Consider the following 53,324-nt stretch of genomic DNA (forward strand, 5'->3'; position numbering starts at 1 on the left):
CATCCGCGAAGGCGGCCGCACCGTCGGTTCGGGCGTCGTCGCCAAGGTCATCAAGTAAGGCGCGCCTGCCGCGCCTGGCGGACGGCGGGTGACGCACCCGCCGCACCGCATGGCAGACATCCGGACGCCGGCCTTGCCGGCGTTCGACAAGAAAAAGAGGTTCGAAGAGGGGCGGCGATGAGCGTCCTCCCTCCTCTCAACCGGAAATGCCCTTGAAGGGGACGACAGACATGGCAATTCAAAGCCAAAACATCCGGATTCGTCTGAAGGCGTTCGACTATCGCGTGCTGGACGCCAGCACCGCAGAGATCGTCAGCACCGCCAAGCGGACCGGCGCGCAGGTGCGTGGCCCGATCCCGCTGCCGAACAAGATCGAGAAGTTCACGGTTCTCCGTGGGCCTCACATCGACAAGAAATCCCGTGACCAGTTCGAGATCCGCACCCACAAGCGGCTGCTCGACATCGTTGATCCGACCCCGCAGACGGTGGACGCGCTGATGAAGCTCGACCTCGCCGCCGGCGTGGACGTCGAGATCAAGCTGCAGTCGTAATCAGGGAGGCGAGAAGCGATGTTGCGCTCTGGAGTCATTGCGAAAAAGATCGGCATGACGCGCCTGTTCATGGAAGACGGGCGTCAAGTTCCGGTCACCGTGCTGCAGCTCGACAACCTTCAGGTTGTCGCGCAGCGCACTGCCGAGAAAGACGGTTACACCGCGGTTCAGCTGGGCGCCGGCACGGCCAAGGCCAAGCGGACCAGCGCACCGATGCGCGGCCACTTCGCCGCGGCAAAGGTCGAGCCGAAGCGGAAAGTGGCCGAGTTCCGGGTCGATCCCGAGAACCTGATCGGCGTCGGTGAGGAAATCACCGCGGATCACTACTTTGCTGGCCAGTATGTCGACGTGGCCGGCACCTCGATCGGTAAGGGCTTTGCCGGTGTCATGAAGCGGCACAACTTCGGCGGCCTCCGGGCGTCGCACGGTGTGTCGGTCAGCCACCGTTCGCACGGTTCGGTCGGTCAGTGTCAGGACCCCGGCAAGATCTTCAAAGGCAAGAAGATGGCCGGTCACATGGGCACCGTCCGTGTCACCACCCAGAACCTGGAAGTGGTGCGCACCGATGCAACCCGTGGCCTGATCATGGTCAAGGGCGCTGTGCCGGGTTCGAAGGGTGGCTGGGTGACGGTGAAGGACGCCGTCAAGAAGCCGTTCCCCGAGAACGCGATCCTGCCCGCCGCGCTGAAGTCCGCCGCTGAAGAGGCCGCCAAGGCCGCTGAAGAGGCCGCTGCAGCCGCTGCCGCCGAAGCCGAAGCAGAAGCCAAGCGCCTTGCCGAAGAGCAGGCAGCAGCTGAAGCCGCCGCGCTGAAGGCAGCCGAGGACGAAGCCGCCACCGAGAAGAAGGAAGGCGAAGAATGAAACTCGACGTTATCAAGCTCGACGGCGGCAAGGCCGGCAGCGTCGATCTGGACGAGGCCCTCTTCGGGCTCGAGCCGCGCGCCGACCTGCTGCACCGCGTTGTCCGCTGGCAGCGCAACAAGGCCCAGGCTGGCACCCACTCGGTGCTCGGCAAGTCGGATGTCAGCTATTCGACCAAGAAGATCTATCGCCAGAAGGGCACCGGCGGCGCACGCCACGGTTCCAAGAAGGCGCCGATCTTCCGTCACGGCGGCACCTACAAGGGCCCGACGCCGCGCAGCCACGGGCACGAGCTGCCCAAGAAGGTGCGCAAGCTCGGCCTGATGCACGCGCTCTCGGCCAAGGCCAAGGCGGGTGAACTCGTTGTGATCGAAGCCGCCGAAGCCGCAGGCAAGACGTCGGCCCTGGCCAAGCAGATCGCCAGCCTCGGCTGGAAGCGCGCGCTGATCATCGATGGCGCGACGGTCAACGAAGATTTCGCACGCGCCGCACGCAACATCGAAGGTCTGGACATCCTGCCGACGATGGGCGCCAACGTTTACGACATCCTCAAGCGTGACACCCTGGTGATCACCAAGGCGGGGATCGAAGCACTGGAGGCTCGTCTGAAATGAGCGCGAAACCCCAGCACTATGATGTGATCCGCAAGCCGATCATCACCGAGAAGGCAACCATGGCTTCGGAAGCCAATGCCGTTGTCTTCGAGGTCGCGATGGACAGCACCAAGCCGCTGATCAAGGAAGCCGTCGAGACCCTGTTCAATGTCAAGGTGAAGGCGGTCAACACCACCATCACCAAAGGCAAGGTCAAGCGTTTCAAGGGCCGTCCGGGCACCCGCAAGGACGTCAAGAAGGCCTATGTGACGCTCGAAGAGGGCAACACGATCGACGTGACCACCGGTCTCTGAGAGCAGGCTCATCGTGAATGGAAACCCCGGCATCGAAAGATGTCGGGGTTTCTCTTTTGTGATGGGTGTTCAATGGTTTGTACTTTTAAGTTGCCAAAATTCTTGAGTGCCATCACGAACCTTGCGGTACATGATTGAAAAAATGGGGATTTTTGCTATCATCTGAGCATTGACATATAAATTAACGCAAAAATGGTGGCTCCGATGAATATTCATGGAATGCGGCGGAAGATAGTTTTTGCCAGCGTGCTTTGTCTCGCGTTTTCGAATTCAGCCTTGGCGGATTCGCCTGATCGAAAGAATCCCCTAAGTGGGAGCCAAGTCATCGAGCTCTACAGCGGGAAGACCTGGTTGTGGTCGAAGGGCGGTTCCTACTGGGGCAATGGTGGGGAGTTTCAGGCGTTATGGGACGGGTCGGTCGCCGTCGGAAAATGGTATGCGACCGACAAGGGATCACTTTGCTACGAGGCGGTCTGGAAGAAGGTGCGCGACGAGGCCGGTGCCAATCTTAAAAGGTGTTGGACTCATGTGCATGACAGCAAGGGGGTTTTGTGGAAGCAGGATCCTCAGACGAAAGACTGGTACCGTCCGGGCAAAGAATTCGAAGAACGCGTGAAAACCGGTAACAAGATCAAGAGTGAAGTGAACAAGCGCCGGAAGGCTACCGGACTTTAGCCGGAATTCGGCAGTGCCGCGTTTGGGGCCTTCGGCTGCCTTGACGCTCTTGATTGAAGGGGGCGCGTCATGCGCGCCCTCCAACAGTTAAAGACTGGCGGCATGTCTCCCGAAGTTGTCCAGGATCGACTGCCAGCCGTCCCGCTGCATTTCCAGCGGATGCATCCCCTCGGCGTCGAAGGTGGTGGTGACGCGGACCCCGTCGCTTTCGGGGGTGAAGGTGGTTTCGACCCGCCGCCCGTCGCCGAGGGTATAGACCAGCCGCTCCTTCGGGGAGACCTCGTCATAGACCGCCTCGAAATCGAAGCCGAAGCTGCCGTCCTTCGCCTCCATCCGGGCCTTGTAGGTTCCGCCGACGCGCATGTCGTTCTCGGCCGAGGGGCAGCACCAGTCGTCGCTGGCGAAGTTCCACCGGGTGATATGCGCCGGGGCGGTATAGGCGGTCCAGACAGTGTCCAGCGGCGCGGCGACCAGGGTGTCGATGGTGATCTTGGGGAAAGCCATGATGATGATCCTTCAGATAAGCGTGGCGAGCAATTCGTCGAGGCGATCGAGGGTGGAGGCGAGGCCTTCCTTCATGCCCATGTCGATGACCTTCTGCAGGTCATCGGCGCTGGCATAGGTGACCAGCGTGCCGACCAGCGTGCCGGCGGGAACGTCGGAGAAGCTCAGGTCGAAGCGCGAGGCGGGCAGGGCGGTGTTCGGCTCGCCCGTGGCATCGGTAAAGCAGTCGCGCGCCGAGAAGGCGTCGATCGGGGTGATGGCGAGAAAATCCTGCCGGCTCCAGTATTCCGTTCCCGCCGGGTCGATCATCGCAAAGTGCCAGTAGCCGCCGACGCGGAAGTCCATGTGTTTCGTCGCCGTGGTCAGCGGCTTGGGCGCGAACCAGCGGTCGAGGAGGTCGGCCCTGGTGTAGCAGTCCCAGACCATCTGCCGGGGCGCGGCGAATTCGCGTTTCACGCGGATGGTGTTCGCAACCATGTCGGCTGCGAATTGAAACTTCAGGTCGGGTTTCATTCGGGCTTTCCTTGCATTGCGCCCAGCAGGGCGTCGAGTTGGCGATAACGAACGTCCCACAGCTGGCGCTGTTCCTCGAACCAGCGCTCGGCGGCGGCCAGGCGGTCGGGGTTGAGCGTGCAGGTCCGCACGCGCCCCGTCTTGGCGGATTGGATGAGGCCGGCATCCTCGAGCACGCCGAGGTGCTTCATGAACGAGGGCAGGCCCATGCCGAAGGGTTCTGCAAGCTCGCTGACGGCCGCCGGCCCGGCGCCCAGGCGCTGGACCACCGCGCGCCGGGTAGGGTCGGCCAGCGCGTGGAAGAGGGAATCGAGTGGTGGTATATTGTTTTCCATGTGGGAAAGTATTGCATCCCCAGATGGTTCTGTAAATGGAAAACTATTGGGTTGGCGACGCGCCGCCAGCCGCCCCTCTGAACCCCCTTGAAAACAGGGCCGGGCGGGGGCAGGGTGCATGTCTCCATGGCTCCGGAAAAACCACGGGTCCGGCTATGGACGGCATGAATCTTTTCTGTTACCTCACCGCAATCGCACGGCCCCGGATTCGTTCCGGGGCCTGTGATTTTATACGAACCGGGGACCTTCGGGGCCCTATACCACGGTGGGTTCGCCCCACCAGACATAGGCTCCGCAAGGGGCCGCTAGCTAACGGAAGACAGAAAGCATGGCACTCAAGTCGTATAAGCCGACGACGCCGGGCCAGCGCGGGCTGGTGCTGATCGACCGTTCGGAACTGTACAAGGGCCGTCCTGTCAAATCCCTCACCGAGGGTTTGCACAAGCACGGTGGCCGGAACAACACCGGACGGATCACGATGCGCCGCCAGGGCGGCGGGGCGAAACGCCTCTATCGGATCGTTGATTTCAAGCGCGCCAAGTTCGACGTGGCCGCAATCGTGGAACGGATCGAATACGATCCCAACCGCACCGCATTCATCGCGCTGGTGAAATACGAGGACGGCGAACAGGCCTATATCCTCGCGCCCCAGCGTCTCGCCATCGGCGACCAGGTGATTGCCTCGGCCAAGGCCGACATCAAGCCCGGTAACGCGATGCCCTTCTCGGGCATGCCGATCGGCACGATCGTCCACAACATCGAGATGAAGCCCGGCAAGGGCGGCCAGATCGCACGCGCCGCGGGCACCTATGCCCAGTTCGTCGGCCGTGACGGCGGCTACGCGCAGATCCGCCTGTCCTCGGGCGAACTCCGCATGGTCCGCCAGGAGTGCATGGCGACCGTTGGTGCCGTCTCGAATCCGGACAACAGCAACCAGAACCTCGGCAAGGCCGGTCGCAACCGTCACCTGGGCAAACGCCCGGCTGTCCGCGGCGTCGCCATGAACCCGATCGACCACCCGCACGGCGGTGGTGAAGGCCGCACCTCGGGTGGCCGTCACCCGGTTACCCCGTGGGGCAAGCCGACCAAGGGTGCCAAGACCCGCAATCGTAACAAGGCGTCGAGCAAGCTGATCATCCGCTCGCGGCACGCCAAGAAGAAGGGGCGCTAAATGTCTCGCTCTGTCTGGAAAGGTCCCTTCGTCGACGCTTACGTGTTGAAGAAGGCCGAGGCGGCCCGCGAAGGCGGCCGTCACGATGTCATCAAGATCTGGTCGCGCCGCTCGACGATCCTGCCCCAATTCGTGGGCCTGACGTTTGGCGTCTACAACGGCAAGAAACACGTTCCTGTCTCCGTGACCGAAGACATGATTGGTCAGAAGTTCGGTGAATATTCGCCGACCCGGACCTATTACGGTCACGCGGCAGACAAAAAAGCGAAGCGGAAGTAAGTCATGGGCAAGGAAAAAAACCCCCGCCGCGTGGCCGACAACGAAGCAATGGCAAAACTGCGCATGCTTCGCACCAGCCCGCAGAAGCTGAACCTGGTCGCCGAGATGATCCGCGGCAAGAAGGTGGACAAGGCTCTGGCCGACCTCACCTTCTCGAAGAAGCGGATCGCCGTTGACGTGAAGAAGTGCCTTCAGTCCGCGATCGCCAACGCCGAGAACAACCACAACCTTGACGTCGACGAACTCGTCGTGGCCGAGGCCTTCGTGGGCAAGAACATGGTTCTCAAGCGTGGCCGTCCCCGCGCCCGTGGCCGTTACGGCCGGATCATGAAGCCGTTTTCGGAACTGACGATCAAGGTGCGTCAAGTCGAGGAGCAAGCCTGATGGGTAACAAAGTCAATCCGGTCGGCATGCGCCTTCAGGTGAACCGCACCTGGGACAGCCGTTGGTACGCAGACACCAAGGACTATGGCGACCTGCTGCTCGAGGATCTCAAGATCCGCGAGTTCATTCAGGAAGAATGCAAGCAAGCCGGCATCGCCCGCGTGATCATCGAACGCCCGCACAAGAAGTGCCGGGTCACGATCCATGCAGCCCGTCCCGGTGTCATCATCGGCAAGAAGGGCGCCGACATCGAGACCCTGCGCAAGAAGATCGCGCGGATGACCAAGTCGGAACTGCACCTCAACATCGTCGAGGTCCGCAAGCCCGAACTGGACGCCCGCCTGGTCGGCGAGAGTATCGCCCAGCAGCTGGAACGCCGGGTGTCCTTCCGCCGCGCCATGAAGCGCGCCGTGCAGAACGCCATGCGCATGGGCGCCCTGGGTATCCGGGTCAACGTTTCGGGCCGCCTCGGCGGGGCCGAGATCGCCCGGACCGAATGGTATCGCGAAGGCCGCGTTCCGCTGCACACCCTGCGTGCCGACATCGACTATGCACATGTCGAAGCCACGACCGCCTACGGGATCATCGGGATCAAGACCTGGATCTTCAAGGGCGAGATCATGGAGCACGATCCGAGCGCGCGTGACCGCAAGACGCAGGAACTGCAGGATGGCCCCGCACCCCGCGGCGCCGCCGGCGGTCGCCGGTAAGGAGTAGAAGAAGATGCTTCAACCTAAGCGTACCAAATTCCGCAAGCAGCACAAAGGCCGTATCCACGGCGAAGCCAAGGGCGGCAGCGACCTGAACTTCGGCAGCTTCGGCCTCAAGGCACTGCAACCCGAGCGCGTGACCGCGCGTCAGATCGAGGCAGCCCGCCGCGCCCTGACCCGCCACATGAAGCGCCAGGGCCGCGTCTGGATCCGGATCTTCCCGGACCTGCCGGTGACCTCCAAGCCCACCGAAGTCCGTATGGGTAAGGGTAAGGGTTCGGTCGACTACTGGGCCTGCCGGGTCAAGCCGGGCCGGATCATGTTCGAGCTCGATGGTGTTGACGAGGAAATCGCCCGCGAGGCCCTGCGCCTCGCCGCGATGAAACTCCCGATCAAGACCCGCGTCGTTCAGCGCGAAGACTGGTAAGCGCTGCGCTCACGCGCCGCACTCAGCCGAAATAAAGAACCCCCGCCGACCCGTTCGGCGGGGGTTTTCCGTTCCCGTAACGCACTCCGTGCGGAGGCCTCTCCCTCACCCTGACCCTCTCCCCCGAGGGGAGAGGGGAGCCGCGCCGCTTGCGCCCTCTCGCCTAAAGGCCCGACCTGCGCTATTCCCGCGATATGGCCCAGATCGATTCCCTCTTCGTCACCCGTTTCTACCGCGCCCAGCTCTCCGAGCAGGGCAAGCCCGTCGATCTCGACGAGCTGGAGAATTCCTGCCTCTCCATCGCCGACGATGACGAGTCGGGGCAGAAATGGTGCGAGAAAAACGGCTATCCGGGTTACACCAGCTATGCCTCGCTGACCGACCTCGCCTGGCGCTTTCCGGTGTTCAAGGACCTGGTGAAGGTGCTCGACAAGCATGTCGCCGCCTTCGCGAAGGAACTGCAGTTCGACCTCGGCGGCGGCAAGATCAAGCTCGACTCGCTCTGGATCAACATCCTGCCGCCGGGCGGGGTGCATACCTCGCATATCCACCCACATAGCGTCATCAGCGGCACCACCTATGTCGCGGTCCCGGACGGGGCCAGCGCCTTGAAGCTGGAAGACCCGCGCCTGCCGATGATGATGGCCGCGCCGCCGCGCCGCAAGAAGGCCGACCCGGAACTGCGCCCCTTCGTCTATGCCGCGCCGCTGCCGGGCGAGATCTTCCTCTGGGAAAGCTGGCTGCGCCACGAGGTTCCGGTGAACATGGCCGACGAGGACCGCATCAGCGTCAGCTTCAACTATGGCTGGGGCTGAGGCGCCACTTCCCGGCTTCTCTTCTTCATAAATATCTCCGGGGGAGTCGCGCCGCAGGCGCGGCGGGGGCAGCGCCCCCAACCGGTCGGATCGCGCGGCGATCCGAAACCGCCCTAGCGGCGGAACAGGATGGCCTGCGAGTCCTTGTCCTGGGGCGCATTGCGCAGCTCGGCAAAGAGCGCGCGGCCTCTCTGCACGGCGGGACGGGCTGACACGGTGTCGAGCCAGCGGGTGAAATGCGGCTTGTCCGAGATGTCCTGCTCCTGCCGCTTCCACAGATGCGCCCAGGGCCAGATCGCCATGTCGGCGATGGAATACTCCGCCCCGGCCACATAGGCGCTCTCGGCCAATTGCCGGTCGAGCACGCCGTAGAGCCGCCTGACTTCGGCGCGATAGCGGTCGCGGGGGTAGGAGAGGTCCTGCGGCGGGTCCAGGTTCGGCGCGTAGTGGATGAAGTGATGCGCCTGGCCCGCCATCGGCCCGACCCCGCCCATCTGCCACATCAGCCACTGGTCCACCGCGATGCGCTCGCGCTCGGTCGCGCCGTAGAACCTGCCGGTCTTGCGCGCCAGATATTGCAGGATCGCGCCGCTCTCGAAGATCGGGATCGGCTTGCCGTCCGGCCCTTCGCGGTCGACAATTGCCGGCATCCGGTTGTTCGGCGAGATCTTCAGGAACTCCGGCGCGAATTGCTCGCCCTTCGAGATGTTCACCAGGTGGGTCTCGTAATCGAGGCCCATCTCCTCAAGCGCGATGGAGATCTTCCAGCCGTTCGGCGTGGGCCAGAAATAGAGGTCTATGGTCATGTGTCTCTCCCGTCGGGAGCGATCATGCGGCTTTTTGCGGGCCTGGCAAGGGCAGCGCGACCGGGAAGGCCGGCAGCAGGCGCGACCAGCGCGAGGCGGGCTCCGGCGGCAGCCCGGCGCGCAGCAGGTCCAGCGTCCAGCGCTCGGGGCGGCGCAGCAGCGCGTTGTAGAGCTGCAGCAGGCCGGGCCGGGCATAGGCCGACCAATGGCAGATCAGCCGGTCGGGCGTGCCGACGGGGGCGCCGAGCCGGTCGAGATGGCCCAGCGTTTCAGAGCAGTCGATCTGCAGCGTAACGGCATTGGCGGCGACCAGCCCGTGGCCGATGGCGCGGTCGCCGCGGCGGGGCGCGGGGATCAGCCGCTCGAACAGGAAGTCGAAGAGGTCGTTCTCGCGGCTGGTGACATTGACGAATTCCGCCGTTCGTCCCGCCGGCGTATCGAGCGCGGCGCGACTGCGCGAGACGTAGGCCGCCCCGGTCAGCGACAGGATCCGCCCGATGGCACCGGGGGCGAGGTGGTGCAGCGCCTCGAGCGCGACCTCGACGCCCATGGAATGAGCGACCACATGCACCGGTCGGCCGGGATCCAGCCGCTTCAGGGCGGTCACCAGATGCGCCAGCGCGCGCCCAGCCGAGAGGGCGCGCAGGCGTGCGACCCTGGGCTTGCCGCGCGCGTCCCAGCCGAAGGCGATGGCCAGCCCCTCGTTGTCATGCCCACCGCCAAAGCCGAGCTGGCGCGGCCAGCCTGCATCGCCGTCGTCAGGTGTCATCGAGAGCAGCGAGCGGTGCGGGCAGTGGCGCAGGTCGCCGGGGCGGTAGGAATAACCGTGGATCATCACCACCGCGGGGCCGCTGCCGCCGCGCAGGGCCAGTTCGCGGTCCAGCGTCGCGTGGCCGCGATGCAGGCGGGGAACATCGTCATGGGCATTGATCCGGATCAGCGGCATTGCGCACCTCGCAACATGTTGTGGTCCCGCTATGGACCGAACATATGTCGATGGCGTGACACCCGGTTAACGCCCGGATGACAGTTATGGTTGCAGGGTTGGATGGCATGCATGATGCACGCCCAGCACCCGCGCGCCGCCGTGAAAATGAAAGGCAGATCTCCGGCAATCGGCGGATTGGCGCTGTTCCATGGAGTCTCCCGGCGTGGGCTTGCCGCAATTCGGGCCTAGTTTCGAGGGAATGTTGACGTATTTGCCGGTAAGGCTTTCCGTCGATTTCAGGATTTTGCGAGGAGAGGAAGATGTCCCGTTACACCAGCCGCGTCGTAGCCGCGCTTGTGGCAACCGCCATGGTTGCCGCCCCGATGGCGATCGGCACCGCAACCGTCATGATGCCCGGCAAGGCCCTGGCAAAGGGAGGCGGGGGTGAAGGTGGCGGCGGTGGCGGCGGCGGCGGCGGTGGCGGCAACGGCGGCGGTGGCGGTGGCGGCGGCGGTGGCGGCGGCGGCAACGGCGGCGGCGGCGGTGGTGGCAACGGCGGCGGTGGTGGTAACGGTGGCGGTGGTGGCCACGGCAATGGCGCCGCGAATGGGAACGGTCACGGCAACGCCTCGGCCAATGCCGGCAGCAAGGGGCCGGGCCATTCCAACGGCCGCGCGTCCGAGGCGCGCTCGGCATCGCTTGCGGTCGAGGGCAAGTCCAAGTCGAAGGACAAGTCCAACCACGGCGCGGTCGCCAGTAACATGAAGGGGCTGAACGCGGCACATGCCAGCCCGACGGCCTTCGCGAATGCCGCGCCCAACAGCCGCGTCGGCATGATCGCCTCCTACATGGACGTGACGGCCTCGTTGCAGGACCAGACCGACCGAATGGCCGCGCTCGAGGCGCTGGTCGATCTGACCGTGCCGACGACCGAGGACTTCGTTGCCGAGAACCTCTCGGAAGATGCCACCATGACGGCCGAGGAGATTGCCGAGGCAATCGACGCGCTCGACCCGGAATCGGCGACCTATGACGCGGATGTGGCGGCCATCGCGGCGGCGCTCTCGGGGCTCGATCCCGCTGACGAGGCGAACACCGATGCACTTGCCGGCCTTGCGGATGCGATCAGCGGCACCGTCGAGGCGCAGGACCAGCAGGCCGAGATTGCCGGGCAGATTGCAGACCTGGCGGTCGAGATCGATGACACCCGCTCCGACCAGCTATCGGCGCTGTCCGAGGCCTATGCGCCGCATGACGTCAAGGATCTGACCAACGAGTCGCTGGCCGAACTGCATGGCCTGCTTGGCCTCAGCGACGAGAGCATCCCGGACGTCACCGCCGAGATATCGGACGCGCTCGCCACCGACGAAGCGCCGCTCGCCGGCAGCGAGTGAAGCATCGAGGGCGCGGCTCCTGCTGGGGGCCGCGCCCTGTGTCGAAGGGCAGGGGTCAGGCGACGAAGTCCGACCGCCCCGCGTTGCGGCCCGAGAAGATGCAACCGCCGAGGAAGGTGCCTTCCAGCGCGTTGTAGCCGTGATAGCCGCCCCCGCCGAAGCCCGCGACCTCGCCTGCCGCGAAGAGGCCCGGCACCGCCTGACCATCCGCGCCGATCATCCGGCTGTCGAGGTCGGTCTGCAGCCCGCCCAGCGTCTTGCGGGTCAGCACGTTAAGCCGCACGGCGATCAGCGGTCCGTTCTCGGGATCAAGGAAACGATGCGGTTTCGCGGTGCGGATCAGCCTGTCGCCCCGGTAGTTGCGCGCGGCGTGGATCGCCATCAGCTGCGCGTCCTTTGCGAAGGGGTTGTCGACCTGGGCATCGCGCGCGGCGATCTGCGCATGCAGTCGCGCGGCGTCGATCAGCGTGTTTCCGGCGATCCGGTTCATGCCGGCCACCAGCTCGGCCAGCGTATCGGCGACGACGAAATCCTCGCCCTTCGCCTTGAAGGCTTCGACCGGCCCGGTGGCGCGTTTGCCCGAGAGGATGCGCGAGCGGATCACCTCGGACCACTTCTTCGAGGTGAAATCCGGGTTCTGCTCGGACCCGGAAAGGGCGAATTCCTTCTTGATGATCTTCTGCGTCAGCACGAACCAGCTGTGCTCATGGCCGGTCGCCAGGATCGCCTTCAGTGTGCCCAGCGTGTCGAAGCCCGGCAGGAAGGGGGCGGGCAGGCGGTTGCCTTCCGCGTCGAACCACATCGACGAGGGGCCGGGCAGGATGCGGATGCCGTGGTTGGGCCAGATCGGGTCCCAGTTCGCCACGCCTTCGGTGTAATGCCACATCCGGTCGCGGTTGATGACATGGCCGCCCGCCGCTTCGGAAATCGCGATCATCCGCCCGTCGACATGGGCCGGCACTCCGGCGACCATGCGTTTCGGCGGCGGGCCCAGCCGGTCGGCGGGCCAGGCCTTGCGCACCAGGTCGAAATTGCCGCCGATCCCGCCCGAGGTGACGATGACCGAAGGTGCGCTGAGCTCGAACGCCGCCACGGCATCGCGGTTGGTTCTCTGCCCGCGTGCGGCGCTGTCGGGGGCCAGCAGGGTTCCGGCCACGCCGGTGGCAGCACCGTTCTGCATCACGATATGGTCGACCTGGTGGCGGAAGCGCAGCTCGATCCGCCCCGCCGCGACATGCTCGCGCACGAGGCGCTCGAAGTGTTCCACCACGCCCGGCCCCGTCCCCCAGGTGATGTGGAAGCGCGGCACCGAGTTGCCATGGCCCGTGGCAAAGCCGCCGCCGCGTTCGGCCCAGCCGACCACCGGGAACCAGCGCAGACCCATGGCGTGCAGCCAGGGCCGCATCTCGGTGGCCGCGAAGTCGAGATAGGCCTCGGCCCATTGCCGGGGCCAGGCATCCTCGGGGCGGTCGAACTGCGCCGAGCCCATCCAGTCGAGCTGGGCAAGGCCGTGGCTGTCGCGGATGCCCATGCGGCGCTGCTCGGGTGTGTCGATCATGAAGAGGCCGCCAAGGCTCCAGAACGCCTGCCCGCCCAGGTTGGCCTCGCTCTCCTGGTCGAGCAGGATCACCCGCTTGCCCCGGTCCCCCAGCTCGGCGGCGGCCACCAGCCCGGCCAGGCCGCCGCCTACGATGATTGCATCCGCGTCCGGCATGGTTCGTCCTCCCCCTCGTCGAGGTCAGCCTAGGCAGCGGAATAGGCTGGCGCAACCGGGGCGTTTTCCGTCGCGGAAAACGTCCGAATTCCTGCGAGGAATTCGGGGCGCAAGCGGTTGGGGAGGAACCGGTTTTCCGCGCCGGAAAACGGACCGAAATCCGCGAGGGATTTCGGCGTCAGAACGGCCAGAACACCAGGATCGCCGGGATAGAGACCGCGATCACAAGCGCTTCGAGCGGCAGGCCCATGCGCCAGTAATCTCCGAAACGATAGCCGCCGGGGCCAAGGATCAGCGTGTTGTTCTTGTGCCCGATCGGCGTGAGATAGGCCGAGGAGGCCGCCACCGCCACCGCCATCAGGAAGGGGTCGGGCGAGACGCCGAGCGTATTGGCCATCTGGATGCCGACCGGTGCGGCCACGATCGCGGTGGCGGTGTTGTTCAGCACGTCCGAGAGAGTCATCGTCACCACCATCAGCACCGTCAGGATCGCCCAGGCGGGCCAGCCATCCGTCAGCCCGACCAGGCTCTCTGCGATCAGCCGGGTGCCGCCTGCGCTTTCCAGCGCCGTGCCAAGCGGGATCATCGAGCCGAGCAGCACCACCACCGGCCATTCGATGTGGTCGTAGATCTCGGTGATCGGCATGATGCGGGTCAGCACATAGCCAATCACCACCAGCCCCAGCGCCACCGGCAGGTAGATCAGGCCAAAGCTTGCCGCCGCCACCGCCGCGCCGAACAGGCCGATCGCAAGCCAGACCTTGTCATTTGCGGTCACCGCCAACCCGCGTTCGGCCAGCGGCAGCGCGCCAAGCCATTCGGTCACTTCGCCGCCCTGGCCCTTGGGGCAGAGCAGCAGCAGGATGTCGCCGGGGCGGATCTCGGTCTGGCGCATCTGCTCGGTTATGCGCTGCCCGTGACGCGAGATGCCCATCAGAACCGCGCTCTTGCGCCAGGTCAGGCCGACCGCCTGCGCGGTCTTGCCGGCGATCCGCGCGGTTTCGGGGATCACAACCTCGACCACCTCCAGCCCCTCGCCGGCGGCGGTCAGCTTCTCCTCGCGGGCGGCATCGGAGAAGGCGAGCTCCAGCGCCGCGCGGAATTCGTCCAGGGCGTCGGGCGTGGCCTCGAGCACCAGCACGTCACCCGCCTGCAGCAGGGTGTTCGAGGCCCGGCCATAGCGGCGCTGGCCATCGCGGATCAGGCCCAGGATCGCCACGTCGGACTTCTCGGCATCCTCGTCCAGCTCGGCCAGGCGCTTGCCGATGTGCTCCGATTTCTCGGGCACCGTCAGCTCGGCGATATATTGGGCGAGACCGGCATCGCCATTGCTGGCCTCGCCTCGCACCGGGATCAGCCGCCAGCCGATCAGGGCGACGAAGATCAGGCCCGCAATCGCTGCCAGCCCGCCTACGGGGGCGAAGTCGAACATGCGGAAGGGCTCGCCGATATAGTCCTGCCGGATCGAGGCGATGATGATGTTGGGCGGGGTGCCGATCAGCGTGGCCATGCCACCGAGGATTGTGGCAAAGCTCAGCGGCATCAGCGAGAGGCCCGGCGCGCGGCCGGCCTTGCGCGCGGTCTGGATGTCGACCGGCATCAGCAGCGCCAGCGCCGCGACGTTGTTCATGAAGGCCGAGAGCACCGCGCCGATCCCGCCCATCAGCGCGATATGGCCCCCCAGCGCGCGCGAGCTGTCCACCAGCGTGCGGGTGATGAGGAAGACCGCCCCCGAGCGCACCAGCCCGGCCGAAACCACCAGCACGAGGGCCACCACCAGCGTGGCGGGGTGGCCGAAGCCCTCGAAGGCCCTGTCCGAGGGCACCACGCCCAGCACGACGCCCGCCATCAACGCCGAGAAGGCGACGAGGTCATATCGGAAGCGGCCCCAGAGCAGTAGGGCGAAGACGGCAGCGAAAAGGGCAAAAAGAATGATCTGGTCGGTCGTCATGGGTCCCGCCTGAATGAATGCCTCTGGCCGGAGCCCGGCGTGGACCCCGTCACAGAACGCACCGGAAGTCGGTTCAGTTGCAACCCGTTTCGAGATATCCGATGGCGCCACGTGCGATCCGCTCGGTCAGGGCGTCGAAGTCGGTCTCGCCGGCGGCTACTGCCGCCTGTGCCATCCCGCGGGTCATCGCCGAGAGATCGCGCGCGGCCAGCTCGGGGTCGGCGATGCCGTATCCCGCCAGCAGTTCCGCCACCAGGGCGATGATGCGCCGTTTCAGCGCATCGGTCTCGGCATCCATCGGCAGCTCGGCCTCGGCGCGCTCCATCGCCTCGGCCCCGAGCGCGTCGCGCCGGTGGTGGTGGAGCGAGGCCCCGACCATCAGCCGTACGGCCGTCCGCAGGTCGTGGCCCTTCGCCTGGGCCCGGCCGCGCTCGATATCGGCGAGCATCCCGGCGCGCATGTCGCGGACCAGCTCGGCGAGGATCGCCTGTTTCGAGGGGTAGTACTGGTAGAGCGTGCCGACCGAGACACCGGCCGTCTCGGCAATGGCATTGGTATTGAGCGCCGGCGGCCCGCCAGTCACCAGAATCCGAGCCGCCGCCTGCTTCACCGCCTCGCAGGTGGCGCGGGCCCTGGCTTGTCGCGGTTGTTTTCGCGGGGAAATTTCGGCCATTCCGCGGCCCTCCGGCAAAGCGAGTATGAAATCCGAGTATTTGCTCGGATTATTGGTCAATCGCATCGCTCAGGCAAGGAGAGAGTGAAATGGACATGAAGGGACGCAGCATCCTCGTCACCGGCGCCTCGCGCGGGATCGGGGCGGAACTGGCGGCGCAGCTGGTGGCGCGCGGAGCGCGGGTAATCGGGGTGGCACGCAGGCCGTTCGAGGCCGAGGGGGTCAGTGCCATCGCGCTCGACCTCGGAGCGGAGGGGGCAGGGCGCGACCTCGCCGATCGGGTAGCGCGGGATCATCCCGACTGTTCCGGGCTGATCGCCAATGCCGCGGTGATGGCGCATGTCGATCTGACGCGCGGCATCCATGATGCTGAAATCGCAATGGAAATCGCCATCAACCTGACCGGGCCGGTACAATTGGCCACGGCCATGCTGCCGCAACTGGCGGCCAATGGGCCGTCCTTCGTCAACTTCGTCACCTCCGGCCTCGCCATCGCGCCGCGCGCCGAGGCGGCGGTCTATTGCGCGACCAAGGCGGGGTTGCGCAGCTTTGCCCGTTCGCTGCGCAACCAGTGCCGCGACGCTGGCCTGCGGGTGCAGGTGAGCGAAACGGTGATGACGCTGGTCGAGACCTCGCTCTCGCGCGAGATGGCCGGCCGCTATCCGCCGGGGCGCGCCGCTGCCGACCTGATCGCCGGGCTGGAGGCGGAGCGGGAGGAGATCTGGATCGAGCGCACCCGCCTGCTGCGGCTGGTCAACCGTCTGTCGCCGGCGCTGGCCTGCCGTATCCTGCGCGGCCCGAACGTTCGCGCCCTGCACGCCGGCTAAGCCCAGTTGCAGCAGGGGGATTGAACCCCCTTGGCCGCATCGCCTATAGAGCCGCAACCGGACCCGTCGGCAGGAGATTACACATGGCAGGCCATTCGAAATGGGCGAACATCCAGCACCGCAAGGGCAAGCAGGACGCCATCCGCGCCAAGTTGTTTTCCCGTCTCAGCAAGGAAATCACCGTGGCCGCCAAGATGGGCGACCCTGACCCGGACAAGAACCCGCGCCTGCGCCTGGCGGTGAAGGAGGCCAAGTCGAACTCGGTCCCCAAGGACGTGATCGAACGCGCCATCAAGAAGTCGATCGCCGGCGAGGGGGATGACTACGAGGAAATCCGCTACGAGGGCTATGGTCCCGGCGGCGTGGCCGTGCTGGTCGAGGCGATGACCGACAACCGCAACCGCACCGCCTCGAACGTGCGGTCGACCTTCTCGAAGAACGGCGGCAACCTGGGCGAGACCGGCTCGGTCGCCTTCATGTTCGACCGCAAGGGCGAGGTGACCTATCCGCTTTCGGTCGGCAGCGCCGATGACGTGATGATGGCCGCCATCGAGGCCGGCGCCGAGGATGTCGAAACCGACGACGAGGCGCATTACATCTATTGCGCCGACAGCGACCTGAACGACGTCTCGACGGCGCTGGAAGGCCAGTTGGGCGAGTCGACCTCGACCAAGCTGATCTGGAAGCCGCAAACCTCGACCGAGCTTGACCTCGAGGGAATGCAGAAGCTGATGAAGCTGATCGAGGCGCTGGAAGAGGACGATGACGTGCAGCGCGTCACCGCCAACTTCGAGGCCTCCGACGAGGTCATGGCCCAGCTCTGAGCCGGGCAGTCGTTCAGCCGATCCCTTTTGCGGCCTCCGGATCGCCATTGCGGCGACTTGAAGCGGGCAGTGGCGCGCATCCTGCTTGAACTGAGCGCGCGCCTCGCCTATACGCCCCCGGTGGCCCCTTGGGGGCGACTCGAAACCAAACAGCAAGCCGTGTTCGGCCGCTCCCGTCGCTGGGGGCCGCATCCGGCAAGGAGAAGCGACAATGAAACTGCATGAACTGCGCGACAATCCGGGCGCAACCAAGCGCAAGAAGCGCGTCGCCCGTGGCCCCGGCTCGGGGAAGGGCAAGACCGCCGGTCGCGGCATCAAGGGTCAGAAGTCCCGTTCGGGCGTGGCACTGAACGGCTATGAAGGCGGCCAAATGCCGCTGTATCAGCGCCTGCCGAAGCGCGGCTTCAACAAGCCCAACCAGAAATCCTTTGCCGTGGTGAACCTGGGCCTGATCCAGAAGTTCATCGACGCCAAGAAGCTCGACGCCGCCTCGATCACCGAGGAAACCCTGGTGTCCAGCGGTCTGGTGCGGCGCAAGCTGGACGGCATCCGCGTCCTGGCCAAGGGCGAATTCACCGCAAAGGCGACCATCTCGGTCACCGGCGCGTCGAAATCGGCGGTGGCCATGGTCGAAGCAGCCGGCGGCTCGCTCACCACCCAGGCGGCAGCTGCCGCCGAGTGACGGGTTGTGGGCCGCGCCTGCGCGGCTTACATAGGCTGAAGTTTTCCAAGGCGCCGCCCGGATCGGAGAACGATCCGAGGCGGCGTTGCACCAGATAGAGACCCGTTCCATGGTATCAGCAGCAGAGCAGATGGCCGCCAACACAAGCTGGGCGGCGCTCGGCAAGGCGACCGATCTGCGTAACCGGATCCTCTTCACCCTCGGCCTGCTGGTCGTCTACCGGCTGGGCACCTACCTGCCCGTTCCCGGCATCGACGGCCACGCCCTGCGCCAGTTCATGGAACAGGCGGGGCAGGGCATCGGCGGCATGGTCTCGATGTTCACCGGCGGCGCGCTGGGGCGCATGGGCATCTTCGCCCTGGGCATCATGCCCTATATCTCGGCCTCGATCATCGTGCAGCTGCTGGCGGCCATGGTTCCCTCGCTGGAGCAGCTGAAGAAGGAAGGCGAAGCCGGCCGCAAGAAGCTGAACCAATATACCCGCTACGGCACGGTGGTGCTGGCGACGGCGCAGGCCTACGGCCTTGCCGTCTCGCTGGAAGCGGGTGACCTCGCGACCGATCCGGGCATGTTCTTCCGCATCTCCTGCATGATCACCATCGTCGGGGGCACCATGTTCCTGATGTGGCTGGGCGAGCAGATCACGGCGCGGGGCATCGGCAACGGCATCTCGCTCATCATCTTCGTCGGCATCATCGCCGAGGTGCCCGCCGCCCTGGCGCAGTTCTTCGCCAGCGGCCGCTCGGGCGCTGTGAGCCCTGCGGTTATCATCGGGGCGATGCTCATGGTGGTGGCGATCATCACCTTCGTCGTCTTCATGGAACGCGCGCTGCGCAAGATCCACATCCAGTATCCGCGCCGCCAGGTGGGGATGAAGGTCTATGACGGCGGTTCGTCGCACCTGCCGGTCAAGGTCAACCCGGCCGGCGTGATCCCGGCGATCTTCGCCAGCTCGCTGCTGCTGCTGCCGGTCACCATCTCGACCTTCAGCCAGGGCGCGGCCTCGGGGTCGGTGATGTCGTGGCTGCTGGCCAACTTCGGCCCCGGCCAACCGCTCTACCTGCTGTTCTTCGTCGCGATGATCGTGTTCTTCGCCTACTTCTACACGTTCAACGTGGCCTTCAAGCCCGATGACGTGGCGGACAACCTGAAGAACCAGAACGGCTTCGTGCCCGGCATCCGCCCCGGCAAGAAGACGGCGGAATACCTCGAATACGTGGTCAACCGCGTGCTGGTGCTGGGCTCGGCCTATCTCGCGGCGGTCTGTCTCTTCCCGGAAATCCTGCGCAATCAGTTCTCGATCCCGTTCTACTTCGGCGGCACCTCGGTGCTGATCGTGGTGTCGGTCACGATGGACACGATCCAGCAGGTCCAGAGCCACCTTCTCGCCCATCAGTACGAGGGGCTGATCGAGAAGTCGCAGCTGCGTGGCCGCAGCAAGAAACGCACAACAAAACGGAGTCCCGCGCGTCGATGAACATCATACTTCTCGGGCCCCCGGGGGCCGGCAAAGGCACCCAGGCCCGCTATCTCGTGGAGGAGCGCGGGATGGTACAGCTCTCGACCGGCGACATGCTGCGCGAGGCGAAGGATTCGGGCACCGAGATGGGCAACCTGGTTGCCGGTGTGATGGCGCGGGGCGAGCTGGTGACGGATGAGATCGTCATCGGGCTGATCCGCGAGAAGCTGGAAAGCGGCGAGGGCAAGGGATTCATCTTCGACGGTTTCCCGCGCACGCTGAAGCAGGCCGACGCCCTGGGCGACCTGCTGGCCGAGACCGGGCAGAACCTGGACGCGGTCATCGAGATGGAAGTGGACGACGCGGCGCTGGTGTCGCGGATCACCGCGCGCTCGACCTGCGGATCCTGCGGCGAGGTCTACAACGACGTGACCAAGCCGATCCCGGCCGATGGCAAATGCACCAACTGCGGTGGCACCGAATTCAAGCGGCGGGCGGACGACAACGAAGAGTCGCTGCGCACCCGGCTGATGGAATACTACAAGAAGACCTCGCCGCTGATCGGCTACTATTACGCCAAGGACAAGCTGTCGAAGGTCGACGGCCTGGGCGAGATGGACGCGGTCAAGGCGGCGATTGCCAAGGTGCTGGACGCCTGAGAGAGGCGCTCCGGCCGGCGACGAAGGCTTCACCGGCCTCCGAAAAACGGCGATGCCGCTAGGCTGCGGCATCGCATCTGGTAGCCAGGCGATCGTGGCCTATCTGCCTGGACCCGGACGAAACTGGGCAAGATATCCTCGATTCGAACCAAGAGTTGACAATGGCGGGGTCATCGTTAGCCTGCGCCCCAATTGGTATGGATCGATCGGTTCAATGCGCCGTTTTTCAGTACTTTTTTCCGCTCTCGCGACACTGATCCTGGGGCTCGTTGGCGGTGCCTATCTGGCCACGCACCATAGCGAACCAATCGCTGCATTCTACAATAAGGTTGCGAAAAAGACTGGTCGTCTTCTTGGCATGGAGGCCGAGAAAGAGAACACGGTGGGCTACATTGAGTCCACTTTCCTACGGTTCGCCACCAAACTCTATCGCCTGCCGGACACGAACTGGAAGAAGGGCGGTGGCCTCACCGTCATGGGCGACACGCTTCTTCTGATCATCCAGGACGGGCGGATCTACCGGTTCGAAGATGGCAAGGGGCTGATCCAGACCGGTATCGAGGTCCCTGACAACGGGTTCGCGGACTACGTAGACCTGGTCAAGCAGCCCGAGTTTTCCAATCAGGTACACAAGCCGGACTCGATGCGGTACAATGACATCCTGTATGTCGATTCAGACGCCTCGGGCTTTCGCGGTCTGATCATTTCATACACCTTTTTCGATCGTGAAAAACGGTGCCACGGAAGCCGGCTGGCAAAGCTTCCGTTCGATGGTATCCCCGATCTGAAAAGCTTTGCGGCGGCCGCAGCAGATTGGGACGTCTTCTTTGAGACGACGCCATGCCTGCCGTTCCGACTGCAGGGCACGGCCCTGGAAGGTATTCAGGCGGGTGGCCGCATGGCCCTGCATCCGGACGGTCGCCTGATTTTCGCCAGCGGCGATTACGCGCATGACGGCATCGAAACGCCGGATATCGGACTGATGGACCCGGCGGTCCTCTACGGGAAGGTGATCTCGATCGTCATTCCCACCGGCGAATTCCGCGTCCTGTCGGTCGGGCACCGCAACCTGCAAGGGGTTACGGTGGACACGAAGGGTGAAATCTGGACAGTCGAGCACGGGGTACGTGGTGGTGATGAGCTGAACCACATTCGTGAAGGTCTCAATTACGGTTGGCCAAAGGAAAGCCTCGGGACCCTCTATACCGGCCAGCCGCTGCCTTTCGATGGCCCACCGGGTCGCCATGACACCTACACCCGCCCGGCCTTTGCCTGGTTGCCATCGGCAGCAACCTCGGCGCTGACGACGATCGACAACTTTGATCCGACTTGGGACGGTGACCTGCTGGCGGGAGCGCTGTCGAGTCCGGAATACGGGCAGAGCCTCTATCATATCCGTACGGACGGGGATTCCGTGGTCTTTGTCGAACGGATCGAATTGGAGCGGCGGGTTCGCTATGTCACGCAATTCGGCAAGCGTATCGCGCTATGGCTCGATCTCACCGATCTGATGATCCTTACACCGGTTGAGCGCGAAGATCCGCTTGGCCGGGCCATTGATGCGCTCGCCGAGGCATACGACGCTGACGTCGTGGCCTCCACGAAGGGGCTCTTACAGGCCTGCAGTGAATGCCATTCGTTCATGCCGGCACAAAGCGCCGCCGGGCCGACGTTGAACGGGGTCGTGGGTAGAAAGGTCGCCGGAACCGCCTTTGAGGGGTATTCCGAGGCGCTGAGCAACGCTGGTGGCACATGGGAGGAAGACCGCCTGAAAGCATTTGTCAGCGACCCCCAATCCATTGCGCCGGGCACGCCGATGCCTGCTATACCAGTGCAGGACCCACGTGTTCTGGACGCGCTGGTCTTCACCCTGCGGCATGCGGATACGAGTGCAGACGAGCACCTCAAATACTAGTAGCGGTCCGATTTCCCTATCCTGGCGTGCAGGCCTTGACGCCTTCGCCAAAAGCCCATATCGACCCTCATCCCGCAAGGGAATCAGTTCGTGTGCGATTCCTTAACGTATCGCACGGATCACCTAGACGATATGCCGGACCGGTCGGGTCTCCCGCCCGGTTCATGTTGTGAAAAAAGGGTCTGGCGCGACGGACCCGCAACGAAAGGAAAGACGACCGTGGCACGTATTGCCGGCGTGAACATCCCGACTGCAAAGCGGGTTCCCATCGCCCTCACCTATATCACCGGAATCGGCCATACCTCGGCCAAGGCGATCTGCGATGCCGTCGGCATTGACCAGACCCGCCGCGTCAACCAGCTGTCGGATTCCGAAGTTCTGGCCATCCGCGAGCACATCGACGCCAACTACACCGTCGAAGGCGACCTGCGCCGCGAGACCCAGATGAACATCAAGCGTCTGATGGACCTCGGCTGCTACCGAGGCCTGCGCCATCGTCGCAACCTGCCGGTGCGCGGTCAGCGGACCCACACCAACGCCCGTACCCGCAAAGGCCCCGCGAAGGCCATTGCCGGCAAGAAGAAATAAGGAGGCAGGCAGATGGCTCGTGACAAGACCCGCGTCAAGCGCAAGGTTTCCAAGAACATCGCCGCTGGCGTTGCGCATGTGAACTCGTCGTTCAACAACACCAAGATCCTGATCTCGGACGTGCAGGGCAACGCGATCTCCTGGTCGTCGGCCGGCACCATGGGCTTCAAGGGTTCGCGCAAGTCGACCCCCTATGCCGCCCAGATGGCTGCCGAGGACGCAGGCCGCAAGGCTCAGGAACACGGCGTGAAGACGCTCGAAGTCGAAGTGCAGGGCCCCGGTTCGGGCCGCGAGAGCGCGCTGCGCGCCCTGGCTGCCGTCGGCTTCAACATCACCTCGATCCGCGACGTGACGCCGATGGCCCACAACGGCTGCCGTCCGCCGAAGCGCCGCCGGGTCTGACACCCGTTCAGATTGCGGGGGCCGTGCTGTTTGCGCGGCCCCCATCCGTCATTTTGAAACCTCGAGCGTCTGCACCTACCGGACATGGGGCGCAGGCAAGAATGGAGGGACCGCATGATCCACAAGAATTGGGCAGAACTGATCAAGCCGACCCAGCTTGACGTGCGGCCGGGTAATGACCCGGCACGGCAGGCCACCGTCATCGCCGAACCGCTGGAACGCGGCTTTGGTCTGACGCTGGGCAACGCGCTGCGCCGCATCCTGCTTTCGTCGCTGCAGGGCGCCGCGATCACCTCGGTCCAGATCGACAACGTGCTGCACGAGTTCTCGAGCGTGGCCGGTGTCCGCGAGGACGTGACGGATATCGTTCTGAACCTCAAGGGCGTGAGCCTGCGCATGGAAGTCGAGGGCCCGAAGCGCCTGTCGATTTCGGCCAAGGGCCCGGCTGTTGTCACCGCCGGCGACATCTCGGAAAGCGCCGGGATCGAGATCCTGAACCGCGACCACGTGATCTGCCACCTGGACGATGGCGCCGACCTGTTCATGGAGCTGACCGTGAACACCGGCAAGGGCTATGTCTCGGCCGACAAGAACAAGCCGGAAGACGCGCCCATCGGCCTGATCCCGATCGACGCGATCTATTCGCCGGTCAAGAAGGTGTCGTATGACGTGCAGCCGACCCGCGAGGGCCAGGTTCTGGACTATGACAAGCTGACCATGAAGGTCGAGACCGACGGCTCGCTGACTCCGGATGACGCCGTGGCCTATGCCGCGCGGATCCTGCAGGACCAGCTGTCGATCTTCGTCAACTTCGACGAGCCGGAAAGCGCCTCGCGCGCCGACGATGACGACGGGCTGGAATTCAACCCGCTGCTGCTCAAGAAGGTCGACGAGCTGGAGCTGTCGGTGCGTTCGGCAAACTGCCTGAAGAACGACAACATCGTCTATATCGGCGATCTGATCCAGAAGACCGAAGCCGAGATGCTGCGCACCCCGAACTTCGGCCGCAAGTCGCTGAACGAGATCAAGGAAGTGCTGTCCGGCATGGGCCTGCATCTCGGGATGGACGTCGAGGACTGGCCGCCGGAGAACATCGAGGACCTGGCGAAGAAGTTCGAAGACGCGTTCTAAGGGTTGGGTTTTTCCCATCCGTAGGGTGCGCATTCATTGCGCACCCACCGCGAAATGCCCGGCCGATCCGGGGAAGACCTGGGCAATGGTGCCCCAACAGAGCCACCGGCCACGCACCGGCGGTCGTACAAAGCATAAGTAGGAGACTGACATGCGTCACGCACGCGGATATCGCCGCCTGAACCGTACTCACGAGCACCGCAAGGCGCTCTTCGCTAACATGGCCGGCTCGCTGATCGAGCACGAGCAGATCAAGACGACCCTGCCGAAGGCCAAGGAACTGCGCCCGATCGTCGAGAAGCTGATCACGCTTGCCAAGCGCGGTGACCTGCACGCCCGCCGTCAGGCCGCAGCTCAGCTTAAGGAAGACAAGGACGTCGCCAAGCTGTTCGAAGTCCTGGGCCCGCGCTACAAGGACCGTCAGGGTGGTTACATCCGCGTCCTGAAAGCCGGCTTCCGTTATGGCGACATGGCTCCGATGGCGATCATCGAGTTCGTCGACCGTGACCGCGACGCCAAGGGCGCAGCCGACAAGGCCCGCGTCGAGGCCGAGGAAGCGGCAGCCGCCGAAGAATAAGATCCTCTCCCTCCAGAGGGATCCCGCCCCCGCTCGGCAACGAGCGGGGGTTTTTGCGTTGCCGGGGAGGGTGAAAGGACAAGGACATGACTGCAATGCAGGGGTATTCGGGACGGTCGCTGGTGGCCAAGCTGGGCTTGAAGCCGGGCTGGCGGGTGGGGCTGCGCGATGTGCCGGATGGTTGTCTCGACCTGCTGTCCGGGCCCGAGGGCGTGCATTTCGCACCGCTGGAGCAGGGCGCGGACTGGGATGCGGCGCATGTGTTCCTCTATGCGCCTGAAGAGATTGCCCTGGCGGCGGTCGATGCGATGGCCCGGTTGCGGGCAGGCGGTGCCTTGTGGCTGTCCTGGGCCAAGAAGAGCTCGCCCCTGCACGCGGGGGTGAGCGAGAGCCTGCTGCGCAGCCGGGTGCTGCCGCTGGGCTGGGTCGACGTGAAGGTCTGCGCGGTCGATGCCGACTGGTCGGCGCTTAAGTTCCTGAAGCGGCGCTGAGGCCGCTTCAGGGGGCGGCTCAAGCCGCGTCGAGCTCGTGCTTGACGAGTTTCTCGATCTGGTCGAGCGGGTGATTGGTCAGGGTCTTGGGCACCTCTGCGATAACCTTATCGGCCACTTCCTTGTGCAGAGCCGCGCGCAGGTTGCCGAGAACCTGGGGCGAGGCGACCAGAATGAGCGAGTCGAAATCGCCACGATGGGCGCGGGCGTAGAGCCGTTCCGAGAGATCGGCGGCAAAGCGCTCCTTGGCGAGTTGGTGCCAGTCGGTATCGTCCATCGCCGATTTCTGGTTGGGACCGGAGTCATGCATCCGCCCCGGTCGATTGGCACCCTGTTCGCGGCTGGGCGGATTGTCCTGTTCCTCCTTGGCGACCACCTCGAAATTCGGGTTCTGGTGGTCGGTCAGGTTGCGCAGGAACAGGGCCTTTTCGCTGTCGGTGACGACGACCCAGGTGCCTTGCTTTATTTCAGTCATGGCCTACTCCTTGTCAGTTCCGTGATGGCCACCAAGTCCGCCATCACCTTTTTCGTCCGACTTGGTGACGCGCGTGGCGCCGGGGCGGTCCTGTTCGGCGCGCTTGAGAATGTCGCGGGTGCCGACGGACCGTTCGAGGTTGCCGCCAGAGCGGCCCTGCTGGGCCGGAGTGTCGGATTCGTCCAAGTATTCGTCAGTTTCCCGTTCGAGAGATGGGCTGTCCTTGCGCTGTGTCATGGTGGGCCTCCTTTTGTCTTACGAGGAGGAAACGCGCCGGCCTGCGGTGGCGTTCCGGGCGCGGTGCCTTGCATTGCCGCGATCCGCCGAGCATATCTTCACCGGGGATGCCCCGGACTTGAGGAGGCCCGAATGCTGCGCACGATCCTGCTGACCACCGCGATGGCCCTGGCACTGCCGGTTGCCGCCGAGACCCGGATACCGCAATCGCAGGCGGAAATATCGCTGGGGTTCGCGCCGCTGGTGAAGGCCGCCGCGCCGGCGGTGGTCAATATCTATGCCCGCCGCGTGGTGCAGGCGCAGGCGAGCCCCTTTGCGGGCGATCCCTTCTTCGAGCAGTTCTTCCGGGGCTTTGGCACGCCGCGGCCGCGGGTGCAGAATTCGCTGGGGTCGGGGGTTATCCTCTCGGCGGACGGTTTCGTGGTGACGAACTTCCACGTGGTCGGCATGGCGACCGAAATCCGCGTGGTGATGGCCGACCGTCGCGAATACAACGCCGAGGTGGTTCTGGCCGATCAGGAGTCGGACCTGGCCATCCTGCGGCTGCAGGGCGGCGAGAATCTGCCGAGCCTGTCCCTGCGCGACAGCGACAAGGTTGAGGTGGGCGAGTTGGTGCTGGCCATCGGCAACCCGTTCGGTGTCGGTCAGACGGTGTCGAGCGGGATCGTCTCGGGGCTGGCCCGGTCAGGCATCGCGACGGGGAACGAGCGGGGCTATTTCATCCAGACCGACGCGCCGATCAACCCGGGCAACTCGGGCGGGGCGCTGATCGACGTGAACGGGGCGCTGATCGGGATCAATACCTCGATCCTCAGCCGTTCGGGCGGGTCGAACGGGATCGGCTTTGCGATTCCGGCGAACCTGGTGGCCGAGTTCCTGAACCAGGCGCGGGCCGGGCGGAGCGAGTTCCAGCGGCCCTGGGCCGGGATGGCGGGGCAGCCGGTCGACAGCGACCTGGCCGGGTCGCTGGGGTTGGCGGTGCCCGAGGGGATCGTCATCAGCGACCTGCACGCGCAGAGCCCGTTCAAGCAGGCCGGGGTGCAGGTGGGCGATGTCATCACCCATGTCGACGGTGAGCCGGTCAATTCACCCTCGGAGATGCTGTTCCGCATGAGCATTGCCGGGATCGGCAACTCGACCCTGATCCGGCTGAGCCGCGATGGCGAGAGCCGCGAGGTCTCGGTGGTGATGGAACCGGCGCCCGACGAGCCGCCGGCCGAGGAGACGACGCTGGGCGAGCAGACGGCGGTGCCGGGCCTGCGGGTGGCGCGGGCCAACCCGGCGGTGATCGCGCGGCTGCCCGGTGGGCTCAACATCGAGGGTGTGGTTGTGACCGACCCCGGCCCGCTGGGCGCGCGGGCGGGGTTCCGGCTGGGCGACGTGCTGGTCGAGATCAACGGGCGGGCCATCGAGACCAGCAATGACGCGGTGCGGGCGCTGACCGATCCGGGCCGGCGGCTGCGGGTCGAGATCCTGCGCGGCGGGCAGCGGGTGTCGCTGCAGTTCCGGCTTTAGGCCGTGGCTGACCTTTTCGACAACGAGCCGAAGGCCGAGCCGGCGAAGATCCGGCCACTTGCCGACCGGCTGCGCCCGAAGACGCTGGACGAGGTGATCGGGCAAGAGCAGGTGCTTGGCCCCGAGGCGCCGCTGGGCGCGATGCTGGCGGCGGGAAGCCTGGGCAGCCTGATCCTCTGGGGGCCGCCGGGCGTGGGCAAGACCACCATCGCGCGGTTGCTGGCGGATGCGACCGACCTGCATTTCGAGCAGATCAGCGCGATCTTCACCGGGGTGGCCGATCTCAAGAAGGTGTTCGAGGCGGCGAAGATCCGGGCGCGCAACGGGCAGGGGACATTGCTGTTCGTTGACGAGATTCACCGTTTCAACAAGGCGCAGCAGGACGGCTTCCTGCCGCATATGGAGGATGGCACCATCCTGCTGGTGGGGGCGACCACCGAGAATCCTTCGTTCGAGCTGAACGCCGCGCTGCTGAGCCGCTCGCAGGTGCTGGTGCTGGAGCGGCTGTCGCCCGCCGACCTGGAGCGGCTGGTGCAGCGGGCCGAGACCGAGCTGGGCCGCAAGCTGCCGCTGACGGGCGCGGCGCGTGACCAGCTGATTGCCATGGCCGATGGCGACGGGCGGGCGCTGCTGAACCTGATCGAGCAGGTGAGCGCCTGGAAGATCGACGCGCCGCTCGACCCCACCGCGCTTGGCAACCGGCTGATGCGGCGGGCGGCGAAATACGACAAGTCGGGGGAAGAGCATTACAACCTGATCTCGGCCCTGCACAAATCGGTGCGGGGGTCGGATGCCGATGCCGCGCTCTACTGGTTCGCGCGGATGCTGGAGGGGGGCGAGGACCCGCGCTTTCTCGCCCGGCGGATTACCCGGATGGCGGTCGAGGACATCGGCCTCGCCGATCCGCAGGCGCAGGCGCTGTGCCTGCAGGCCTGGGAGACCTACGAACGCCTCGGTAGCCCCGAGGGCGAGCTGGCGCTGGCGCAGGCGGTGGCCTACCTGGCGCTCGCGCCCAAGTCGAACGCGGTTTACACCGCCTACAAGGCCGCGCGGAAGATGGCGCGCGAGACCGGCAGCATGATGCCGCCCAAGCACATCCTGAACGCGCCGACGGGGATGATGAAGGATCAGGGCTATGGTGCGGGCTATGCCTATGACCATGACGCCGAGGACGCATTCTCGGGGCAGAACTACTTCCCCGACGGGATCAAGCGGCCGGTGCTCTACATGCCGGTCGAACGCGGATTCGAGCGCGAGTTGAAAAAACGGCTGGACTGGTTCGTCAAGAAACGGGCAGAACGCGGCGGCAACTGACTCTCTGGAGATTGAGCATGATCGAACGCATCCAACCCGGCGCCCGCATGAGCGGTGCTGTCAAATACAACGGCATCGTCTGGCTGGCCGGCCAGGTCGGCGAAGGCGCCACGGTGGCGGAGCAGACCAAGGACTGCCTGCGTCAGATCGACGAGCTGCTGGCCGAGGCCGGTTCCAGCAAGGACAAGATCCTGCAGACCATCATCTGGCTGGCCGACATGAACGACTTTGCCGAGATGAACGCCGAGTGGGACGCCTGGGTGCCGGCCGGCAACACGCCCGCCCGCGCCACCGGCGAGGCCAAGCTGGCCGCGCCGAAATACCGCGTGGAAATCATCGTGACCGCGGCCTGCTGAGGCGGCTCGCTTGACAAGGCGGCGTGGGCGCGCGACACGGGCGCCCATGCTGTCGACCCTTTCCCTCGTTGCCCTCGGGGGCGCTGTCGGTGCCAGTCTGAGGTATCTCTCGGGGCTGGCGATCGTGCGCCTGCTGGGCCATACGCCGTTCCCGGTGACGATCCTTTTCGTCAACGTGGTCGGGTCGTTCCTCATGGGCGCTTTCGTGGTGGCCGCGGCGCATCGCGGGTTGACCCACCTTAGCCCGTTGGTGATGACCGGCTTTCTCGGCGGCTTCACCACCTTCTCGGCCTTCTCGCTGGAAACCATGACGCTGATCGAGCGTGGCGACACCGCTCAGGCGGCGCTTTACGTGCTGCTTTCGGTGGTATTGTCGGTGGGCGGGCTGGCCGTTGGCATGGCGGCGGCGCGGGGGATATTGGCATGAGACTGGTAAAGCCCGACCACGACCGGGCGCCGCTCGCAGGTGCTTTGCACCCGCTTTCGCGCGCTCGGTCCTTTCTGCGAAAGGACCGGAGATGAGCGGTGTAATGATCCTGACCGTGGCCGAGGGCGACGGTGACCAGCGGCTGGACCGCTGGCTGCGGCGGTTGTTCCCGCATGTGAGCCAGGGGCGCATCGAGAAGATGTGCCGCAAGGGCGAACTGCGCATCGATGGCGGTCGGGTCAAGGCCTCGACCCGGGTCGAGGTGGGCCAGCAGGTGCGCATTCCGCCGCTGGAGGCGACCGACACAAGGCCCGCGCCAGAGCCGGGCAAGATCTCGGAGCGCGACGCCAAGATGATCCGCGCCTGCGTGATCTATCGCGATGACCACGTTCTGGCGCTGAACAAGCCGCATGGGTTGGCGGTGCAGGGGGGGAGCGGGCAGACGCGGCACCTCGACGCGCTCTCCGAGGCGCTGCGCTTCGAGCTGGACGAGAACCCGCGGCTGGTGCACCGGCTCGACAAGGACACTTCGGGCGTGCTGCTGATGGCGCGCACGCGGGCGGTGGCTGCGGCGCTGACCGAGAGCTTCCGGCACCGGGCGACCAAGAAGATCTATTGGGCGGTTGTCGCAGGCGTGCCTGCGCCCAAGGCGGGGACGATCCGCACCGGGCTGGTCAAGGCGCCGGGCCACGGGTCGAAGGGCGAGGGCGAGAAGATGATCAACGTCCACCCGTCCGAGATCGACGACACGCCGGGCGCGAAGCGCGCGGTGACCGACTACATCACCATCGAGGCGGCTGGCCGCCGCGCGGCCTGGGTGGCGCTCAACCCGATCACCGGGCGGACCCACCAGCTGCGCGCGCATATGGCCGAGCTGGGGCATCCGATCGTCGGTGACGGCAAGTATGGCGGTTCGAGCCAGGAGAACGCGGGCGACGGCTGGGGCGCGCAGCTGGGCGGCGACATCAGCAAGAAGCTGCACCTGCACGCGCGCTCGCTGATGCTGGAGCATCCGGTGACAAAGGCGCGGCTGACGCTGACCGCGCCGTTGCCCGAGCACATGCAGCACACCTGGGACATCTTCCAGTGGTCGACCAAGGACGCGCCGGAGGATCCGTTCGAGGACGAGGAATGAGCCGACTGGTCATCTTCGACGTCGACGGCACGCTGGTGGACAGCCAGGGGGTGATCCTGGCGGCGATGCGTGAGTCCTTCGCGGGGCAGGGGCTGGAGGCGCCGGCGCGCGAGGCGATCCTGGGGATCGTCGGGCTGTCGCTCGACCGGGCGGTCTGGCAGCTGGCGCCCGAACTGGAACCGGACCTGCGGGGCCGGTTGGTGGACGGCTACAAGCAGGCCTATCACGCGCATCGTTCGCAGCATGGCGCGGCGGCGGGTTCGCCGCTGTTCCCCGGCGCGCGCCAGGTGCTGGAAGAGCTTGCCGGCTCACCGGATACCATCCTAGGCGTGGCGACGGGCAAGTCGCGCCGGGGGCTGGAGGCGCTGCTCGCCGATCACGGGTTGCGCGATCTCTTCGCGACGCTGCAGGTGGCGGACGATCACCCCTCGAAGCCGCACCCCTCGATGATCCTGGCGGCGCTGGCCGAGACGGGCTGCTCGGCAGAGCAGGCGGTGATGATCGGCGACACGAGTTTCGACATGGAAATGGCCGCGGCGGCCGGGGTTGCGGGGATCGGAGTGGGCTGGGGCTATCACCCGTCCGAGGTACTGCGGCCGCTTGCCCGCCACATGGCCGGCGATTTCGCCGAATTGGCGGCGCTGCTGGCGCGCAGGGGAGAAATGGCATGAGCGACTGGAAACCCCGGGTCTTCTGGAAGGAAGCGGCTGTCATTCCGGCGGAGAACGGCTTTGCCGTGCAGCTGGACGGACGCCCGGTGAAGACCCCGGCCAAGCGCGCGCTGGTGCTGCCGACGCAAGGGCTGGCCGAGGCGGTCGCCGAGGAATGGGCGGCGCAGGACAAGGTCGTCGACCCCGGCACCATGCCGGTGACGCGCACCGCCAATGCGGCGATTGACAAGGTCGCCACGCAGCACCGGCAGGTGGCCGAGATGCTGGCGGGCTATGGCGACAGCGACCTGCTCTGCTATCGCGCCGAGGCGCCAGAGGAACTGGTGGCCTTGCAGGCGGCGGAGTGGGATCCGGCGCTCGACTGGGCCGAGGCGGCGCTGGGGGCGCGGCTGGCGGCCCATGCGGGCGTCATGCATCGCCCGCAGGACGCGGCAATGCTGGAGCGGCTGGCAGGGCGGGTGCTGGCGCTGGACGCCTTCCGGCTCGCTGCCTTCCATGACCTGGTGTCGCTGTCGGGCTCGCTGATCCTGGGATTTGCCGCGGCCGAGAACTGGAAAGAGGCCGAGGAGATCTGGCGGATCTCGCGGCTGGAAGAGCTCTGGCAGATCGAGCATTGGGGCGAGGACGAGGAAGCCCGCGATTCCGCGGAACGGAAACGTCGCGATTTCCTGCAGGCGAAGCGCTTCTTCGATCTCGCTTAATTGATCGGCGCTTGGGCCTTGCCCCCAAGTCAGGGGCTTCCAGCCCATTCAAAACGCTGATGAACCGCTTGACCTTTCTTTATGATTGCGCCCAAACTTGATGCACTGAGGGGGAGACCCTGCTATCGGTGTTCCGTCCGGCTGTACAAAGCCGGGAATAAGTCGCCCGTTACGAGGCGGAAAAATCAGGAAGAGGTAAACATGAAAAAATCCGTATATTTCGGCGTGCTGACTGTGGCCAGCCTTGCGGCAGGTGCTGCGGCGGCGGGCACGCTGGACGACGTCAAGGCGCGCGGCAAGCTGAACTGTGGCGTGACCACCGGCCTCGTCGGCTTTGCCGCGCCGGATGCGAACGGGGTCTGGGAGGGCTTCGACGTCGCACTTTGCCGTGCAGTCGCGGCGGCTGTGCTGGGCGATGGCAACTCGGTCGAATTCGTGCCGACCACCGGCAAGACGCGCTTTACCGCGCTGGCCTCGGGCGAGATCGACATGCTGGCCCGCAACACCACCTGGACCTTCAGCCGCGACGTCGACCTGAAGTTCGAATTCGTCGGCGTGAACTACTATGACGGCCAGGGCTTCATGGTTCCGAAGGAACTGGGCGTGACCTCGGCCAAGGATCTGGACGGCGCCACCGTCTGCATCCAGACCGGCACCACCACCGAGCTGAACCTCGCGGACTTCTTCCGTGCCAACAACATCAGCTACGAGCCGGTTCCGATCGAGACCAACGCGGAAGCGCAGCAGCAGTATCTGGCTGGCGCCTGCGACGTCTACACCACCGACGCTTCGGGCCTAGCCGCGACCCGCGCCACCTTCGAGAAGCCGGGCGACCACATCCTGCTGCCGGAAATCATCTCGAAAGAGCCGCTGGCACCGCTGGTCCGTCATGGCGACAGCGAGTGGGCCGACGTCGTCCGCTGGACGCTGAACGCGCTGATCTCGGCCGAGGAATACGGTATCACCAAGGCCAATGCCGAGGAAATGTCCAAGGGCAGCGACAACCCGGAAATCAACCGGATTCTCGGCTCGGAAGGCACCCTGGGCGAGATGCTGGGCCTCGACAACGCCTGGGCCAAGCGCGCCATCATGGTGGGCGGCAACTATGGCGAGATCTTCGACGCCAACATCGGTGAAAGCACTCCGATCGCCCTGTCGCGCGGCCTGAACGCGCAATGGACGAAGGGCGGCCTGCTGTATTCGCCGCCGTTCCGCTAAGACCAGACTACAGGGGGCGCGGCCAAGGCCGCGCCCTTCTGACAATAACGAAAATGCTCGGGACTCGGTGAGCTGGGAATAACCCGGCCGGATGTCAGGACCGGGCAGCCAACGGGGACCACAGCATGACGACGATTACCGAAGCGCCACGCGCGCAGTTTCGGCTTTCGATGCTGCTTTACGATACGCGGTATCGGTCGGGCACCATCCAGATCATCGCGCTGTTCGGCTTTGTGCTGATGGCGGGATGGCTCATCTCGAACACGATGAACAACCTTGCTGCGCTGGGAAAGCCGATCGACTTCGGCTTCTTCGCCGAGCCGGCGAGTTATGACATCAACCAGCGCCTGCTGGACTACAATTCGCGCGATACCCACCTGCGCGCGGCCTTCATCGGCCTGCTGAACACGCTGGTGGTGGCGGTGCTGGGCTGCATCACCGCGACGGTGCTGGGTGTGCTGATCGGCGTGCTGCGGTTGTCGAAGAACTGGCTGGTTGCGCGGCTGATGACGATCTATGTCGAGCTGTTCCGCAACGTTCCGGTGCTGCTGTGGATCGTCTTCACCATGGCGATCCTGATCGAGTCGTTGCCGCAACCGCGTGACTTCATCGGTGACGCGCCGACCGCCTTCATGGGGCTGTTCAATTCGATCGCGGCGACGAACCAGGGCACCTGGCTGCCGGAGGTCCTGTTCTCGCGCAGCCTTGGCAACCTGCATCTGTTCGGCGAAGCCCGTCTGCGGTTCGATGTGAGCCTTGACCTGGTGGCGATCCTCGTCGCGCTTGGGATCGGCATCTTCGGCGCGCGGATCGTGTCGCGCCGGGCGGAGCGGATCCAGTCGGAGACCGGGGTGCGACCAAAGACGGGCATCATCAACTTCCTCATCATCGCGCTGCCGGTGCTGGTGGTGCTGGTGGCGCTGGGGTTCTATCTCGACGGCCCGCACCTGACCACGCGCAAGCTCAAGCCGATCGAGGGCGGGACGCTGATCCGGAACTCGCTGATCGCGCTCTGGCTGGCGCTGTCGCTCTACACGGCGGCCTTCATCGCCGAGATCGTTCGGGCCGGCATCATGGCGATCAGCCATGGCCAGACCGAGGCAGCCGCGGCGCTGGGCATCCGTCCGGGGCGGATCATGCGGCTGGTGATCCTGCCGCAGGCGCTGCGCGTCATCATTCCGCCGCTGATCTCGAACTATCTGAACCTGACCAAGAACTCGTCGCTGGCGATTGCGGTGGGCTACATGGACATCACCGGCACGCTGGGCGGCATCACGCTGAACCAGACCGGCCGCGAGCTGGAGTGCATCCTGCTGCTGATGCTCGTCTACCTGTCGATCTCGCTGAGCATCTCGGCGGTGATGAACTGGTACAATGAATCCGTGAAGCTGAGGGAGCGTTGAGATGAGCAACACTCATGCAGATACGGTCGCCTTCGTGCGCGACACCATGCTGCCCCAGCAGGAACCGCCGCCCTCTTCGGTGGGCGCGGTGGGCTGGGCGCGGGCCAACCTGTTCTCGGGTTGGTTCAACACGATCCTTACGTTCGTCTCGATCCTGGTCATCGGTTTCGTTCTGTACGAAATCCTGAGCTGGGTGTTCTCGCCGACCTGGAACGCGGGCTCGCTGCGCGAATGCCGGGAAATCCTCTCGGCAGGCGGTGAGGCCACGCGGGGCGCGTGCTGGGGCGTGATCCGGGAACGCTGGATCCAGCTGCTGTTCGGGTTCTATCCGGCCGATCTCTACTGGCGGCCTATCCTCGCCTTCATCCTGCTGGGCGTGGCGCTGGCGCCGGTGCTCTTCGCGGACAAGGTGCCCTCGCAGCTGATCTGGTTCTCGGCCATCTATCCGTTTCTCTTCCCCTGGCTGCTCTGGGGCGGAACGATCTGGGGGCCGCTCTCGGCGCTGGCCGGCTTCGTGATCGGCTATTTCGTGTTCAAGGCGCTGTCGGAGGTCACCAGCACGCTGATCGGCATCATCGCGGCGGTCGTCGCGGCGCTGCTCTGGTGGCTGGTGCTGTCTGGCTATGTCGTCGATGCGCTGAACTCGATCCTGCCCATCGGCATCCAGGCGGTCGAAAGCCGCAACTTCGGCGGGTTCATGCTGTCGATCACCATCGGCGTCGTCGCCATCGCCTGTTCGCTGCCGCTGGGTATCGTGCTGGCGCTGGGGCGGCAGTCGGACCTGATGATCGTCAAGTATATCTGCGTCGGCTTCATCGAGTTCGTGCGGGGCGTGCCGCTGATCACGCTGCTGTTCGTGGCCTCGGTACTGCTGAACCTGTTCCTGCCGCCGGGCACCACCTTCGACATCATCCTGCGGGTGCTGATCATGGTTACGCTCTTCGCCTCGGCCTATATGGCCGAAGTGATCCGCGGCGGCCTCGCGGCGCTGCCCAAGGGGCAGTACGAGGGAGCTGACAGCCTTGGCCTGAACTACTGGCAGGCGCAGCGGCTGGTGATCATGCCGCAGGCGCTGAAGATCTCGATCCCGGGCATCGTGAGCACATTCATCGGGGTGTTCAAGGACACCACGCTGGTGTCGATCATCGGCCTGCTCGACCCGCTGGGGCTGAGCAACGCGATCCGCGCCGATTCCAACTGGAACGGCGTGGTCTGGGAGCTCTACGGCTTCATCGCGGCGATGTTCTTCATCTTCTGCTTCTCAATGTCCCGCTATTCCATGTACCTGGAGCGCAAGCTCCGGACCGGCCACAGGTAAGGAGCCTTATCCATGTCGGAACTCGCAATCGATCGTGAAATCGACCGTTCGAAGATGAAGGTCTCGGATGAGGTCGCCATCGAGATCATCAACATGAACAAGTGGTACGGGACCTTCCACGTGCTGCGCGACATCAACCTGACAGTGAACCGGGGCGAGCGTATCGTCATCGCCGGGCCGTCGGGGTCGGGCAAGTCGACCCTGATCCGCTGCATCAACCGCCTGGAGGAACACCAGGCCGGGCGGATCATCGTCGACGGGACCGAACTGTCGAGCGATCTCAAGAACATCGACAAGATCCGGTCCGAGGTTGGCATGTGCTTCCAGCACTTCAACCTGTTCCCGCATCTGACGATCCTGGAGAATTGCACGCTGGCGCCGATCTGGGTGCGCAAGACGCCCAAGAAGGAGGCCGTCGAGACGGCGATGCACTTCCTTGCCAAGGTGAAGATCCCCGAGCAGGCCAACAAGTATCCCGGCCAGCTCTCGGGCGGGCAGCAGCAGCGGGTGGCGATTGCCCGTTCGCTCTGCATGCGGCCGCGGATCATGCTGTTCGACGAACCGACCTCTGCGCTTGATCCGGAGATGATCAAGGAGGTGCTCGACACCATGATCGAACTGGCCGAGGAGGGGATGACCATGCTCTGCGTGACCCACGAGATGGGCTTTGCCCGTCAGGTGGCGAACCGGGTGATCTTCATGGACCAGGGCCAGATCGTCGAACAGAACGAGCCCGAGGAGTTCTTCAACAACCCGAAGAGCGACCGGACCAAGCTGTTCCTGAGCCAGATCCTCGGGCACTGAGCTATCGGCATACCACGGACGGCGCCTGCACCTGCGGGCGCCGTTTGCGTTTCTAGTCGGTCAGGTCCCTCGGCACTATGAAATCGGCCACCTCTCCGCTGCCCCAGGTCACCGCGCTCCAGTTGTCGACGGGGAAGCGCGCGACCAGCGTTGCGCCGGTGGGGTAGCTGTGGAAACGGTCGTCCGCCGGTGGCGCCCTGACCAGCAGGCCGGCGCATTCGGCGATGCCGGGATTGTGGCCCAGCATCAGCACGGTATCGCCCGTGGCGTCGTGCAGGGCGGCGAGCATTGTGTCAGGGTCGGCGTGGTAGAGTTCGTCGAGGTAGCGCACCGAGGCGTCGAGACGCAGCCCTGCGAGCGTTTCGCGGGTGCGGGTCGCGGTGGAGCAAAGCACCTCGTCGGGCAGCCAGCCCCTGGCGCGCAGCCAGTCGCCGAGCGCCGCCGCCGAGGCGGTGCCGCGCTTGTTCAGCGGGCGCGCATGGTCGCTGGTGGCGCCGGTCGACCAGTCGGACTTGGTGTGGCGCATCAGGATCAGGGTCTTCATCGCTTGTGAAACACCTTCATGTGATGGGCGGACTGTGCCGGTTCGCGACCCGCGCCCGCGCTGAGCGGGCAGGCGCGGCGTGCGGCGCAGCCTTGGGCCATGCAGTCCTGTCCGGGCCGAGTATCGAGGAAGCCGTGGCAGGCGTCCAGATCGTAGGGGCGATCCGCCGAAAGCGCGCCGACCGGGCAGGCGGTGGTGCAGGGTTTTGCGGCACAGCTGTCGCAGGGCGAGACACCGGCGGGCACGGGGCAGGCAATTTCGCCGGGCAGATGAAGCGCGCCGCGGTAGGAGATCATCATGCCGACACTGTCATGGACCAGCATTCCTACCGGGCTTTGAAACGCCCGGCCCGAGGCGCGGGCCCAGGCGATGAAGGGCTGGTAGGGCGGGCCGCCGAAGGGGAAGAGCGCCGTCGCGTCGAAGCGTTCGGCCAACGCTCCAACCACCCGGAGCGACCAGCGGTCGACCGGGTCGGGCTGGGTGTCGGTGGCTTCGGGGGCGGCGCGGAAGACTGGCCAGAAGGCCGCGCCCGCGCCGAGGAGGATGAGCGTCCGGCCCTCGTGGAGCAGGGCGCCCATGACGATCAGGCCGGCCGCCTGGGCGGCGGCCTCGATCTCGGCGTAACCGGCCGGGGCCGGCACCCGGTCAGTCCGCCCGGATCATCGACCCGGCGCCGTGCTCGGTGAAGAGCTCGAGCAGGCAGGCGTTGGGCACGCGGCCGTCGACGATGACGGCGGCGCGTACGCCCCCCTCGACGGCGTCGAGCGCGGTTTCGGTCTTGGGGATCATGCCGCCGGCGATCACGCCCGAGGCGGTCATCTCGCGGATGTCATGCGCCTTGAGCTCGGTCAGCACCTCGCCCTCGGCGTTCTTGACGCCGGCCACGTCGGTCAGCAGCAGCAGGCGATCGGCCTTCAGCGCCTTGGCATAGGCGCCGGCGGCGGTGTCGCCGTTGACGTTGAAGGTCTCGCCGTTGCGGCCCGCGCCGATGGGGGCGATGACCGGGATGATCTCTTTCTCGAACAGCAGCTTGAGCAGCGAAACATCCATCTGCGAAGGGGTGCCGACAAGGCCGAGTTCCGGCACTTCGGGTTCGCAGATCATCAGGTTGGCGTCCTTGCCCGAGAGGCCTACGGCCTTGCCGCCCTGCTGCTGGATCGCCTGCACGATCTGCTTGTTCACCGTGCCCGAGAGCACCATCTCGACCACCTCGACGGTGGCCTCGTCGGTGACGCGCTTGCCCTTGACGAATTCCGATTTGATCTCAAGCTTGTCCAGCAGCTTGTTGATCTGCGGCCCGCCGCCGTGGACGACCACCGGGTTCACGCCGCAGAGCCGCAGCAGGACCACGTCGCGGGCGAATTCGAGCATCCCTTCGGGGCTGGCCATGGCATGGCCGCCCAGCTTGATGACGACGATGGCGTCATCGAAACGCTGAAGATACGGGACCGCGCGAGACAGGGTTTCGGCGGTGGCTTTCCAGTCGCGATTCATGTCCTGGGTTTTCATCCTTGGCTCCGGTTTTGCGCGTTTATCGGGAATGGAGATAGGTCACGCAAGCGGTTTTGCCCGTGCGACCTATTCCAGCCCCGCGATGATGGCGCGAAGTGTGGCGATACCCTCGCCTTTTTCCGAGGAGGTCAGCACGATCTGCGGATAGGCGGCAGGGTGCTTGGAGAGCGCGCCACGGACCTGGTCGAGCACCTTCTCGCGCTCGGCTGCCGAGATCTTGTCGGCCTTGGTCAGCACGCATTGGAAGGTCACCGCCGAGGTGTCGAGCAGCTTGAGGATCTCTTCGTCGACCGCCTTGATTCCGTGGCGCGCGTCGATCAGCACGAAGGCGCGGCGCAGGGTGGGGCGGCCGGAGAGATACTGTTTCAGCAGCTTCTGCCACTGCTTCACCTTGTCGAGCGGCGCATTGGCATAGCCATAGCCGGGAAGGTCGACCAGGTAGAGATCGGGGCCCTGGGTGAAGTAGTTGATCTCCTGCGTCCGGCCCGGCGTGTTCGAGGCGCGGGCCAGCGCCTTGGTGCCGGTCAGCGCGTTGATCAGGCTCGACTTGCCGACGTTGGAGCGGCCGGCGAAGCAGACCTCGATCCGGTCGGCCGGGGGCAGGCCAGACATTGCGACGACGCCCTTGAGGAAGATCGATTCGCCGGCAAAGAGCTTGCGGCCGTTCTCGGCGGCCAGCTCGTCGGGCGTGTCGGCCAGGGGGAAGGGAAGGGACATCAGATCAGCCTCGCGGTATCGCCCGGCCGGACCATGCCGCACAGGCCGGTGTCGGAGGGCAGCGTCAGGTTGGGCAGGGCAGGGATGGGGGGCAGAGCGGCCTCTGCCGAGACGGCGACGCCGGGCATTGTGTGCCCGGCGTTCCGTTTGACGTGGGTCCGTGTTTCGCGACCCCGGCGCTTGCTGGTGCGTCGCCATGGGCCGGTGACGCGGGTGGTCATTTCTTGGCGTCCGCCGCCTTGGCCTTGCGGCTGAAGCTCTTGCGGATGTTGCCGAAGACGTCCGGCTTGTGACCGTGGCTGCGCATGATGATGTACTGCTGGGTGAAGGTGATCGTGTTGTTGGTGATCCAGTAGACCACCAGCCCGCTGGCAAATCCGCCGAGCATGAACATGAAGATCCAGGGCATCCAGGCAAAGACCATCTGCTGGGTCGGGTCGGTCGGAGCCGGGTTCAGTTTCTGTTGCAGCCACATCGAGATGCCGAGCAGCAGCGGCAGGATGCCGATGAAGATCAGCGCCATGATGCTTCCCGGTTCCGGCGCGGCGATCGGCAGCAGGCCGAAGAGGTTCAGCAGCGTGGTCGGATCCGGTGCGGAGAGGTCCTGGAAGGGCCCGAACCAGGCGGCGTGGCGCAGTTCGATGGTGACGAAGATCACCTTGTAGAGCGAGAAGAAGATCGGGATCTGCAGCAGGATCGGCAGACAGCCCGAGGCGGGGTTCACCTTCTCGCGCTTGTAGAGCTCCATCATGCCCTGCTGCATCTTCTGACGATCGCCTCCGGCGGCCTCCTTCAGCTTCTCCATCTGCGGCTGCAGTTCCTTCATCTTCGCCATGGAGACATAGGACTTGTAGGCCAGCGGGAAGAGCAGCGCCTTGAGGATGAAGGTCAGCGCGATGATCGCCCAGCCCATGTTGCCGATCAGGTTGTGCAGGTGGTGCAGCATCCAGAAGATCGGCTTGGTGAGGAAGAAGAACCAGCCCCAGTCGATCGAGTCGATGAAGCCGGCAATGCCCTTGGCCTCATAGGCGCGGATCGTCTCCCACTCCTTCGCGCCGGCGAAGAGCTGGGTGGTGGCGGTGACGGTGGCGCCATCGGCGATCTGCTGCGTGGGCAGGACGGCCTCGGCCTGGTAGATGTCGCGGCGGTCGTCGTATTTCACCACCGACTTGAAGGCGTTGCCCGGCGAGGGGACGAGCGTCGCCATCCAGAAGTGGTCGGTGAAGCCGATCCAGCCGTTCTCGGCAACCTGGATCACCTCGGCCTTGGCGCCCTCGGCGGGCAGCACCGGCAGGTCGGTCAGGTCGCTGTATGTGGTTTCCTCGAGCGTGCCGTCGGACATGCGCACGATGCCCTCGTGCAGGATGAAGAACTTCTTGCGGTTCTTGGGCTCGCCGTGGCGGGCGATGATGCCGTAGGGCGCGGCGCTAACGGCGCCGCCCGAAGCGTTGGTCACCGATTGGGTCACGGTGAACATGTAGTCGGCGTCGATCGCGATGGTGCGGCGGAAGGTCAGGCCCTTGCCGTTGTCCCAGGCGAGGGTGACGGGGTTCTCAACGCTCAGCGTCTCGCCTTTTTCCAGGCTCCATTCGGTCTGCGGACCGGGAACGTCCTCGGGCGCGAGGCCGGCGCCGGGGGCCCAGCCGTAGAGCGCGTAATAGGCGTCTTCCGTGCCGGCGGGCTGCAGAACCTTCACGATGGGCGAGTTGTCGTCGGTGGTCTCGCGATAATCCTTGAGCGACAGGTCGTCGATGCGCCCGCCCAGGGTCGAGATGCTGCCGATCACGCGCGGCGTGTCGATCTTGATCCGCGCGGCCTTGGCCAGCGCCTCTTCGGCGGGCTGGGTCGCTGGTGTCGTACTGGCCGTGCCCGTCGTGCCCGTCGCGGGCGCGGCGGTGGGCGCCGAGGCCGTTGCCGGGTCGGCGGCGGCCAGCTCGGTCTGGGTGGAGTCGGGCTTCGGTTCCGGCGCCGGCATGAGGAAACTCCATGCCAGGATCACCAGGAAGCTGAGCGCCGTTGCAAGGATGAGATTCTTGTTCTGATCGTCCATCTGGAGACCGCTGCCTTCTTCCGCTTCGACAGGGTGCTTCAACAGAGTGCGGCCCGAAAGGTCAAGCTGAATCCGGGTCGCAGGGGGGCTACAACCCCGTGAAGGCGCAATTCGGGCCGGCGTGGCGCGGGAGGTTGCCGGATGAGCCGGGCTTCAGCTCGCGCGGCCGATCCGGGGCGCGTGGGCCAGGCGTGCCTCGTGGCTTCGGATCCAGTCGAGGGTCTGGTCGAATGGCATCGGCCGACCGATGCCATAGCCCTGCACGTGAGTGCAGCCGAGTTGCGCCAGCAGGGCATGTTCGCCGGCGGTTTCCACCCCTTCGCCTAGGGTCTCCAGCCCCAGCTGTTCCGCCATGGTCAGGATGGCGGTGATCATGCGCTGCTGATCCGGGTCCTGGTCGGCCTTGGCGATGAAGCAGCGGTCGATCTTGATACGCGAGATGTCGAACCGGCGGATCGCCGCGATCGAGGCATGGCCGGTGCCGAAGTCGTCGAGGTCGATGCGGCAGCCGAGCTTGCCAAGCGCGCGTACAGTATGAGTCAGCGTGTCGTCCGAACTGTCGGTCACAACGGTTTCGAGGATTTCCACGGCGAGCCGTGACGGGGCCAGGTCGAAGCGGTCGAGTTCCCAGTTGACCCGTTCCGGCAGCGTCGGGCTGCAGAGTTCGGCGCTTGTGAAGTTGACGCCTATGCTGGGCACGTGGACGCCCGCCTCGTCCCAGGCCCGGAGTGCCTTGAGCGCATGGGCCAGGATCACCTGGCCCAACCGTTCGATCTGGCCGGATTCTTCGAGAACGGGCAGGAAGTCGGCGGGGGCGATCACGCCACGCTCGGGATGGGTCCAGCGGGCCAGGGCCTCGAACCCGCTGACGCGGCCGGTGTCGGTGGAGATCTGCGGCTGGAACCAGGGGTGAATCTGCCCGTTTTCCAATGCTTTGGCGGCATCGTCCTGCAGGTCGGAACGTGCGCCCGCCCGGTTTCGGGCGCGCGGGCTGAAGCTGCGGATCGAAGACGGGCCATTGCGCTTCGCGTCGGCAAGGGCGGCCGTGGCGGCGGCGATCCAGTCCTGCGCGCTGCGGCCGGGCCTGCGGCCTGAGAGGCAGAAGCCGATCGTGCAGGACAGGTAGATCGACACGCCGTCGAGGTCGATGGGTTCTTCCATGGAAAGTTGCAGGCGGCCGGCAAGCTGGATGCTGAGTTCGAGATCGAGCTGGCGTACCGGCGCGAGACAGATGCCGAAGCGGGTTTCGCCTAGCCGCGCCGACCGGTCGCCGGGCCGCAGCGCGGCGACGATGCGTTCGGACACACGCTCCATCAGCATATCGGCGGCAGCGGGGCCATGCCTGCCGACAACCTCTTGCAATTCCTCGATTTCCAGCATCAGGCAGACCGATTTCAACTCAGGCTTGGCGAGGGCCTCGACGATCCCTGCAACGTCGGTTTCGAAACAGGTCTGGCCGTGCTGGCCGTCTTCAGGGCCCGAACCAAGCGCGCGGCCCTTGCGCCCGAAGGTGCCGGCGATGGCGAAGAAGAGCGGCAGGCCCAGCGAGGTCAGCACCAGCGCCCGTTCGCCGCCCAGCCAGAAGGCGCCGAGCGAAAGCGCAGGCAGGAAGGCCAGCAGCGGCGGACCGGCAAGCGCCGGGGCAAGCCATGCCTGGAACCGGGCCAGCGGTGGGGGATCTTGCATGACGGCGTCTCCTGCGGTCGGCAAAGCAACGTGCCGCAGTTTAGGCGCCGGTTCTCACCGGACCATTAACGGAACCGGACTCTTTTGATTAACTGTCGCCGCTTCCCGGCGCGCCGCGCGTCAGCCCGACGAAATCGAAGAGCGCCGGGTCGAGCAGGTGCGAGGGCCGCGTGTTCATCAGGGCGCGGAACATCTTCTGGCGGCGGCCGGGGTGGTTCCTTTCCCACTGGTCCAGCAGGCCCTTGATCTGCATCCGCTGCAAGCCGTCCTGACTGCCGCAGAGATCGCAGGGGATGATGGGGTAGTTCATCGCCCGGGCAAAGCGGTCGCAGTCCGCCTCGGCGACATGCGCAAGGGGGCGGTAGACGAAGAGATCGCCCTCTTCGTTGACCAGTTTCGGCGGCATCGTTGCGAGCCGTGACCCATGGAAAAGATTGAGGAAAAACGTCTCTAGGATGTCGTCGCGGTGGTGGCCCAGCACAACCGCGGAACAGCCCTCTTCCCGCGCGATCCGGTAGAGGTTTCCGCGCCGCAGACGCGAGCAGAGGGCACAGAAGGTGCGCCCCTGCGGGATCTTGTCCATGACGATCGAATAGGTGTCGGCGTATTCGATGCGGTGGGGCACACCCATGCGCTCGAGGAACTCGGGCAGGACCGTCGCCGGGAAGCCGGGCTGGCCCTGGTCGAGGTTGCAGGCGAGGATCTCGACCGGCAGCAGGCCGCGCCATTGCAACTCGGTCAGGGCGGCGAGCAGGGTATAGCTGTCCTTGCCGCCCGAGAGGCAGACGAGCCAGCGCGCGCCAGGTTCGATCATGCCGTACTGGTCCACCGCCTCGCGCACGTTCTGCACGATCCGCTTGCGCAGCTTCTTGAACTCGGTGCTCTTCGGAGCGCCGGCGAACAGGGGGTGGATATCGTCGTTCTCGTCGAGCATGAGGCGTGCTTTAGTGCCTGTTTCGCCCGGCGGCAACGGGTTTGATGCGGGCAGTCAACGGGCGGGGCTCGGCCTGGGAGCTACAAGCCCATGTGATTCTGTCGGGAACTGCATGCGGAGGACACCGGGCCTCCGATCGGCGCGATTTTTGCTACAATTGTTCATATTTTGACCGATTGGGCCTGCGTGGGGACAATCGGTTCGACCATAGCGGGCGGTCGCTCGCTGGCAGTGCCGCCTATGGTTGTATTTGCGTGAGTACGCGGTTGCGGTACTCGATTGGCCTTTGCGGAAACATGCAAAATGTGGCAATAATGTGTTCGATGCGGGGCCGGTATAGGGCGCGCCCTGCCGGTTCCATATTCGCCAAGCATCGTGCCAGGCGGGGACAGATGGGAGTAACGAGATGAAGTTTATGAAATTGATCGCGATGGCTGGTGTCGCACTGACTGTTGCGCTTGGCGTCAGCGAAGCCAAAGCCGCGACCACAACGACGAATTGTCCTGGTGCAACCAGCGACTACGACAGGTATTTCGCGCTGACGCTCGACCTGCCTATCACCAGCACGTGCCACGACTTTGGCACAGGCAACATTCCTGAGCCGACTTACGAAGGTCGTTCGCCGCTTGACAAGAATGATGACTTGGTTTCGGGCCTGCTCGATAGCACCAGTGGGTTGAACGGCGGTAACGGCGGCACCTTTTCGATCGACCTGACCGGTCTGAAAAACATCCAACTCGGGTTCAAGATCGGTGCTGCGGAGGGCGCATGCCAAGGCACTGATGCCGATTTGGCTTCGAAAGATTGTGAGCCTGATTGGGCGATTTTCAACATCAGTGCAGGTGGCATCGTGTCGGGTCGCTGGGATTTGCTCTCGGACTATTATGAACGTGGTGGCGCATTCGCCGGCCTGTCGCATATCAGCCTCTATGCCGATCGCTGCACTGAGAACGACCCGCTGTGCGACGATGGCGATCTGAACCAGGTTCCCGTTCCGGCCTCGCTGCCGCTGCTGGCTGGCGGTCTTGTCCTCGCCGGCTTCGTGGCACGCAGGAAGTCGCGCAAAGCGTGAGAAAGCGGCGAAAATCCGCAGATAAAGACAGAAAGGCGCCCCTGCGGCGCCTTTTTTGCGCCGCCATTTCTGTCTAGGTTCGGACACAATAACGCAAACGCGTCAACGAGGGACAGTAATGGCTAAAATGCTGCAGAAGCCGTTCACCAGCGGCTTCGAGAATATCTTCCGTGACGACTTTGTCAGCGATGCTCCCGGTCACTCGGTGGCCATAGCCGCGCAGGGCATCCGAGAGAGCGACGTCGATTTTGTCATCGACCTGCTCAGCAAGATGAAGGGTCGCGGGAGCGATTATTTCAATGGCGAGGAGGACGGCACCGGTTCGACCGACGGATCGGGCGGCGACGGCACTCTCGATTTCAGCTTTGACGACGCCATGGCGCGTGGAGGCAAGTCGGGCGGTGGTGGCGGCTCGACCAAGGGCGGTGGCAAGCCGGACAAGACGACCACGGATACCGGTGGCAGCACCGGCGGCACGGATACTGGCGGGACTACCGGTGGGACCGATACCGGCGGCACCACAGGTGGCACCGATACCGGCGGGACGACTGGTGGCACGGATACCGGTGGCACCACGACCGATACGTCGAAATACTACCAAGGCGCCGACTACGTCAGTGGCCTCGACAATCCCAACGGTTTCAACATCGAAATCGTCTTCTCGGGCAGTTGGACGACCGAACTCAAGGCGGCGATGATCCAGGCCACCGAGTTCCTGAGCGACATCATCACGGGCGATCTCCCGGATGCAATCGTCGGCTCTTCTCTGATCGACGATGTTCGGATCAACGCGACCCTTACGGCGATGGATGGTGTCGGCGGCAAGCTGGGGTCGGGCGGCATGGAAGCCTACCGTTCCGGCAGCTATCTCACGACGGTCGGCCGCATGAGCTTTGACGAGGCGGATGCGGTGAACCTGCTTTCAAAAGGTCTGTGGGACGATGTCATCTCGCACGAGATCCTTCATGCCCTCGGTTTCGGCCTGACCTGGAACGCCTTGGGCCTCGTGACGACCGTGGGCACCGACATGCGCTTTAACGGTGACAACGCGACCCTGGCCTATAACCAGGAGTTCGCGGCCATTGCCGGGGCAGACAGCCTGTCGGACGTCGGTGTGCCAATCGAAACGGATGGCGGCAGCGGGACGGCCGGCAAGCACTGGGACGAGGCCACCTTCGGCAGCGAGTTGATGACCGGCTGGATTTCCAACAACGCGCCGATCTCGACCATGACCATCGCCGCTCTGGAAGACATGGGCTATCAGACCGTCTTCGACCCCGCCGCTTATTTCATCGTCTGAGGCGGGACGGCTTTCAAAGGAACCGGGGCGCCCGTATCGGCGCCCCGTTTCATTTCGGGGGGACCGGATCGTAGCCCGAGCCGCCCCAGGGGTTGCAGCGGGCGATGCGGCGCAGCGCGAGCCAGCCACCGCGGAAGGCGCCGTGACGTTCCAGCGCTTCGAGCGCGTAGACCGAACAGGTAGGCTGGAAACGGCAGCTGTGGCCGAGCCAGGGGCTGAGCAGCAGCCGATAGGCGCGGACGGGCAGGGCGAAGATATGGGCGAGGGGGCTCATCGCGGCTTGTGGCAGGCGGCGAGTGCGCGGCGCAGGTCGTCCTGCAGCGCGACGAAGTCGCGTGCGGCGGTGGCCTCTGCCTTGCCGATCAGGACATAGTCCCAGCCGTCGCGGCCCTCGGCCGGCAGGACCAGCCGCGCGACTTCGCGCAGCCGGCGCTTTGCGCGGTTGCGGGCGACGGCATTGCCGACCTTCTTCGAGCAGGTGAACCCGACGCGGATGCCCTCGGCTTCGCCCTCGGCCCGGATGCGGGCCTGCAGCGTGAGGCCCGGCATCCGCTGGTGGCGGGCGCGGGCGGCGGCCAGGAACTCGGCACGCTTGCTCAGGACGGTGAGGGTCATGTCGGGCATGACAAAACCGCCGGTGGCAGCGTTCCCATCCTGGCAGTGCCAGTCATGGGGGCCTCCGGCGGTATCATCGCAATACGAGGTACGCAGTGCGCCTTACGCGCAGAGCGACTTGCGGCCGCGTGCGCGGCGTGCGTTCAGAACCTTGCGGCCGGCTTTTGTGGCCATGCGGGCACGGAACCCGTGACGGCGCTTGCGAACGAGGTTCGACGGTTGGTAGGTGCGTTTCATCGCGCTTCTCCAGCTTATCGGATCGGACCAAGGCGCGGAATCGCGTGGACCGGGGTATCAGAGGCCCGGTCTCTACTGCGGCTTGCCGCACAAGTCAAACCCTCGGGCCGGGTTTTTTGCGCGTCGGGCGAAACATTTGCGGCGAAGGGCACGTTCAGGCCCGATCACGAACCGCGGGGGCTGGATCAAGGCCGCGTGAGGACCATCTTCCTTGCCGCAACAACAGATTATTCACGATAGTGGCGAGAAGTGAAGGGACGTGCGCATGACAGTTCGTAACCGGGCGGGGCGTAGATGGACGCGGCACGTGCCGCTGGCGGTGATTCTGCTGGTGGCAATTGCCGGCTTTGTCTTGCTGCGCGATGTGGTGAGCTTCGAGCTGCTGCGCGAGAACCGTGAAGACCTGCTGGCCTATCGCGATGCGCATCTCGGCCTGATGGCGGCGGGATTCGTCGCCGTCTATGTCGCCATCGTTGCTTTCTCGCTGCCCGGTGCCGCGGTGGCATCGGTGACGGGCGGTTTCCTGTTCGGAATGGCGCTGGGGACCGTGCTCAACGTGATCTCGGCGACCACGGGCGCGGCGCTGATATTCCTGGCGGCGCGTTGGGGCCTTGGGGCGGCGCTCTCGGAGCGGCTCGATGCATCGGAAGGTCGGGTGGCCCGGCTGCGCGACGCGCTGCGCGGGAATGAGGTCTCGGTCCTGTTGCTGCTGCGGCTGGTGCCGGCGGTGCCCTTCTTCATGGCTAACCTGCTGCCGGCGCTGGTGGGGGTGCGATTTGTCACCTTCCTGTGGACCACCGCCGTTGGCATCATTCCGGGCGCGTTGGTCTTCACCTCCATCGGGGTGGGGCTCGGCGCGGTGTTCGACCGGAATGAGGAGGTTGACCTGTCGCTGCTGTGGGAACCCCATGTGATCGGGCCGATCCTTGGCCTCTGCGCGCTGGCGGCGCTGCCGATGGTGGTGCGCGCGCTGCGCGGACGCGGGGAGGTCTGAATGGAGCGGATCCGCACAGATGTGCTGGTGATCGGGGCCGGGTCGGGTGGGCTTTCCGTGGCGGCGGGGGCGGTGCAGATGGGGGCCTCGGTCGTGCTGCTGGAAGGCGGCGAGATGGGCGGCGACTGTCTGAACTACGGCTGCGTGCCCTCCAAGGCGCTGATCGCGGCGGCAAAGGTGGCCGATGCGCAAGCGCATTCCGGCGACTTCGGCGTGGCTCCGGTGGTGCCGCAGGTCGATTACGCGGCGGTGATGGAGCATGTCGCCGGTGTCATCGCCGGGATTGCCCCGGTGGACAGCCAGGAGCGGTTCGAGGGGCTGGGAGTGCGGGTGATCCGGGAATACGGCCATTTCGTCTCGCCCACCGAGGTGCAGGCCGGAGACCATCTCATCCAGGCGCGGCGGATCGTCATTGCCACCGGCTCGCGCCCGCTGGTGCCGCCGGTGCCGGGGCTGGAGGATGTCGGCTACCTGACCAACGAGACGCTGTTCGATCTGCGCGAGAAGCCGGAGCACCTGCTGATCGTTGGCGGCGGGCCGATCGGGATGGAAATGGCGCAGGCGCATGTGCGGCTCGGTTGCCGGCTGACGGTGATCGAGGGGGCCAAGGCGCTCGGCAAGGACGACCCGGAACTGGCGGCGGTGGTGCTCGATGCGCTGCGGGCCGAGGGGGTCGAGATCGCCGAGGGGGCGATGGTGGCCGAGGTGGACCGGACCGACGGCGGGATCAGGGTGGCGGCCAAGGACGGACGGGTGTTCGAGGGCACGCATCTGCTGATGGCGGTGGGCCGCAAGGCGAATGTGGAGCGGCTGAACCTGGAGGCGGCGGGGATCGGGACCACCAAGACCGGTATCAAGGTCGACGCAGGCCTGCGCACCACGAACCGGCGCGTCTATGCCATCGGCGATGCCGCCGGTGGCATGATGTTCACCCATGTGGCGGGCTATCATGCCGGGGTGCTCATCCGCTCGATGCTCTTCGGGCTGCCGGCGAAGGTAGCCACCGCGCATATTCCCTGGGCGACCTACACCGACCCCGAACTGGCGCAGGTGGGGCTGACCGAAGCCGAGGCGCGGACGCGTCATGGCGACAGGCTGGAGGTGGCGCGCTTCGACTACGCCCATAACGACCGTGCGCTGGCCATGCGGCGGGGGGCGGGGTTCATCAAGGTAATGGTGGTGCGCGGTCGCCCGGTGGGTGTCAGTATCGTGGGGCCCGAGGCGGGCGAAGCCATCGCGCTCTGGTCGCTGGTCATCGCCGCGGGGCTGAAGATGAGCGCCGTCGCCGGCATGGTCGCGCCCTATCCGACATTGGCGGAAATCAACAAACGCGCGGCAGGGGCCTATTTCTCGCCCCGACTGTTTGATAACCCTCTGGTCAGGAAGACGGTCGGGCTGGTGCAGAGATGGCTGCCCTGATCATGAGACAGGGCACATGCTGAACACGCTGTCAGGTCGATTTCTGGTTCTGACCACGGTCTTCGTCATGCTGGCCGAGGTACTGATATTCGTGCCCTCCATCGCCCGTTTCCGCGAAGACTACCTGCGCGACCATCTGGAGCGTGCGCAGATCGCCTCGCTGGCGCTGCTGGCCGACGACATGCTGGAAACCGAGCTTGAGCAGGAGCTGCTGGAGAACGCCGAGGTCTATAACGTGGTCCTGCGGCGCGACGAGGTGCGCCAGCTGATGCTGTCCTCGCCGATCCCCAAGCCGGTGGCCGAGACCTATGACCTGCGCGCCTCGGGGCCGCTGAGCCTGATCCGGGACGCGCTGGTGCAGCTGGTGGTGCCCGAGAACCGGGTGATCCGGGTGATCGGCGCGCCGGTGCGGGACGCGGGTCTGCTGATCGAGATCACCATGGATACCAGGCGGCTGCGCACGGCGATGCTGGACTATGGGTTTCGGGTGCTGGCGCTGTCGGCGGTGATCTCGGTCTTTACCGCGATCCTGCTGTTCGTCGCGGTGCGCACCTTTCTGGTGACGCCGATCCGGGGCGTGGTCGAGAACATGAAGCTTTATGCCGCCGCCCCGGAAGATGCGCGCAGCCTGATCAAGCCCCATGCCGTGCTGCACGAACTGCGCGAGGCCGAGGAGGCGCTGGCCTCGTTGCAGACAGAGCTGACCCATGCGCTCAAGCAGCGGGAGCGGCTGGCGCAGCTGGGCGGGGCGGTGGCGCGGGTCAGCCACGACCTGCGCAACATCCTCGCCTCGGCGCAGCTGTTCACCGATCGCATCGAGACGAGCGAGGACCCGCTGGTGCGGCGGATGGCGCCCAAGCTGGTGAATTCGATCACCCGTGCGGTCTCGCTCTGCGAGAGCACCCTGGCTTTCGGGCGCGCGGAAGAGCCGGCGCCGACGCTGACGATGGTGCGAATCGCAAGCGTGGTTCAGGACGTGCTGGACGGCGAGAGCGTCTCCTATCCCGAAGGGGCGGTAACGCTGGAGTGCACGATTCCCCCCGGCATGACGGTGCGCGGCGATCCCGAGCAGCTGTTCCGGGTGATTCTCAATCTCGTGCGCAACGCGGGGCAGGCGATTGCCGCATCAGGTCGGCCCGGCACCGTGACGGTCTCGGCGCGCGAGGAGGAGGCGGCCTGGACCATTACCGTGGCCGACACCGGCCCCGGCCTGCCGGCAAAGGCACGCGAACACCTCTTCAAGGCCTTCCAGGGCGGTGCGCGCAAGGGCGGGGCGGGCCTTGGCCTGGTGATCGCGGCCGAATTGATCCGTGGCCACGGCGGGAACCTGGTGCTCGAGCACTCGGATTCGGCGGGCACGCGCTTTCGCATCACGCTTCCGAAAGGTGATGGCACGATTTAATGCAAAACCGCTCTTGCATTGCCCGGAAGGCTTCTCTACATGACGCCCTCAGTGGACCGATAGCTCAGCTGGATAGAGTACTTGACTACGAATCAAGGGGTCGGGGGTTCGAATCCTCCTCGGTCCGCCACTAAGACAACTCCCTGAAAATACAGACAAATCCAGCGCCCCAGGGGAGAGGCACGGCTTGACCGTGTCCTTGGGGGACCTGTCGTTTCCAGACCTCCTACGCATATTTCCAAGGGCTGAACGGCCTCTGTTCCGGGGCCTTTGCCGCGCCGCTTGCCAGCAGGGCCGGGCATGGCCGCAGTCACCTGTGGCGCGGCCAGCGGAATGGGGCGAGCCACCAGGCGCCGATTCGCATGGCGACTCACCGGCTGGGGTTGACCCGATTCGTGCGGTGGCGCTTCCCGTCGCGGGCGGAAGGCGGTAGTGGTGAAGAAAAGGCGAGAAACACAACAGGCCCGCCTGCCGGAGCAGCCATGACCCCTATCCGACTCATCGCAGGTTTCCTGACCGTCGGTCTCTGGACCCTTGCCAGCCGCGTGCTCGGCTTCGTGCGCGATGCGATGATTCTCGCCTATCTCGGGACGGGCCCGGTCTATGAGGCCTATGTGGTGGCCTTCCGCCTGCCCAACATGTTCCGCCGCTTCTTTGCCGAGGGGGCCTTCAACGTCGCCTTCGTGCCGATGTTCTCGAAGCGGCTGGAATCGGGCGATGACCCGCGCCGCTTTGCCGAGGACGCGATGTCGGGGCTGGCGAGCGTGCTGATCGTGCTGACGCTGCTGGCGCAGGCCTTCATGCCCTGGCTGATCTATGCCCTGGCCAGCGGATTCGCCGGGCAGGAGGAATTCGCGCTTTCGGTCGAGTTCGGGCGCATTGCCTTCCCCTATATTCTCTTCGTGTCGCTGGCGGCGCTGCTCTCGGGTGTGCTGAATGCCGCCGGACGGTTTGCCGCCGCCGCCGCCGCGCCGGTGCTACTGAACGTGGTGCTGGTGGGTGCGATGGTGATGGGGGCCTGGGTCGGCGGGGATATCGCGCCCTGGCTGATCTGGTCGATCCCGGTGGCGGGCGTGGCGCAGTTCGTGCTGCTCTGGGTTGCCGCGCGGCGCGCCGGTTTCGGGCTGATCCCGCGCCTGCCGCGGCTGACGCCGGAGCTGCGCGCGCTGGTGGCCGTGGCCTTCCCGGCGATGCTGGCCGGGGGCGTGGTGCAGGTGAACCTGCTGGTGGGCCAGCAGGTGGCCTCGTATTTCGACAAGGCGGTGGGCTGGCTCTATGCCGCCGACCGGCTCTACCAGCTGCCGCTGGGCGTGGTGGGCATCGCCGTTGGCGTGGTGCTGCTGCCCGACCTCAGCCGCCGTCTGGCGGCAGGGGACGACGCAGGCGGGCGCGATGCGCTGAGCCGCGCGGGCGAGGTGTCGCTGGCGCTGACCATCCCCTCGGCGGTGGCGCTGGTGGCGATTCCGCTGCCGCTGGTCTCGGTCCTGTTCGAGCGTGGCGCGGCCACGGCCGAGGACAGTGCCGCCATCGCCATGGCGGTGGCGGTCTACGGGCTCGGCCTGCCGGCCTTCGTGCTGCAGAAGATCCTGCAGCCGCTGTTCTTTGCGCGTGAAGATACCAAGCGGCCGTTCCGCTATGCGATCGGGTCGATGGTGGTGAACGCGGTGGTGGCGATCGGGCTGGCGCCCTGGCTTGGCTGGATCGCAACGGCGCTGGCGACAACCGTGGCGGGCTGGTGGATGGTCTTCCTGCTGGCGCGCGGCGGGCGCAGCATCGGCGAGGTCGCGCGATTTGACGACCGTTTCCGGCGGCGGATCTGGCGGATCTGCCTGGCCTCGGCGGTGATGGGCCTGGCCTCGTGGGGGGCGGCCTGGGTCCTGGATGACGCGCTGCACAGTGCCGGCTGGCGTTATCTCGCGCTGCTGGCGCTCGTGGTGCTGAGCATGGCGGTCTACTTCGGCTTTGGCCAGCTGATCGGCGCTTTCCGGATATCGGAGTTCCGCAGCGCGCTGCGCCGCCGCTCGGGTGGTGCACCGCCGGCAACATTGGGCTGATCCGCTCGGGAACCGTTCCAAGGGCTCGGCGTTACATTTCCGAAGCACGGCTCCTGGAACA

The 53,324-nt window shown here is 65.4% G+C and carries 61 protein-coding genes and 1 tRNA gene; 41 read left to right on the forward strand and 21 right to left on the reverse strand.

Annotation, left to right across the window (positions count from 1 at the left end):
* Nucleotides 1-236: 236 nt before the first annotated feature.
* From rpsJ to IE266_RS18855, 5 genes are all read left to right on the forward strand, one after another.
* Entirely contained in the window at nucleotides 237-551 is a 315-nt protein-coding gene (gene rpsJ, locus IE266_RS18835; RefSeq protein WP_189681786.1) for a 30S ribosomal protein S10, read from the forward strand.
* 18 nt (nucleotides 552-569) lie between these two features.
* Complete coding sequence (gene rplC / locus IE266_RS18840; RefSeq protein ID WP_189681672.1) at nucleotides 570-1,412, forward strand: 50S ribosomal protein L3; 843 nt, start codon at nucleotides 570-572, stop codon at nucleotides 1,410-1,412.
* Nucleotides 1,409-2,026: a 50S ribosomal protein L4 gene (gene rplD / locus IE266_RS18845; protein ID WP_189681673.1), complete on the forward strand. Its 618-nt coding sequence runs from the start codon at nucleotides 1,409-1,411 to the stop codon at nucleotides 2,024-2,026. The genes rplC and rplD overlap by 4 nt, the downstream gene beginning before the upstream one ends.
* A complete protein-coding gene (locus IE266_RS18850) occupies nucleotides 2,023-2,319 on the forward strand; it encodes a 50S ribosomal protein L23 (protein ID WP_189681674.1) in 297 nt (98 codons plus the stop codon). The genes rplD and IE266_RS18850 overlap by 4 nt, the downstream gene beginning before the upstream one ends.
* Before the next feature lie 204 nt (nucleotides 2,320-2,523).
* Complete coding sequence (locus tag IE266_RS18855) at nucleotides 2,524-2,994, forward strand: DUF995 domain-containing protein (RefSeq protein WP_189681675.1); 471 nt, start codon at nucleotides 2,524-2,526, stop codon at nucleotides 2,992-2,994.
* A gap of 87 nt (nucleotides 2,995-3,081) precedes the next feature.
* On the opposite strand, the gene IE266_RS18860 is transcribed toward IE266_RS18855, so the two are convergent.
* From IE266_RS18860 to IE266_RS18870, 3 genes are read right to left on the reverse strand one after another with little or no spacing between them, the layout of a single operon-like run.
* Nucleotides 3,082-3,498 (reverse strand): SRPBCC family protein, encoded by a 417-nt coding sequence (locus IE266_RS18860; protein ID WP_189681676.1) that lies wholly within the window; start codon nucleotides 3,496-3,498, stop codon nucleotides 3,082-3,084.
* Nucleotides 3,499-3,510: 12 nt separating this feature from the next.
* Nucleotides 3,511-4,011, reverse strand: a complete 501-nt coding sequence (locus IE266_RS18865) for an SRPBCC family protein (protein WP_189681677.1) — start codon at nucleotides 4,009-4,011, stop codon at nucleotides 3,511-3,513.
* Nucleotides 4,008-4,346, reverse strand: coding sequence for an ArsR/SmtB family transcription factor (locus IE266_RS18870; protein ID WP_189681678.1), 339 nt, complete (start codon nucleotides 4,344-4,346; stop codon nucleotides 4,008-4,010). The genes IE266_RS18865 and IE266_RS18870 overlap by 4 nt, the downstream gene beginning before the upstream one ends.
* Nucleotides 4,347-4,674: 328 nt before the next feature.
* Here IE266_RS18870 and rplB point away from each other — a divergent pair, with 328 nt between their 5' ends.
* From rplB to IE266_RS18900, 6 genes are all read left to right on the forward strand, one after another.
* Nucleotides 4,675-5,517: a 50S ribosomal protein L2 gene (gene rplB / locus IE266_RS18875; protein ID WP_189681679.1), complete on the forward strand. Its 843-nt coding sequence runs from the start codon at nucleotides 4,675-4,677 to the stop codon at nucleotides 5,515-5,517.
* Nucleotides 5,518-5,796, forward strand: coding sequence for a 30S ribosomal protein S19 (gene rpsS, locus IE266_RS18880; protein WP_189681680.1), 279 nt, complete (start codon nucleotides 5,518-5,520; stop codon nucleotides 5,794-5,796).
* A 3-nt stretch (nucleotides 5,797-5,799) separates the two neighbouring features.
* Nucleotides 5,800-6,180, forward strand: coding sequence for a 50S ribosomal protein L22 (rplV, locus tag IE266_RS18885; RefSeq protein ID WP_189681681.1), 381 nt, complete (start codon nucleotides 5,800-5,802; stop codon nucleotides 6,178-6,180).
* Nucleotides 6,180-6,890, forward strand: a complete 711-nt coding sequence (rpsC, locus tag IE266_RS18890; protein WP_189681682.1) for a 30S ribosomal protein S3 — start codon at nucleotides 6,180-6,182, stop codon at nucleotides 6,888-6,890. Before rplV ends, rpsC begins: the two co-directional genes overlap by 1 nt.
* A gap of 13 nt (nucleotides 6,891-6,903) precedes the next feature.
* Nucleotides 6,904-7,317 (forward strand): 50S ribosomal protein L16, encoded by a 414-nt coding sequence (gene rplP / locus IE266_RS18895; RefSeq protein WP_189681683.1) that lies wholly within the window; start codon nucleotides 6,904-6,906, stop codon nucleotides 7,315-7,317.
* A gap of 194 nt (nucleotides 7,318-7,511) precedes the next feature.
* Nucleotides 7,512-8,132 (forward strand): TIGR02466 family protein, encoded by a 621-nt coding sequence (locus tag IE266_RS18900; protein WP_189681684.1) that lies wholly within the window; start codon nucleotides 7,512-7,514, stop codon nucleotides 8,130-8,132.
* Nucleotides 8,133-8,245: 113 nt separating this feature from the next.
* Here the strand turns inward: IE266_RS18900 and IE266_RS18905 are convergent, their stop codons facing one another.
* Both IE266_RS18905 and IE266_RS18910 read right to left on the reverse strand, forming a co-directional pair.
* The gene (locus IE266_RS18905) at nucleotides 8,246-8,938 is read right to left on the reverse strand and encodes a glutathione S-transferase N-terminal domain-containing protein (RefSeq protein WP_189681685.1); all 693 of its coding nucleotides are present in this window, start codon (nucleotides 8,936-8,938) and stop codon (nucleotides 8,246-8,248) included.
* Nucleotides 8,939-8,960: 22 nt separating this feature from the next.
* Nucleotides 8,961-9,884, reverse strand: coding sequence for an alpha/beta hydrolase (locus IE266_RS18910; protein ID WP_189681686.1), 924 nt, complete (start codon nucleotides 9,882-9,884; stop codon nucleotides 8,961-8,963).
* A 302-nt stretch (nucleotides 9,885-10,186) separates the two neighbouring features.
* Between IE266_RS18910 and IE266_RS18915 the strand changes: the two genes are divergently transcribed.
* A complete protein-coding gene (locus tag IE266_RS18915) occupies nucleotides 10,187-11,260 on the forward strand; it encodes a hypothetical protein (protein ID WP_189681687.1) in 1,074 nt (357 codons plus the stop codon).
* A 55-nt stretch (nucleotides 11,261-11,315) separates the two neighbouring features.
* Here IE266_RS18915 and IE266_RS18920 read toward each other — a convergent pair whose 3' ends face one another.
* The 3 genes from IE266_RS18920 to IE266_RS18930 all read right to left on the reverse strand — a co-directional run bounded on the left by IE266_RS18920 (nucleotide 11,316) and on the right by IE266_RS18930 (nucleotide 15,598).
* Nucleotides 11,316-12,974 carry an FAD-binding dehydrogenase gene (locus IE266_RS18920; RefSeq protein ID WP_189681688.1) on the reverse strand — a complete coding sequence of 553 codons (1,659 nt, stop codon included), beginning with the start codon at nucleotides 12,972-12,974 and terminating at the stop codon, nucleotides 11,316-11,318.
* A gap of 178 nt (nucleotides 12,975-13,152) precedes the next feature.
* Nucleotides 13,153-14,925 (reverse strand): SLC13 family permease, encoded by a 1,773-nt coding sequence (locus tag IE266_RS18925; protein WP_189681689.1) that lies wholly within the window; start codon nucleotides 14,923-14,925, stop codon nucleotides 13,153-13,155.
* A 73-nt stretch (nucleotides 14,926-14,998) separates the two neighbouring features.
* Nucleotides 14,999-15,598, reverse strand: coding sequence for a TetR/AcrR family transcriptional regulator (locus IE266_RS18930; protein WP_189681690.1), 600 nt, complete (start codon nucleotides 15,596-15,598; stop codon nucleotides 14,999-15,001).
* 89 nt (nucleotides 15,599-15,687) lie between these two features.
* On the opposite strand from IE266_RS18930, the gene IE266_RS18935 reads away from it, so the two are divergent.
* From IE266_RS18935 to IE266_RS18985, 11 genes are all read left to right on the forward strand, one after another.
* Entirely contained in the window at nucleotides 15,688-16,425 is a 738-nt protein-coding gene (locus tag IE266_RS18935; RefSeq protein ID WP_189681691.1) for an SDR family NAD(P)-dependent oxidoreductase, read from the forward strand.
* A gap of 83 nt (nucleotides 16,426-16,508) precedes the next feature.
* A complete protein-coding gene (locus tag IE266_RS18940) occupies nucleotides 16,509-17,249 on the forward strand; it encodes a YebC/PmpR family DNA-binding transcriptional regulator (protein WP_189681692.1) in 741 nt (246 codons plus the stop codon).
* Nucleotides 17,250-17,460: 211 nt separating this feature from the next.
* Nucleotides 17,461-17,931 carry a 50S ribosomal protein L15 gene (gene rplO, locus IE266_RS18945; protein ID WP_189681693.1) on the forward strand — a complete coding sequence of 157 codons (471 nt, stop codon included), beginning with the start codon at nucleotides 17,461-17,463 and terminating at the stop codon, nucleotides 17,929-17,931.
* Between the two features lie 109 nt (nucleotides 17,932-18,040).
* A complete protein-coding gene (gene secY, locus IE266_RS18950; protein WP_189681694.1) occupies nucleotides 18,041-19,408 on the forward strand; it encodes a preprotein translocase subunit SecY in 1,368 nt (455 codons plus the stop codon).
* Nucleotides 19,405-20,049, forward strand: coding sequence for an adenylate kinase (locus tag IE266_RS18955; protein ID WP_189681695.1), 645 nt, complete (start codon nucleotides 19,405-19,407; stop codon nucleotides 20,047-20,049). The genes secY and IE266_RS18955 overlap by 4 nt, the downstream gene beginning before the upstream one ends.
* A gap of 214 nt (nucleotides 20,050-20,263) precedes the next feature.
* Nucleotides 20,264-21,964 carry a PQQ-dependent sugar dehydrogenase gene (locus IE266_RS18960; protein ID WP_189681696.1) on the forward strand — a complete coding sequence of 567 codons (1,701 nt, stop codon included), beginning with the start codon at nucleotides 20,264-20,266 and terminating at the stop codon, nucleotides 21,962-21,964.
* Nucleotides 21,965-22,183: 219 nt separating this feature from the next.
* A complete protein-coding gene (rpsM, locus tag IE266_RS18965) occupies nucleotides 22,184-22,552 on the forward strand; it encodes a 30S ribosomal protein S13 (protein ID WP_189681697.1) in 369 nt (122 codons plus the stop codon).
* A gap of 12 nt (nucleotides 22,553-22,564) precedes the next feature.
* Complete coding sequence (rpsK, locus tag IE266_RS18970) at nucleotides 22,565-22,954, forward strand: 30S ribosomal protein S11 (protein WP_189681698.1); 390 nt, start codon at nucleotides 22,565-22,567, stop codon at nucleotides 22,952-22,954.
* Nucleotides 22,955-23,068: 114 nt separating this feature from the next.
* Complete coding sequence (locus IE266_RS18975; RefSeq protein WP_189681699.1) at nucleotides 23,069-24,085, forward strand: DNA-directed RNA polymerase subunit alpha; 1,017 nt, start codon at nucleotides 23,069-23,071, stop codon at nucleotides 24,083-24,085.
* Between the two features lie 151 nt (nucleotides 24,086-24,236).
* A complete protein-coding gene (rplQ, locus tag IE266_RS18980) occupies nucleotides 24,237-24,662 on the forward strand; it encodes a 50S ribosomal protein L17 (RefSeq protein WP_189681700.1) in 426 nt (141 codons plus the stop codon).
* A gap of 86 nt (nucleotides 24,663-24,748) precedes the next feature.
* On the forward strand, nucleotides 24,749-25,153 hold the full coding sequence (locus IE266_RS18985) for a DUF3052 domain-containing protein (RefSeq protein ID WP_189681701.1): 405 nt from the start codon (nucleotides 24,749-24,751) through the stop codon (nucleotides 25,151-25,153).
* 19 nt (nucleotides 25,154-25,172) lie between these two features.
* On the opposite strand, the gene IE266_RS18990 is transcribed toward IE266_RS18985, so the two are convergent.
* Together IE266_RS18990 and IE266_RS18995 are read right to left on the reverse strand one after the other, a co-directional pair.
* Complete coding sequence (locus IE266_RS18990) at nucleotides 25,173-25,628, reverse strand: host attachment family protein (RefSeq protein ID WP_189681702.1); 456 nt, start codon at nucleotides 25,626-25,628, stop codon at nucleotides 25,173-25,175.
* A gap of 3 nt (nucleotides 25,629-25,631) precedes the next feature.
* The gene (locus IE266_RS18995) at nucleotides 25,632-25,865 is read right to left on the reverse strand and encodes a hypothetical protein (RefSeq protein WP_189681703.1); all 234 of its coding nucleotides are present in this window, start codon (nucleotides 25,863-25,865) and stop codon (nucleotides 25,632-25,634) included.
* A 132-nt stretch (nucleotides 25,866-25,997) separates the two neighbouring features.
* Between IE266_RS18995 and IE266_RS19000 the strand changes: the two genes are divergently transcribed.
* From IE266_RS19000 to IE266_RS19050, 11 genes are all read left to right on the forward strand, one after another.
* Nucleotides 25,998-27,380, forward strand: coding sequence for a trypsin-like peptidase domain-containing protein (locus IE266_RS19000; protein WP_189681704.1), 1,383 nt, complete (start codon nucleotides 25,998-26,000; stop codon nucleotides 27,378-27,380).
* Nucleotides 27,381-27,383: 3 nt separating this feature from the next.
* Complete coding sequence (locus tag IE266_RS19005) at nucleotides 27,384-28,694, forward strand: replication-associated recombination protein A (protein ID WP_189681705.1); 1,311 nt, start codon at nucleotides 27,384-27,386, stop codon at nucleotides 28,692-28,694.
* A gap of 17 nt (nucleotides 28,695-28,711) precedes the next feature.
* Nucleotides 28,712-29,050 (forward strand): RidA family protein, encoded by a 339-nt coding sequence (locus IE266_RS19010; RefSeq protein WP_189681706.1) that lies wholly within the window; start codon nucleotides 28,712-28,714, stop codon nucleotides 29,048-29,050.
* A gap of 46 nt (nucleotides 29,051-29,096) precedes the next feature.
* A complete protein-coding gene (gene crcB, locus IE266_RS19015; protein WP_189681707.1) occupies nucleotides 29,097-29,477 on the forward strand; it encodes a fluoride efflux transporter CrcB in 381 nt (126 codons plus the stop codon).
* Between the two features lie 91 nt (nucleotides 29,478-29,568).
* Complete coding sequence (locus tag IE266_RS19020; RefSeq protein ID WP_189681708.1) at nucleotides 29,569-30,612, forward strand: RluA family pseudouridine synthase; 1,044 nt, start codon at nucleotides 29,569-29,571, stop codon at nucleotides 30,610-30,612.
* Nucleotides 30,609-31,283 (forward strand): HAD-IA family hydrolase, encoded by a 675-nt coding sequence (locus tag IE266_RS19025; protein WP_189681709.1) that lies wholly within the window; start codon nucleotides 30,609-30,611, stop codon nucleotides 31,281-31,283. Before IE266_RS19020 ends, IE266_RS19025 begins: the two co-directional genes overlap by 4 nt.
* Nucleotides 31,280-31,984 (forward strand): ATP12 family chaperone protein, encoded by a 705-nt coding sequence (locus tag IE266_RS19030; protein ID WP_189681710.1) that lies wholly within the window; start codon nucleotides 31,280-31,282, stop codon nucleotides 31,982-31,984. The genes IE266_RS19025 and IE266_RS19030 overlap by 4 nt, the downstream gene beginning before the upstream one ends.
* A 201-nt stretch (nucleotides 31,985-32,185) precedes the next feature.
* On the forward strand, nucleotides 32,186-33,202 hold the full coding sequence (locus IE266_RS19035) for an amino acid ABC transporter substrate-binding protein (RefSeq protein ID WP_189681711.1): 1,017 nt from the start codon (nucleotides 32,186-32,188) through the stop codon (nucleotides 33,200-33,202).
* Nucleotides 33,203-33,327: 125 nt separating this feature from the next.
* Nucleotides 33,328-34,605 (forward strand): amino acid ABC transporter permease, encoded by a 1,278-nt coding sequence (locus IE266_RS19040; protein ID WP_189681712.1) that lies wholly within the window; start codon nucleotides 33,328-33,330, stop codon nucleotides 34,603-34,605.
* Between the two features lies 1 nt (nucleotide 34,606).
* The gene (locus tag IE266_RS19045) at nucleotides 34,607-35,923 is read left to right on the forward strand and encodes an amino acid ABC transporter permease (RefSeq protein ID WP_189681713.1); all 1,317 of its coding nucleotides are present in this window, start codon (nucleotides 34,607-34,609) and stop codon (nucleotides 35,921-35,923) included.
* A 12-nt stretch (nucleotides 35,924-35,935) separates the two neighbouring features.
* A complete protein-coding gene (locus tag IE266_RS19050; protein ID WP_189681714.1) occupies nucleotides 35,936-36,727 on the forward strand; it encodes an amino acid ABC transporter ATP-binding protein in 792 nt (263 codons plus the stop codon).
* Between the two features lie 52 nt (nucleotides 36,728-36,779).
* Here IE266_RS19050 and IE266_RS19055 read toward each other — a convergent pair whose 3' ends face one another.
* From IE266_RS19055 to ttcA, 8 genes are all read right to left on the reverse strand, one after another.
* A complete protein-coding gene (locus IE266_RS19055; RefSeq protein ID WP_189681715.1) occupies nucleotides 36,780-37,271 on the reverse strand; it encodes a SixA phosphatase family protein in 492 nt (163 codons plus the stop codon).
* Complete coding sequence (locus tag IE266_RS19060) at nucleotides 37,268-37,849, reverse strand: ferredoxin (RefSeq protein ID WP_229864302.1); 582 nt, start codon at nucleotides 37,847-37,849, stop codon at nucleotides 37,268-37,270. Before IE266_RS19060 ends, IE266_RS19055 begins: the two co-directional genes overlap by 4 nt.
* 67 nt (nucleotides 37,850-37,916) lie before the next feature.
* The gene (gene argB / locus IE266_RS19065) at nucleotides 37,917-38,780 is read right to left on the reverse strand and encodes an acetylglutamate kinase (RefSeq protein ID WP_189681717.1); all 864 of its coding nucleotides are present in this window, start codon (nucleotides 38,778-38,780) and stop codon (nucleotides 37,917-37,919) included.
* 69 nt (nucleotides 38,781-38,849) lie between these two features.
* Nucleotides 38,850-39,500 carry a ribosome biogenesis GTP-binding protein YihA/YsxC gene (gene yihA / locus IE266_RS19070; protein WP_189681718.1) on the reverse strand — a complete coding sequence of 217 codons (651 nt, stop codon included), beginning with the start codon at nucleotides 39,498-39,500 and terminating at the stop codon, nucleotides 38,850-38,852.
* Nucleotides 39,500-39,721: a hypothetical protein gene (locus IE266_RS19075; protein WP_189681719.1), complete on the reverse strand. Its 222-nt coding sequence runs from the start codon at nucleotides 39,719-39,721 to the stop codon at nucleotides 39,500-39,502. The genes yihA and IE266_RS19075 overlap by 1 nt, the downstream gene beginning before the upstream one ends.
* A complete protein-coding gene (gene yidC / locus IE266_RS19080) occupies nucleotides 39,718-41,550 on the reverse strand; it encodes a membrane protein insertase YidC (RefSeq protein WP_189681720.1) in 1,833 nt (610 codons plus the stop codon). Before yidC ends, IE266_RS19075 begins: the two co-directional genes overlap by 4 nt.
* A 153-nt stretch (nucleotides 41,551-41,703) precedes the next feature.
* On the reverse strand, nucleotides 41,704-43,236 hold the full coding sequence (locus tag IE266_RS19085; protein WP_189681721.1) for a putative bifunctional diguanylate cyclase/phosphodiesterase: 1,533 nt from the start codon (nucleotides 43,234-43,236) through the stop codon (nucleotides 41,704-41,706).
* Nucleotides 43,237-43,324: 88 nt separating this feature from the next.
* Entirely contained in the window at nucleotides 43,325-44,170 is an 846-nt protein-coding gene (gene ttcA, locus IE266_RS19090; RefSeq protein ID WP_189681722.1) for a tRNA 2-thiocytidine(32) synthetase TtcA, read from the reverse strand.
* A 406-nt stretch (nucleotides 44,171-44,576) separates the two neighbouring features.
* Between ttcA and IE266_RS19095 the strand changes: the two genes are divergently transcribed.
* Nucleotides 44,577-45,242: a PEP-CTERM sorting domain-containing protein gene (locus tag IE266_RS19095; protein ID WP_189681723.1), complete on the forward strand. Its 666-nt coding sequence runs from the start codon at nucleotides 44,577-44,579 to the stop codon at nucleotides 45,240-45,242.
* A gap of 118 nt (nucleotides 45,243-45,360) precedes the next feature.
* On the forward strand, nucleotides 45,361-46,542 hold the full coding sequence (locus tag IE266_RS19100; protein ID WP_189681724.1) for a leishmanolysin-related zinc metalloendopeptidase: 1,182 nt from the start codon (nucleotides 45,361-45,363) through the stop codon (nucleotides 46,540-46,542).
* 49 nt (nucleotides 46,543-46,591) lie between these two features.
* Here the strand turns inward: IE266_RS19100 and yidD are convergent, their stop codons facing one another.
* The 3 genes from yidD to rpmH all read right to left on the reverse strand — a co-directional run bounded on the left by yidD (nucleotide 46,592) and on the right by rpmH (nucleotide 47,394).
* The gene (gene yidD / locus IE266_RS19105) at nucleotides 46,592-46,816 is read right to left on the reverse strand and encodes a membrane protein insertion efficiency factor YidD (RefSeq protein WP_189681725.1); all 225 of its coding nucleotides are present in this window, start codon (nucleotides 46,814-46,816) and stop codon (nucleotides 46,592-46,594) included.
* Nucleotides 46,813-47,166 carry a ribonuclease P protein component gene (gene rnpA, locus IE266_RS19110; protein ID WP_229864286.1) on the reverse strand — a complete coding sequence of 118 codons (354 nt, stop codon included), beginning with the start codon at nucleotides 47,164-47,166 and terminating at the stop codon, nucleotides 46,813-46,815. Before rnpA ends, yidD begins: the two co-directional genes overlap by 4 nt.
* A 93-nt stretch (nucleotides 47,167-47,259) precedes the next feature.
* On the reverse strand, nucleotides 47,260-47,394 hold the full coding sequence (rpmH, locus tag IE266_RS19115; protein ID WP_189681726.1) for a 50S ribosomal protein L34: 135 nt from the start codon (nucleotides 47,392-47,394) through the stop codon (nucleotides 47,260-47,262).
* A 265-nt stretch (nucleotides 47,395-47,659) separates the two neighbouring features.
* On the opposite strand from rpmH, the gene IE266_RS19120 reads away from it, so the two are divergent.
* The 5 genes from IE266_RS19120 to murJ all read left to right on the forward strand — a co-directional run bounded on the left by IE266_RS19120 (nucleotide 47,660) and on the right by murJ (nucleotide 53,263).
* Nucleotides 47,660-48,388: a TVP38/TMEM64 family protein gene (locus IE266_RS19120; protein ID WP_189681727.1), complete on the forward strand. Its 729-nt coding sequence runs from the start codon at nucleotides 47,660-47,662 to the stop codon at nucleotides 48,386-48,388.
* Complete coding sequence (locus tag IE266_RS19125) at nucleotides 48,389-49,807, forward strand: dihydrolipoyl dehydrogenase family protein (RefSeq protein WP_189681728.1); 1,419 nt, start codon at nucleotides 48,389-48,391, stop codon at nucleotides 49,805-49,807.
* 16 nt (nucleotides 49,808-49,823) lie between these two features.
* Complete coding sequence (locus tag IE266_RS19130; RefSeq protein ID WP_189681729.1) at nucleotides 49,824-51,209, forward strand: sensor histidine kinase; 1,386 nt, start codon at nucleotides 49,824-49,826, stop codon at nucleotides 51,207-51,209.
* Between the two features lie 53 nt (nucleotides 51,210-51,262).
* Nucleotides 51,263-51,339 (forward strand) — tRNA-Arg (locus tag IE266_RS19135).
* Nucleotides 51,340-51,691: 352 nt separating this feature from the next.
* Nucleotides 51,692-53,263 (forward strand): murein biosynthesis integral membrane protein MurJ, encoded by a 1,572-nt coding sequence (gene murJ, locus IE266_RS19140; protein ID WP_189681730.1) that lies wholly within the window; start codon nucleotides 51,692-51,694, stop codon nucleotides 53,261-53,263.
* Nucleotides 53,264-53,324 lie beyond the last annotated feature (61 nt).

The sequence above is a fragment of the Seohaeicola zhoushanensis genome (assembly GCF_014656415.1).
Lineage (GTDB): Bacteria > Pseudomonadota > Alphaproteobacteria > Rhodobacterales > Rhodobacteraceae > Seohaeicola_A > Seohaeicola_A zhoushanensis.

Bases quoted from the DNA above. Each gene is read 5' to 3' on its own strand.
- rpsK (WP_189681698.1), top strand. From the start codon at position 22,565: ATGGCTCGTGACAAGACCCGCGTCAAGCGCAAGGTTTCCAAGAACATC.
- IE266_RS19035 (WP_189681711.1), top strand. From the start codon at position 32,186: ATGAAAAAATCCGTATATTTCGGCGTGCTGACTGTGGCCAGCCTTGCG.
- IE266_RS18905 (WP_189681685.1), bottom strand. From the start codon at position 8,938: ATGACCATAGACCTCTATTTCTGGCCCACGCCGAACGGCTGGAAGATC.
- IE266_RS19125 (WP_189681728.1), top strand. From the start codon at position 48,389: ATGGAGCGGATCCGCACAGATGTGCTGGTGATCGGGGCCGGGTCGGGT.
- IE266_RS19075 (WP_189681719.1), bottom strand. From the start codon at position 39,721: ATGACCACCCGCGTCACCGGCCCATGGCGACGCACCAGCAAGCGCCGG.
- yidD (WP_189681725.1), bottom strand. From the start codon at position 46,816: ATGAGCCCCCTCGCCCATATCTTCGCCCTGCCCGTCCGCGCCTATCGG.
- rnpA (WP_229864286.1), bottom strand. From the start codon at position 47,166: ATGCCCGACATGACCCTCACCGTCCTGAGCAAGCGTGCCGAGTTCCTG.
- IE266_RS18985 (WP_189681701.1), top strand. From the start codon at position 24,749: ATGACTGCAATGCAGGGGTATTCGGGACGGTCGCTGGTGGCCAAGCTG.
- rplO (WP_189681693.1), top strand. From the start codon at position 17,461: ATGAAACTGCATGAACTGCGCGACAATCCGGGCGCAACCAAGCGCAAG.
- yidC (WP_189681720.1), bottom strand. From the start codon at position 41,550: ATGGACGATCAGAACAAGAATCTCATCCTTGCAACGGCGCTCAGCTTC.
- IE266_RS19025 (WP_189681709.1), top strand. From the start codon at position 30,609: ATGAGCCGACTGGTCATCTTCGACGTCGACGGCACGCTGGTGGACAGC.
- rplP (WP_189681683.1), top strand. From the start codon at position 6,904: ATGCTTCAACCTAAGCGTACCAAATTCCGCAAGCAGCACAAAGGCCGT.
- IE266_RS18960 (WP_189681696.1), top strand. From the start codon at position 20,264: ATGCGCCGTTTTTCAGTACTTTTTTCCGCTCTCGCGACACTGATCCTG.
- ttcA (WP_189681722.1), bottom strand. From the start codon at position 44,170: ATGCTCGACGAGAACGACGATATCCACCCCCTGTTCGCCGGCGCTCCG.
- IE266_RS19120 (WP_189681727.1), top strand. From the start codon at position 47,660: ATGACAGTTCGTAACCGGGCGGGGCGTAGATGGACGCGGCACGTGCCG.
- rpsS (WP_189681680.1), top strand. From the start codon at position 5,518: ATGTCTCGCTCTGTCTGGAAAGGTCCCTTCGTCGACGCTTACGTGTTG.
- IE266_RS18935 (WP_189681691.1), top strand. From the start codon at position 15,688: ATGGACATGAAGGGACGCAGCATCCTCGTCACCGGCGCCTCGCGCGGG.
- IE266_RS18930 (WP_189681690.1), bottom strand. From the start codon at position 15,598: ATGGCCGAAATTTCCCCGCGAAAACAACCGCGACAAGCCAGGGCCCGC.
- IE266_RS18995 (WP_189681703.1), bottom strand. From the start codon at position 25,865: ATGACACAGCGCAAGGACAGCCCATCTCTCGAACGGGAAACTGACGAA.
- IE266_RS19050 (WP_189681714.1), top strand. From the start codon at position 35,936: ATGTCGGAACTCGCAATCGATCGTGAAATCGACCGTTCGAAGATGAAG.
- rplQ (WP_189681700.1), top strand. From the start codon at position 24,237: ATGCGTCACGCACGCGGATATCGCCGCCTGAACCGTACTCACGAGCAC.
- yihA (WP_189681718.1), bottom strand. From the start codon at position 39,500: ATGTCCCTTCCCTTCCCCCTGGCCGACACGCCCGACGAGCTGGCCGCC.
- rpmH (WP_189681726.1), bottom strand. From the start codon at position 47,394: ATGAAACGCACCTACCAACCGTCGAACCTCGTTCGCAAGCGCCGTCAC.
- IE266_RS18855 (WP_189681675.1), top strand. From the start codon at position 2,524: ATGAATATTCATGGAATGCGGCGGAAGATAGTTTTTGCCAGCGTGCTT.
- rpsC (WP_189681682.1), top strand. From the start codon at position 6,180: ATGGGTAACAAAGTCAATCCGGTCGGCATGCGCCTTCAGGTGAACCGC.
- IE266_RS19030 (WP_189681710.1), top strand. From the start codon at position 31,280: ATGAGCGACTGGAAACCCCGGGTCTTCTGGAAGGAAGCGGCTGTCATT.
- IE266_RS19100 (WP_189681724.1), top strand. From the start codon at position 45,361: ATGGCTAAAATGCTGCAGAAGCCGTTCACCAGCGGCTTCGAGAATATC.
- IE266_RS18910 (WP_189681686.1), bottom strand. From the start codon at position 9,884: ATGCCGCTGATCCGGATCAATGCCCATGACGATGTTCCCCGCCTGCAT.
- IE266_RS18925 (WP_189681689.1), bottom strand. From the start codon at position 14,925: ATGACGACCGACCAGATCATTCTTTTTGCCCTTTTCGCTGCCGTCTTC.
- rplC (WP_189681672.1), top strand. From the start codon at position 570: ATGTTGCGCTCTGGAGTCATTGCGAAAAAGATCGGCATGACGCGCCTG.
- IE266_RS18940 (WP_189681692.1), top strand. From the start codon at position 16,509: ATGGCAGGCCATTCGAAATGGGCGAACATCCAGCACCGCAAGGGCAAG.
- murJ (WP_189681730.1), top strand. From the start codon at position 51,692: ATGACCCCTATCCGACTCATCGCAGGTTTCCTGACCGTCGGTCTCTGG.
- IE266_RS18865 (WP_189681677.1), bottom strand. From the start codon at position 4,011: ATGAAACCCGACCTGAAGTTTCAATTCGCAGCCGACATGGTTGCGAAC.
- IE266_RS18850 (WP_189681674.1), top strand. From the start codon at position 2,023: ATGAGCGCGAAACCCCAGCACTATGATGTGATCCGCAAGCCGATCATC.
- IE266_RS18955 (WP_189681695.1), top strand. From the start codon at position 19,405: ATGAACATCATACTTCTCGGGCCCCCGGGGGCCGGCAAAGGCACCCAG.
- secY (WP_189681694.1), top strand. From the start codon at position 18,041: ATGGTATCAGCAGCAGAGCAGATGGCCGCCAACACAAGCTGGGCGGCG.
- IE266_RS18900 (WP_189681684.1), top strand. From the start codon at position 7,512: ATGGCCCAGATCGATTCCCTCTTCGTCACCCGTTTCTACCGCGCCCAG.
- rplV (WP_189681681.1), top strand. From the start codon at position 5,800: ATGGGCAAGGAAAAAAACCCCCGCCGCGTGGCCGACAACGAAGCAATG.
- IE266_RS19010 (WP_189681706.1), top strand. From the start codon at position 28,712: ATGATCGAACGCATCCAACCCGGCGCCCGCATGAGCGGTGCTGTCAAA.
- IE266_RS18860 (WP_189681676.1), bottom strand. From the start codon at position 3,498: ATGGCTTTCCCCAAGATCACCATCGACACCCTGGTCGCCGCGCCGCTG.
- IE266_RS19085 (WP_189681721.1), bottom strand. From the start codon at position 43,236: ATGCAAGATCCCCCACCGCTGGCCCGGTTCCAGGCATGGCTTGCCCCG.
- IE266_RS18920 (WP_189681688.1), bottom strand. From the start codon at position 12,974: ATGCCGGACGCGGATGCAATCATCGTAGGCGGCGGCCTGGCCGGGCTG.
- IE266_RS18990 (WP_189681702.1), bottom strand. From the start codon at position 25,628: ATGACTGAAATAAAGCAAGGCACCTGGGTCGTCGTCACCGACAGCGAA.
- IE266_RS19130 (WP_189681729.1), top strand. From the start codon at position 49,824: ATGCTGAACACGCTGTCAGGTCGATTTCTGGTTCTGACCACGGTCTTC.
- IE266_RS18975 (WP_189681699.1), top strand. From the start codon at position 23,069: ATGATCCACAAGAATTGGGCAGAACTGATCAAGCCGACCCAGCTTGAC.
- rplD (WP_189681673.1), top strand. From the start codon at position 1,409: ATGAAACTCGACGTTATCAAGCTCGACGGCGGCAAGGCCGGCAGCGTC.
- IE266_RS18915 (WP_189681687.1), top strand. From the start codon at position 10,187: ATGTCCCGTTACACCAGCCGCGTCGTAGCCGCGCTTGTGGCAACCGCC.
- rplB (WP_189681679.1), top strand. From the start codon at position 4,675: ATGGCACTCAAGTCGTATAAGCCGACGACGCCGGGCCAGCGCGGGCTG.
- IE266_RS19095 (WP_189681723.1), top strand. From the start codon at position 44,577: ATGAAGTTTATGAAATTGATCGCGATGGCTGGTGTCGCACTGACTGTT.
- crcB (WP_189681707.1), top strand. From the start codon at position 29,097: ATGCTGTCGACCCTTTCCCTCGTTGCCCTCGGGGGCGCTGTCGGTGCC.
- IE266_RS19040 (WP_189681712.1), top strand. From the start codon at position 33,328: ATGACGACGATTACCGAAGCGCCACGCGCGCAGTTTCGGCTTTCGATG.
- IE266_RS19055 (WP_189681715.1), bottom strand. From the start codon at position 37,271: ATGAAGACCCTGATCCTGATGCGCCACACCAAGTCCGACTGGTCGACC.
- argB (WP_189681717.1), bottom strand. From the start codon at position 38,780: ATGAAAACCCAGGACATGAATCGCGACTGGAAAGCCACCGCCGAAACC.
- IE266_RS19060 (WP_229864302.1), bottom strand. From the start codon at position 37,849: ATGGGCGCCCTGCTCCACGAGGGCCGGACGCTCATCCTCCTCGGCGCG.
- IE266_RS19020 (WP_189681708.1), top strand. From the start codon at position 29,569: ATGAGCGGTGTAATGATCCTGACCGTGGCCGAGGGCGACGGTGACCAG.
- IE266_RS19045 (WP_189681713.1), top strand. From the start codon at position 34,607: ATGAGCAACACTCATGCAGATACGGTCGCCTTCGTGCGCGACACCATG.
- IE266_RS18870 (WP_189681678.1), bottom strand. From the start codon at position 4,346: ATGGAAAACAATATACCACCACTCGATTCCCTCTTCCACGCGCTGGCC.
- IE266_RS19000 (WP_189681704.1), top strand. From the start codon at position 25,998: ATGCTGCGCACGATCCTGCTGACCACCGCGATGGCCCTGGCACTGCCG.